Genomic DNA, 57,671 nt, shown 5'->3' with positions numbered 1-57,671 from the left:
TAACCGAACATTTCGGCTGCGGCGAGCGTCAGCATCGGGCGCAGGCGTTTGCCGCCGGAGGAGATCAGGTGATTGGCGACCTCGGGGATCATCTCGACGTCCGAGCCAGCCTTGGAGAGGATCAGCTGGTTCACCCGGTCCATGTCCGCCTTCGTCAGATCAACGAGCGGCTGGACGGATGCCTGCTTGCTTTTGCCCTCTTCGAGCGGAATAACGACGCCCAATGACATGGCCTCCTGTTCAAATTTTGCGCCGGACAATAGAAAGGGGAGCCTGTTGCGGCAAGGGGCAAATCCCGAAATGGACAAGAATTGAGATGGTTTGACGCAGATGAAAGAATTGATCCGCACCAATGATGCGGTTGTCCTGTCCTTTGCGACAAGTCTCCTCACCGATGCCGGCATCCATTGCCTCATCGCCGACCAATCCATGAGCATTCTCGAAGGGTCCCTCGGGCTGCTGCCACGCCGGCTTCTGGTGGAGACGGAACGGGCAGACGAGGCGCGGCGCCTGATGATCGATGCGGGTCTTGGCGCGGAGCTGAAGGATGCCGATGGCTGATCCCGTGACCGATCCCGTGAGTGGCCCGACGACCGATACGATCGACGCCTTCCATCGCGGCCGTTTTCATCTCGTGCAGCCGAAGAGCGGCGGCCATCGCGCCGGCATGGACGCCATGATGCTCGCCGCGCTGGTGGTGGCAGAAGGTCCGGTGCGGGTTGCCGACCTCGGCGCCGGTGCCGGTGCTGCGGGCCTTGCGGTTGCGGCACGCATCGAAGAGGCGGAGGTGACGCTGTTCGAGCGCTCGGAGCTGATGGCGGATTATGCCCGCCGGACGCTCGCTCTTCCGGACAATGCCGCTTTGGCGCCGCGGATGCAGGTGGTGGAAGCGGACGTGACCCTGCGCGGCAAACCCCGTGTCGAAGCCGGGCTGCTCGACGATCATTTCCACCATGTCATCATGAACCCGCCCTTCAACGATGGCCGCGACCGCCGCACGCCCAATGTCCTGAAGGCAGAAGCGCATGCCATGACGGAGGATCTGTTCGAGGCCTGGATCCGCACCGCCGGCGCGATCATGATCCCCGGCGGACAGCTCTCTCTGATCGCGCGGCCGGAATCGGTCGCCGAGATCATTGCCGCCTGTGGCCGGCGTTTCGGCGGGCTGGAACTGACCGCCATCCATCCGCGCCCCGGCGAGGATGCGATCCGCCTGCTCGTCACCGCCATCAAGGGATCACGGGCTCGGCTGAAATGGCGCGCGCCGCTTCTGATGCACGATCGGGATGGTCATGCCTTTGCGCCCTTCGTGGATGACCTGAACAATGGCCGCGCCGCCTATCCCCGCCGCTGACGCGCACCATGACGCCCTCTTTGCGGCGCATGACGCGGAATTTATGGAAACAAACCATTGCGCCGGCCATTCCGTTGCATACATCTCGGCAAACAGGTTGATGCAGGAGTAGATATGGCTGGGTTCTGGACGCGGTGGATACCGAAACGGTTGCGCAAGGAAGGGGTGACCATCCCCGTCGTCCGGCTGCACGGGGCGATCATGTCCGGCGGCAGCCAGTTCCGGCCGGCGCTGAACCTCGCCAATGTGGCAGGTGCCCTCGAGAAGGCGTTTTCGAAGAAGGATGCGCCGGTCGTTGCCATCTCGATCAATTCGCCCGGCGGCTCGCCGGTCCAGTCGCGGCTGATCTACCAGCGCATCCGTGCGCTGGCGGAGGAGAAGAACAAGCGCGTGCTGGTCTTCGTCGAGGATGTGGCGGCCTCCGGTGGTTACATGATCGCGCTTGCCGGTGATGAAATCCTCGTCGATCCCACCTCGATCGTCGGATCGATCGGCGTCGTCTCCGGCGGTTTCGGGTTTCCGGAACTCCTGAAGAAGATCGGCGTCGAGCGCCGCGTTTATACCGCCGGCGAAAACAAGGTGATCCTCGATCCCTTCCAGCCGGAAAAGGAAGGCGATATCGAATACCTCAAGACGCTGCAGCTGGAGATCCACAAGGTCTTCATCGACATGGTGCGCCTGCGCCGCGGCGAACGGCTGGCTGATGACGCGACGATCTTTTCCGGCCTGTTCTGGACGGGCGTACGTGGCGTCGATCTCGGCCTTGTCGATGGCGTCGGCGAAATGCGCGAGGTGCTGAAGCGCCGGTATGGGCCGCAGACGAAGCTGGAACTGGTGGGCGGCGGACGCGGCCTGTTCGGCCGCCGGGTGCCGGGTGTCATCTTCGGTGGCGATCACGGGCAGGCGATTGCCGCATCCGCCGCGTCGGGTCTTGCCCAGACGCTGGAAGAGCGGGCATTGTGGAGCCGTTACGGGCTCTGATGGGGATCAATCATGGCGCAGCTTCTGTTTCTCGCCTTTCTGATCGGCGGGGGATGGTTTTTGTATCGGAAATTCGTGGCCGACGCGGAGAAGCTGTCACGCCGCCGGCGTGAGCAGGAGCGCGAACGGCAGACCGGTGCCAATGGCACGTTGATCCAGGATCCGGAAACCGGCGAATATCGCGTCCGCAAGGATGAAGACTAGCAGAGTTCGGTAACAAGTCCCGTTCAAGATGACTTAACGGGTTTGTTGTAGCGTTTTCGGATAATCTGACGCTCCGGACTTCTTAGATCATCAGCATGAATTCGTTACTGACCAACGCATCCGCCGTCTCGGCGCTGGCCACGTTGCGAACCATCAACGGTGCGCTGGGCAAGACGCAGGAGGAGGTCTCGTCCGGCTACCGTATCGGCACGGCAGCAGACAACGCCGCCTACTGGTCCATCGCGACCACGATGCGCTCGGATCGCAAGTCGCTCGGTGCGGTCAGTGATGCCATCAGCCTCGGCTCGGCCACGGTCGATGTTGCCTATAGCGCCATGAGCGCATCGCTCGACGTGCTGGACACCATCAAGACCAAGCTCGTGGCGGCCAAGGAGCCGGGTGTTGATCGCGGCAAGATCCAGAAGGAAATCGATCAGCTGCAGGATCAGTTGCAAAGCATCGTCGATTCGGCGAGCTTCAACGGTGAAAACTGGCTGACGGCAAGCGCAGCCGACCTGGGAACCCATGCCACCACCGTCGTTTCCGGCTTTACCCGCAATGCGGACGGAACGGTCGACCTCCAGTCGATCGAGGTGGACCTGTCGAAAACAGTCTTGCTGAACGGCGAGGGTGGCGGCCTGTTGCAGACGGCCTCGGCCTCCAGCGATGGCCCGTTTTCGGAGGCCGGCGGTTTTGTCAGCCTGCTGGACAGCCTGGCATCGTCGCCTCTGTCGGCTGGCGGCACGCGGTATGTCGGTTTTACCCAGTCCTTCACCGTGGATGAAGGCGACTCGTTGTCCTTCACCCTGCAGCCAAACACCGGCGGCGGCAGCACACGCTCCGAGGTGACTGTCACTCTCAACCGCAGCACCGTGGATCAGGCTCTTGGCGCTTCGGCCGAGGGCGTCGTCTCCACGATTGCGCAGCTTGTGTCTGTTGCGCAGACGGCCTTTGGCAATGCCGGTCTATCAACGTCGGATGTCACTATCCTCGCCGGAACCGGCGTCTATATCGACAATATCGGCCTGCAGTTTCCCAATGGCGATTTCAACGCGATGAAAAACGTGTCGGTGAACGACCTGTCGCTCGATGGCGACAATCCGACGATCGGCATCATGGACATGGATATCAGCAGCAGCGGTGCCGATGTCGACAACTACATCGTCCAGGTCGAGAAGATGCTGCATTCGGTGACCAACGCCGCAGCCGATCTGGGGTCGATCCAGTCACGGCTGTCGCTGCAGTCGAGCTTTACGGCGGACCTCATGGATTCGCTGACCCTCGGCATTGGCACGCTGGTCGATGCCGACATGAATGAAAGCTCGATCCGCCTGAAGGCGCTGCAAACCCAGCAACAGCTGGGCATGCAGGCGCTTTCCATCGCCAACTCCACCAGCGAAAACATGCTCCAGCTGTTCCGCTGATGCCTTGCGGTGGTTCGGACCGGTCAGAACCGCGTGGTAAGCTCCGTCAGCCAGGCGGGTGACATTTCCACGAGCCTTGCCTCCAGCTGTTTGTCGATGCCGGTCAGGATCAAGAGGCCGATCGCGATCAGGATGCCGCCGAACACGCCCTTCAGCCACTTGCCGGCACCCAGCATCCGGTCACGGTTGCGGTTGAACATGTCGCGCGAGAGCGAGCCGAGCAGAAGCAACGGCAAGGCCGCGCCGATGCCGAAGAAGAGCATCGTCACGACGACCTGACCAAGGTTCTCGCCGCGCGCCGCCATCAGCGAGGCGGCGCCAAGCGTCGGTCCCACACACGGGCTCCAGACCGTGCCGAGCAGCAGGCCGACCCCGAACTGGCCCTGCCAGCCCCCGTCATCAAAGCCGCCAAACCGCCGTTCGGTCCAGTTGCCGATCGGGCCCGCCGCCAGCGCCACGCGCGCCTGCAGCGATGGCAAGATCATCACCGTGCCGATCAGGATCATGATGATGGAGCCGGTCGAGCGGAAGACGCCGAGGTCGAACCCCAGGCCGAACCCGACCAGCGCCACGAACAGCCCCACCGCCACGAAGGACACGGCAAGCCCGCCGGCCAGCGCCGCCGGACCGAAACGATGGCGTGTCGCCGCCGTCGAGAGCACGATCGGCACCAGCGGCAGCACGCAGGGCGACAGGATCGACAGCATGCCGGCAAGCGTTGCGAAGGTGATGCTGGACAGCATGGCTCACATCGCCGTCGTTGATTTGAACAGTGTCTCGATCGATGCAGCCTTCGTATCCCCCACGGACCGGGCGGTTTCCTTCGTGCCGCGATAGCCGATCAGCGTCGACTGCATGTTGGCGCCGAGCGCCCGAACGACATCCTTCTGCGCGTCGAAATCGACCGTGAAGATCGTCAGATCCTTGAACGCGCTGTTCTTGGCAAGGCTGTCGATGATCGGCTTCTGCGCCTTGCAGGTCGGGCACCAGCTTGCGGTGATGTCTACCACGATCGGCTGGCCTGCCTTCTGGGCGGCGGCAAAGGCCTCCTGCTGGAAAGGCCTGATCTCCGCGGCAAGGGCGGAAAAGGCGGTCGCCAGCGACAGCGCGGCGGCTCCCATAAACGTCAGGACTGCAGAGGCTGGTTTCATGGATATGTCTCCCCGGTTGAGCTTGCATTATGCAAGCCATACCGCTGTTACGCAGGCGGCCTGAAGCCTGTTACAGAAGATCACGCAAATGTTGACGAGACATGCCTGTACGAAGTGGGGATCCGCACTGCGCGAGCCGTTTCCTGCAATCCATCTCTCCTTGCGCAACTCATGAATGCATTAGGAAATGCTTTCATGAAAGAGTTACGCCGTCGTTGAAAATAGAATATCTCGCGTTTCATTTAAATTAAATCGCCATTAACCATAGATTTGCTAGCTTTCCGTTATAGTTAATAATCTGTTACGGATCGTCGAAATGAACTCAATTGTCACAAATACTGCGGCGATCTCGACCCTGTCTTCCCTTCGAGCGATCAATGCCTCGATGAGCGAAACCCAAGCCCAGATCTCAAGCGGCTTGCGTGTCGAGACGGCGGCCGACAATGCCGCCTATTGGTCGATCGGCACGACGATGCGTTCCGACAACAAGGCACTCGGCGCCGTGGTCGATGCGATGAACCTTGGTTCCGCCACCGTCGATGTCGCTTATGCGGCGATGGAATCGACTGTCGATATCCTCGACGAGATCAAGGCCCGTCTGACGGCCGCCTCGGAGCCTGGCGTTGATCGTTCCAAGGTGCAGAAGGAAATCGACCAGCTGCAGGATCAGCTGCAGAGCGTCATCGATTCCGCCAGTTTCAACGGCGAGAATTGGCTGAAGGCGAACGGTACCAGCGCGGATGTCCTGTCGACCACCATCGTTTCCGGTTTCACCCGCGATGAGGACGGCAATGTCGCCCTGCAGACGCTCGATGTGGATCTCGCCGATACCGTGCTGCTGAACGATTCCGGCGGCGGTCTGCTGCAGTTCGGCGACGGCTCCTTCGAGGAGTTCGGCGGTTTCGTGGATGCCTACAATGCCAATGGTTTCTTCAGCCCGGGAACCTTCACAGGTCCTTTCAAGGTGAGTTCCGGCGACAGTCTGTCCTTTGATATCGGTGGTCCTAGCCTGCCAACCTATACGGTGACCATTGATCGCGACACCGTGGATGCCGCGCTCGGCTCAGAGGCAAACGGCACCATTTTCGGCGTCTCGGACATGGCCACCGTCGTCAATTACGCCATCGTTGATGCGGGTGGCAGCCTCAGCGACGCTCAGGTCTATGTCACCGGCAGCAACACTTTCTACAATGTCAGCCAATCGGGTTTGTATGAAATGTCGCCGAACCTGAGCGTTGTGGATTCCGGCGCCGACGAGAAGGTGTCGATCATGGATATGACGATTGCCGGGACGAGTGGCTCGCTTGAAGGCCAGATCGGCATGATCGAGACCATGCTGCAATCCACGACGGATGCGGCTGCCGATCTGGGAGCCATGCAGTCGCGACTGGAACGCCAGACGGCCTTCACCAACGATCTGATGGATTCCCTCGACAAGGGCATCGGCACGCTTGTCGATGCCGATATGAACGAGACCTCCACGCGGTTGAAGGCCCTGCAGACCCAGCAGCAGCTGTCCATCCAGACATTGTCGATCGCCAATTCCTCGAACCAGGCCCTGATGCAACTATTCCAGTAGGCTGACGGGAGGTGATCGCGAGAATGCTTGACCCTCCGTCCCGGTCATGGCACCAGACGGCCACCATCGTGAACCAAGTCCGGACATGCCCATGACCACGCCTCTTGCCCCGCATATGGACCCCAAGCGCTCCTTCCAGGCGCTGATCCTGACGCTGCACGCTTACTGGGCCGACAAGGGCTGTGCCGTGCTGCAGCCTTACGACATGGAAGTCGGCGCCGGCACCTTCCACCCGGCAACGACGCTGCGCGCGCTGGGCCCGAAGCCCTGGAAGGCAGCCTATGTGCAGCCTTCGCGCCGCCCCTCCGACGGCCGTTACGGCGAAAACCCGAACCGCCTGCAGCATTATTACCAGTATCAGGTGATCCTGAAGCCGAACCCGTCCAACCTGCAGGAACTTTATCTCGGCTCGCTGGCGGCGATCGGCCTCGACCCGCTTTTGCATGACATCCGGTTCGTCGAGGACGACTGGGAAAGCCCGACGCTCGGCGCCTGGGGTCTCGGCTGGGAGTGCTGGTGCGACGGGATGGAGGTCTCGCAGTTTACCTATTTCCAGCAGGTCTGCGGCATCGAATGTTCGCCGGTCGCCGGCGAGCTGACCTACGGTCTCGAGCGTCTGGCCATGTATGTGCAGGGCGTCGACAATGTCTACGACCTCAACTTCAACGGTCGCGAGGGCGAGGAAAAGATCTCCTACGGCGATGTCTTCCTGCAGGCCGAACAGGAATACTCCCGCCACAACTTCGAATTCGCCGATACCGAAATGCTGCACCGGCATTTCATTGATGCGGAGAAGGAGTGCCAGGCGCTTCTCGCCGCCGGTGCGCCCGGCGACAATGCCAACCAGCGCCTGCACAAATGCGTTTTCCCGGCCTATGACCAGTGCATCAAGGCCTCCCACGTCTTCAACCTGCTGGACGCCCGCGGCGTGATCTCCGTCACGGAACGCCAGAGCTACATCCTGCGCGTCCGTACGCTGGCAAAAGCCTGCGGCGAGGCCTTCCTGCTGACCGATGCGGGCGGTGCCAATCTTGCGGACGCGGCGGCCTGACGACCAGGTTGTATCGGCGGGGGATGGTTCTCAGAACTCCAGCCCCGCCGCCACCCGGTTTTCGATCCGGACGACGAGCCCGTTGATCTTGGCCATCAGCACGTCGAAGTCGATCGGCTTGGTCAGGTAGCTTTCGGCGCCGGCGCCCAGGCCCTCGATCATCTTTTCCTTGTCCGACAGCGCCGTCAGGAAAACGAAGGGCATGTTGGCGAGCTGCGGATGGTTGATCTGCAATTCGCCCAGCATGGCAATCCCGTCCATTTCCGGCATGGTGATGTCGGAAATCACGATGTCTGGCCGCTGGGTCAGGATGACGTCCAGCCCTTCCTTGCCGTTCTCGGCCTGGATCACTCTCAGGCCGGCATCCTGCAGTTCCTCGACGATCAGTTCGCGGACGTCTCTTTCGTCCTCGACGCATAGAACCGTGATCATATCCTGCTCCTCCTGTTGTTTCGATGTGCCTGATGTCAGGCGGCGGTTGCCTCTTCCGGTGCGTCCGTCACCACGACGGTGTCCTCCCGTCTCGGGCCGCGGATCGGCAGCCGGAAGATGAAGGTACTGCCCTTGCCGCGCTGGCTTTCGACCCGGATATCGCCCCCATGCAGGCAGACCACCTGCTTGACGAGCGACAGCCCGATGCCGGTGCCGGCAATGCCGGTGGATGTCCTGGCGCGGAAATAGGTCTGGAACATTTTGGGGATGTCCTCGGCATCGATGCCCACCCCTTCGTCCCGCACGGAGACGACGGCAAAACCCTCTTCCTCCCAGCCACGGATCAGGATGTCCGGTGCACGGGGCGCGTATTTGACGGCGTTGGAGAGAAGGTTTGTGATGACCTGCGACACGGCCAGCGCATCACAGCGCACCACCGGCGGCAGATCCGTCAGGTCGCATTCGAACCGATGGCTCTGGGAAAAGATCTTCTGCCGGGTGATCGCCTGGTCGATCAGCTTCGGCAGCGAGCAGGAGGAGAGCGCAAGCTCCACCTTGCCGGTGTCGATACGGCCGGCAGACAGGAAGCTCTCCATCAGTTCCACCATGCGGGCGACGGCCGAGCGGATCTGGTGCGTCTTGTCGACGAGAAACTCGGGTTCGATCCCGCCACGTTTGCGGATGAGGCGCTGGGCGGCCCCGTCGATGATCGCAAGCGGCGTGCGGAATTCGTGGCTGGTCATGGCGACGAACTGCCGCTGCATGGCGTTGATGTTCTTTTCCTGCTTCAGCGCCTCTTCGAGAGCTGCCGCCTGAGCCTCGATCTCGGCGGTGCGCTGGCGCACTGTTTCCTCCAGCTCGTCACGGTTGCGGATCAACTCCTTTTCCGCCCGTTTGCGCTGGGTGATGTCGGTATAGCTCAGCACGTAGCCGCCCTGCGACAGCGGTTCGGAGCGCACCGCCAGCACCTTGCCGCTCGCCCGTTCGCGCTCGAAACTGTAGGGGAGGCCAAGTTCCGCCTGTTCGACGCGCTCGCGGATCATGGCGTCGAGATCGCCGTCTCCCCATTCGCCGCGTTCCGCGTTGTAGCGAAGAATGTCCTCGAAACGCGAACCGGGCGGGAACCGCTCGGGCGGAAGGTTCATCAGGTCGTAGAGCCTGCGGTTCGCCATCAGAAGCCGCGAGCGGTTGTCGAACACGCCGATCCCGCCGGGAATGGCATCGAAGACCTGTTCCAGCAGGCCGAAGGCCTTGCGCTGGTCGGCGGTTGCCACGGCAACCTCGGCGAACAGATCGGTTTCCTCGCCGCGGATGCGCCAGACATGCACCTTGACGGGATAGACGGTGCCGTTGCGCCGCCGCTGGCAGGCATCGAAGCTGATGGAGGGGCAACGACCGCTCATCAACGGTTTCAGCCGGTCGCGATAATCCGCCTCGCTCAGATCCACCTTCAGGCCGACAGTGGTCATGGCGGAAAGCGCCTGCTGTGTATAACCGGTGCGGATGCTGGCGGTGGCGTTTGAGCGGATGATGCCGAGGCTGCGCGGATCGAAGATGTAGATTTCGTCGGTCGACAGTTCCACGACGTTCAGCAGGCTTCCGCCGTGGCCGCTACGGTTGACGATGATGCGCGCGATCTCCTGGCAGACGAGATGCAGGGCGGCGATCTTTTCGGCGCTGAGCCGTCTCGCCTTGCGGCCGAACAACAGCACCGCACCGGTCGCCGGCTGATCATCGTTGATGCACAGCGGAATGGTGTAGAGGCAGGTGCGCCCGAAACCTTCCGGAAAACTGCCGGCGACGTCGGAGGGATCGATCACCCGTGGCAAGGTCATGTCCTCGCTCTGCCGGTGATGCAGGAGCTTGTGGCCGTCCGTGCTGCAATCGGCCACGTAGATCGCCGCATTGCGCCCAAGATCCAGGTCGGGGATGCCGGTGACGATCTCCAGCACCTCATCGAGAATGCAGCTGAGGCGTTTGCTCGATGTGGCGACCCGCAATATGTCCCTGCAGGCCGTCAGCGCCCAGAGGGGCAGGTTGGACCAGGTCATCTTCGGCATCGCCACGCCTCCACGTTGAACGATCAGGAAGGACACAATACCTGGAAGACTTTAACCTGCCGCTCATGCACGCTCCGGTATTTGATTGCCGATGTTAACCGGATGGCAGCAAATAGATCCCACTTTTTGCGCCATAGACCATGACAGGCAGCGCGGGAATGGCTAGGTTCCGCCTCACGATCACTCTGGGGGAGCGCTCTGATGGAAATCGCACTCGTCGCACTCGCGGCCGTCGCACTGTATGTCATCTTCATCTACAACGGGCTGGTGAAGTCGCGGAACATGGCGGAAGAAGCCTGGTCCGGCATCGACGTGCAGTTGAAGCGCCGCGCCGACCTGATCCCCAACCTGATCGAGACCGTGAAGGGCTATGCCAACCACGAAAAATCGACGCTGGAGGAGGTCGTGGCGCTGCGCAACAAGGCGCAGGCCGTGCCGAGCGGCGACGTGGCGGGCCGTGCCGCTGCCGAAGGCCTGCTTGGCCAGGCGCTTGGCCGCATCATCGCGCTTGCGGAAGCCTATCCGGACCTGAAGGCCAACGAGAATTTCCTTGAGCTGCAGCGTTCGCTGGAAACCATCGAGGGTGAAATCCAGATGTCACGCCGTTATTATAACGGTGCGGCGCGTGACCTCAACGTGAAGGTCGAGAGCTTCCCGTCCAACCTGGTGGCCGGCCAGTTCGGTTTTGCCAAGAAGCCCTATTTCGAGATTGCCAACGAGGCGGACCGTGCGGTACCGACCGTCAAGTTCTGATCCCTTTCCGCGCCGAACGGGCGCCAGCCGAGACTGACATGACGACTGACAAACTGACCATCCGCCCGACCCAAACCCCTCTCGTCGGCCGGGTGAGCCCTCCGGGTTCGAAATCCATCACCAACCGGGCGCTCCTGCTTGCAGGTCTTGCCAAGGGCACCAGCCGTCTCACCGGTGCGCTGAAGAGCGATGACACGCGTTATATGGCAGAGGCGTTGCGCGCCATGGGCGTGACGGTGGACGAGCCGGATGCAACGACCTTCGTCGTCACCGGCACCGGCGTGCTGAAGGCTCCCGAAAAGCCGCTGTTCCTCGGCAATGCCGGCACCGCGACGCGTTTTCTGACGGCGGCGGTGGCGCTTGGCCACGGGCGTTTCGTTGTTGATGGCGATCAGCACATGCGCAAGCGCCCGATCCAGCCGCTGGTCGATGCGTTGCAATCCTTGGGCGTCGCGATTGCCGCTCCGTCCGGTTGCCCGCCGGTCGCGATCGATGCCAATGGAACGTTCAAGAAGAACCGCGTGGTGATCGATGCGGGTCTCTCCAGCCAATACGTATCGGCGCTGTTGATGGCGGCGGCCTGCGCCTCCGAGCCTTTTGAGATAGAACTCGCCGGTGCCGAGATCGGCGCGCGCGGTTATATCGACCTGACGCTTTCCGCCATGAGGGCCTTTGGTGCGAAGGTCGAGCAGCCATCGTCCGCCGTCTGGCGCATCGAACCGACCGGTTACACCGCGACCGATTTCCACATCGAGCCGGACGCCTCTGCCGCCACCTATCTCTGGGGCGCGGAAGTTCTGACCGGCGGTCGGATCGACATCGGCACGCCGGCAACCGCCTTCACCCAGCCGGATGCAAAAGCCTATGACGTGATTTCGGCTTTCCCGCATATGCCGGCGGTGATCGATGGCAGCCAGATGCAGGATGCCATCCCGACGATCGCGGTGCTTGCCGCCTTCAACGAAACGCCGGTGCGGTTCGTCGGCATCGCCAACCTGCGCGTCAAGGAATGCGACCGCATCCGGGCACTCTCGACCGGCCTCAACAACATCCGCGACGGTTTGGCGACGGAGGAGGGCGACGACCTTCTGGTCGCCTCCGATCCGGCGCTTGCCGGCCAGCATCTGCCGGCCGAGATCGACACCTTCGCCGATCACCGCATTGCCATGAGTTTTGCGCTGGCCGGCCTGAAGATCGACGGCATCACCATTCTCGATCCGGATTGCGTGGGCAAAACCTATCCGGACTACTGGAATGCCATGGCCTCGCTCGGTGTCGGTATCGACAGGGGATAAGGAAATGACGGCAGCTTTCCGGCGCGCGGCACTCCTGGTTCTGGCAGTTCTTTTGCCGGTTCTGCTTGCGTCGGGAGCGGCCCGCGCCGCCGAAGTCATCGACAGCTACCGCTCGGAGATCGACATTGCCGCCGATGGCGCGATCACCGTGACGGAAATCATCACCGTTAACGCCGAGGGGCAGGAGATCCGTCGCGGCATTTTTCGCGATTTCCCGCTTTACATGGTGGATGCCAACGGCCGCCGGCAGAAGGTCGGCTTCGAGATCCTCTCCGTCGCCCGCGACGGCGGCGACGAGGACTGGCACACCGAGACGATCTCGGGTGGTATCCGCATCTATATGGGTTCGGCCGAAACGCTGCTCGATCCGGGCCGCCATACCTATGAACTGACCTATCGCACGGACCGTCAGATCCGCCATTTCGAGGATCACGACGAATTCTACTGGAATGTCACCGGCAATGGCTGGCTGTTTCCGATCAACCGGGCGTCCGCCGTGGTCAGCCTGCCGGATGGGGTCAGGGCACAGGAAACGACCTTCTTCACCGGCCCGGAAGGTTCGACCGATCGGAACGCCCGCGCCACCGGCAGCCGCTCAGCCCCCGCTTTCGAGACCACCCGGCCGCTGCGTCCGCAGGAGGGGCTGACGATTGCGATCTCGATGCCGAAGGGATCGATCGCACCGCCGTCCGCCGATCAAGAGCGCGCCTGGTTCCTGCGCGACAACATCAATCTTTTCATCGGCGGTGGCGGGCTTTTGCTCGTCACGTTCTATTACGTCTGGTTCTGGCGGCGCGTGGGCCGTGATCCGGAGGGCGGCGTGGTGGTGCCGCGCTGGGACGCGCCGGAGGGTTTGTCACCGGCGCTCGTCAACTACGTGCACAACAAGGGTTTTTCCGGTGCCGGCTGGGAGGCGCTGTCGGCCAGCTTCATCGATCTGGCGGTCAAGGGTTACATGACGCTGGATGACCTGGAACGCCGTATCGTCGTGCGCCGCACCGAAAAGCCGCTATCGGAAAAGCTGCCTTCCGGCCAGGCCGCGCTGATGCGTGAACTGCCGGATCCGGGCGATGAACTTGTCATCGACAAGGGGAATGGCGAGCGCGTGCAGAACGTCGGCAGCACCTTCCGGACGGCCATCGAGAAGGAACATCGCGGCCGCTACTACAAAGGCAATATCGGTTATTCGATCGGCGGCATTGCCTTGAGCCTGCTGATGGGTTTTGCGCTGATCGCCTTCGGCGATTTCGATCCGGACAGTATCGCTTTCCTGGTGGCACCAATGGTTTTCGGCGTCGTCTGGGGCGGGGTCGCCTTGAATGCCGGGCGCAGATTGCTGCGCAAGCGCGGCGTAGCGGCCAGGATCGGTGCCGTTCTTGTTTTCGCGCTCGTCGGTTTTATCGGTCTGTCGCTTGCCGCAACGCTGTTTGCCGGAATTATCGGCTCCATCGAAAACCACCAGTGGCCGGTGCTTGCGGCCTTTGGCGGCCTTACCCTCATCAATGCCGTCTTTTTCTTCCTGATGGGCGCGCCGACCCCGCTTGGCGCCAAGCTGATGGCGGGCATCGAGGGGCTGAAAACCTATCTGACGCTTGCCGAACGCGACCGGCTGAACATGGCGGGCGCACCCAAGATGTCGCCGCAGCATTTCGAAACGCTTCTGCCCTATGCGGTGGCGCTCGGCGTCGAGCAGCCGTGGAGTGAGACCTTCGAGACCTGGCTCGCCAGCGCCGCGGCGGGCGCTGCGGCAGCTGCCTACCAGCCGGCTTGGTATCACGGCAGCTCGTTCGGTGATTTCGGCACCAGCATTGGCGGTTTTTCCTCGTCCATGGCCTCGACGATCGCCTCCACTATTCCGGAACCGAAATCGTCGTCCTCTTCCGGCTTTTCCTCCAGCGGCGGTTTTTCTGGCGGCGGTGGCGGCGGGGGCGGCGGCGGAGGCTGGTAGCGCTCTCAACCCTTGCGCGCATTTGCGAATTTGACATAAAGTTAAACTAGCATGTGCCAAACGGGAGGGTGTGCGCCATGAGGGTTGCTAAAGACGGCATCAGTGTCCGGCCTGTCGTCGGATCTCATTCGGTTCTGTTCGGTTTTGATGCGACGCCCGAGGCGCGGCGCGGTCTCCTGGGTTTTGCGCTTGGACGGCGCAGCGTCGACCGGTCGATTTCCTGGATGCGCGGTTTCAAGTTCTTCGAAGCCACCAATCCCAATCCGAAACCGGGCGAGCGGCGTTCGACACGCGAACATCCCGTCCAGGATTTCCAATGGGGCGATTACGGCACGGAGCCGGGCCGGCATTACGATTATGTGGTCCAGGCGGTTTACGGAACACCGACGGCACTGACCTATGGTCCGGAGATCGACGTCGCTGTCGATACCGCCAATGCCGAGGGGGATGTCCACAGCGTGTATTTCAACCGCGGTGCCATTCCGAGCCAGGCTTTCGCCGATAAATTCGGCAATGTCGGGCCGACGGCTGCGGAACAGAACGATCCCTCCAACGACAAGGTCAAATGGCTCTCGCGCGGGCTGCTGGAAGGAGTGCTCGCCTATATCGCCGAAGCGAAGGGACCGGAGTTTGAACTGCGTGTCGCAGCCTACGAATTCTTCTATCCGCCGATCCTGGAGGCGCTGAAGATGGCGGCAGGGACCGGCGCGAAGGTGCAGATCTGTTACGACGCCGGCAAGGCCAAGCGGGATGGAAGCATCGTGCTGGATGAGACGAGCAGCAAGAATGTTGAGACGATCACCGCCAGCGGTCTGGAAACCACTGCGAATGTCAGCCTGCATCCGCGCCGGAATTTTTCCAAGATCCCGCACAACAAGTTCATCGTGCTGCTGAAAGATGGCGCGCCTTTGCAGATCCTCACGGGATCGACCAACTTCACGCCCTCCGGTTTTCTGGGGCAGAGCAATGTCGCGCATGTCGTGCGTGATCCGGCTCTGGCGGCGCGGTACAACCGGTACTGGGAGATGCTCGCCACAGATCCGCAGACCTCGGCGTTCAAGACCTTCAACAGCGTCCAGTTTCCCGATCCCGCCGGCCCGCTGGCGGATGGCACGATGACGGCCGTCTTTTCGCCGCGCCGCGCCGGGCTTCTGGAATGGGTGGCGGAGCGTATGGGGGAGGCAACCTCCTCGGTGATGTTCACCGCCGCCTTTGGTGTTGCCGAGCAGCTGGTGGCGGAATTCGCTGAGGACAAGGACTTTATCCGCTTCATCCTGATGGAGCGCGCGGACCGCAACGCCGCCAATCAGGCGGTGCTGGAAAGTGATCGCGATACCCGCATCGCGCTCGGTGCCAAGCTCAATGCGCAGTCGATCGCCTTGAAACTGGCCGGCCACGCGCTGGATGAGTGGTTCCGTGCCGAGGAGCATTACCGCAGCCGCGGCAACATCTTCTACATCCACACGAAAATCATGCTGATCGATGCCTTGTCCGATGATCCGCAGATCTTGTGTGGGTCCGCCAATTTTTCCAATCCCTCGGTCACCGGCAATGATGAGAACATGATGCTGCTGCGTGGGCCCGATTTCCGCCGTGTGGCGGACATCTATGTCAGCGAATATATGCGCCTCTTCAACCACCTCTATTTTCGCACCGTCGCGCTGAAACTCGCGCGCGAAAAACGAGGGGATCCGAGAAAGGCCGCGCTTCTCGATCCGACCGATGGCTGGACCGCCAGTCATTTCCGCTCCGGCAGCTATCATTTTCGCATGCGCGAGCTGTTCGGCTGACGCGGGCCTGCGGGGGATATTGCAGCGCGCCGGCAGGCTGATTGGGCGGTTTCATGGGTGACAAGTGCTGCGCGGCTTGCTAAGTCCGCCGCAGCCTGAACAACCAGCAAAAAGCTATTTCCATGCCTGATCTTCTGCTCGAACTCCGCTCCGAGGAAATTCCCGCTCGCATGCAGCGAAAGGCTGCCGGCGACCTGAAGAAGCTCGTCACCGATGCGCTGGTCGAGGCGGGTCTGACCTATGAGGGCGCGCGCGAATATTGGACGCCGCGTCGCCTGACGCTCGATATCCGCGGGCTGACCGCCCGTTCGGCCGATCAGCGCGAGGAGATCAAGGGCCCGTCCACCAAGGCGCCGGAACAGGCCGTGCAGGGTTTTCTGCGCAAGGCCGGTCTCTCCTCGGTGTCCGAAGCGCAGGTCGTCTCCGATCCGAAGAAGGGCGATTTTTATGTGGCGGTCGTCTCGAAACCCGGCCGTGTGGCGGAAGAGATCATTGCCGATGTGATGCCGGGCATCATCCGTTCCTTCCCCTGGCCGAAGTCGATGCGCTCCGGTGCCGCCTCCATGCCGAAGGGCATGGCTTACGCCGGCATCGAGGGCAAGGGTTCGGAAAGCCTGCGCTGGGTGCGCCCGCTGCAGTCGATCGTCTGCCTGTTCGGCCCCGAACATGACGAAACCCAGGTCATCCCCTTCGCGGTGGACGGCATTGTGGCGTCGAATGTCACTTATGGTCACCGTTTCCACGCGCCGGACGCCATCACCGTCCGCCGTTTCGACGATTACGTCGCAAGCCTGGAAAAGGCGAAGGTGATGCTGGATGCCGAGCGTCGCAAGGACGTGATCCTGCACGATGCACGCGATCTCGCTTTCGCCAACGGCCTCGAGCTGGTGGAAGACGAGGGCCTGCTGGAAGAAGTCTCCGGCCTCGTGGAGTGGCCGCATGTGTTGATGGGCACGTTCGAGGAGGAATATCTCCAGATCCCGGCGGAAATCATCCGCCTCACCATCAAGACGAACCAGAAGTGTTTCGTCACCCGCCCGCAGGGCGACAACGAAAACCTCTCCAACCGCTTCATCCTCGTCTCGAACATCGAGGCGAAGGACGGCGGCAAGGAGATCATGCACGGCAACGGCAAGGTCGTGCGTGCGCGTCTTTCGGATGCCAAGCATTTCTGGACCCGCGACCAGGGCAACCTGCCGGATCTGGAAACGCTGGAAGCCTCTGCCCGGAAATTCGGCCTCGACCTGAAGAGGCCGCTCGACCAGCGTATGGCCAAGCTCGATGCGCTGAACGTCACCTTCCATGCCAAGCTCGGCACGCAAGGTGAGCGTGTGGAGCGCATCCGCGCGCTGGCCCGGCAGATCGCGCCGGTCGTCGGTGCGGACGAGGCGCTTGTCGATCGCGCCGTGGTGTTGGCAAAAGCCGATCTTCGCACGGAAGCCGTTGGTGAATTCCCGGAACTGCAGGGCCTGATGGGCCGCAAATATGCAGGTATCCAGGGTGAAAATCCCTCTGTCGCCGCCGCCATCGAGGATCATTACAAGCCGCAGGGCCCCTCCGACCGCGTGCCGGACGACAAGGTGGCGATCACCGTCGCGCTGGCCGACAAGCTGGATACCCTCGTCGGTTTCTGGGCCATCGATGAAAAGCCGACCGGTTCGAAGGATCCCTATGCGCTGCGTCGCGCGGCGCTCGGCGTGGTGCGCATCATTCTGGAACGGAAGGTACGGCTGCCGCTGCTGACCGTGTTCAAGGATGCCGACCTCCTCTCCTTCTTCCACGACCGTCTGAAAGTCTATCTGCGCGACATGGGCGCCCGCCACGACATCATCGATGCGGTGCTGACGCCGGACGCCGATGACCTGCTGCTGATCGCGCGGCGTGCCGAAGCGCTCACCGCCTTCATCACCTCGGAAGACGGCAAGAACCTGCTGTCCGGCACCAAGCGCGCCACGCAGCTGCTCGCCGCCGAGGAAAAGAAGGGCACGGTCGTGGCCGATGGCGTCGCAGACGAACTCTTGGCGGTCGACGCCGAAAAGGCACTCTATGCGGCGATCAAGGCGGCAACCTCCGAGGCCGCAGCCGCGGTCGCCACGGAAGATTTCCGCTCGGCCATGGAGGCACTCTCGAAGCTGCGCGGCCCGGTGGACGCCTTCTTCGAAGCCGTTCTCGTCAACGACGAGGATTTAGCGATCCGCGCCAACCGCCTGGCGCTCCTGAAGGCGATCCGCGAGGCGACCGGCACGGTCGCGGACTTCTCGAAGATTTCCGGCTGATCCTTCCAGACCCCGCTCCGGCGGGGTCTTTTGCCTCCATCTTCCGGCCTGTCCGATATCTATGATAGACCAAGGCAATCAGGCCCAGCGCTGGAGGCTTTGCATGAAAAAGCCGTTTCAAGTCACCCTGGATGAACCGCTGGACCGCTTTGTCGTTGAACAGGTGGAAAGCGGCCGTTTTGCCTCGCCACAGGCTGTCGTCGAAGCAGGGCTGCGGCTCTTGGAAGAGGATCAGCGAAAGCTGGAATGGCTTTGCGCAATGCGCTGATCGAGGGGGAGAATAGCGGGCCCTCGGTTCCTTTCGATCCGGAAGAGCTCAAGCGCCTGATGGGTGAAAGGCATCAACGATGAGTGGCTGCCGCTTTATCCCCCGCCACGTGGGCGAATAGGCCATGCCGTTGAAACGAGGGCCGCGCCAATCATTCCGTTGCGTCTTTTATCGGCAGCGCGGAAATGCGCTCCCGCCACACCTCGATCATCGTGCGGAAGGCGTCGCCGGTCATCTTGCGCACCAGGTCGTTGCCGCTCTCGTCGAGACCGACCTGGCGGTAGCGTACCGTTATCGCCGAGCCTTCTGCGACAGCGTCGCAGCGAACATCGACGATGGCCGCCCGGATCCCGGGCGTCAGCCGGCTGTAGCGAACGCTGTGTCGTTGTGGATCATGAGCCACGACGGTCCACCACGTGGTGACGCCGTCGTGTCCGGTCGAGAAGACCGTGCCTTCAAGGGCGCCGTCGGCAGGGCGGTGGTAGTAGGCCGGTTCCCAGTCGTCCACCCATAGCCGCTCGCCGTCCGGCGTGAAGAAGTCGAAGCAGCGCGAAGGCGGTAGGGCGAGGGTGATCGTATGCTGCTGGTCGTCATGCTGAGGGGTAAACATATCCTGTCCTTTGAACGTTGAGATGTCGGACGAAGGACTGACCCTGGCGCTATTCTCCCTTGCGATCCGCGAGCGCGTGGCTGTCAGCGGCCGACAGATCAAGTCCGTAGATTTTCCGGAGGCTGTCGATCACGGTAATCGTGTCGGCGGAAAACGGGCTCTTGCCTTCAAAGGCATGCAACACGATCCCCTCCACGAGGTCCCCGAGCGTCATGTCACGGTGTTCGGCCAGGGCTTTCAACACCTTTACGAGGCGTTTCTCTAGCCGGATCCCGGTTTGGATTCGCTCCACCTGCTGCGTTGGTTTCAAGGGCATCATAGGCTCTTGTCATGTTCGTACCTAGGTACTTTGGTACAATGACGACAGCATGTCAACGGTCCCGGCTCTTCAGCTATACTGAAACGCAAAACGCCGGCCTCTCGACCGGCGTTTCCGTATCAGTGAATGGCCGCCTCAGCTGGCTCGGCGCATTTTCTGAGCCATGGTGTTGAGGCTGCCGGCATCCGCCGTGCGGAAACCGCGGATCAGCTCCAACAGGTCGCCGGTATCATTGGCCAGCACTTCCGCCGAAGCCGTGGTTTCTTCGGCCATCGCCGCGTTCTGTTGTGTCGCCTGGTCCAGCTGGTTGAGCGAAGAGGAAATCGACCGCAGCGTCGTGTCCTGCTCCTGGGCGCTGTGGGCGATACGCGAGACGACCTGATTGGCGCTTTCGATCTGGTTGGAAATCCGCTTCAGCGCCTCGCCGGCCTGGGCGACCAGCTGTACGCCCTGTTCCACCTGACCGCCGGAGCGGGAAATCTGGTCCTTGATCTCCTTGGCGGCGGCCGCGGAACGCTGGGCGAGTTCGCGCACTTCCTGCGCCACCACCGCAAAACCCTTGCCGCTTTCGCCGGCACGCGCTGCTTCCACACCGGCATTCAGCGCCAGAAGGTTGGTCTGGAAGGCGATCTCATCGATCACGCCGATGATCTTGGTGATTTCGGCGGAGGATTGTTCGATGCCGCTCATGGCGCTGATCGCCTGTTCGACGATCGTATCGCTCTGGCGGGCCTCGGCGCTGATGGTCTGCACGCGGCTCGCGGCTTCCTTGGCACCATCCGCCGTCTGGCGCACGGCAACGGTCAGTTCGTCGAGCGCCGCGGAGGTTTCTTCCAGATTGGCCGCCTGACGTTCGGTGCGCTGGGCAAGCTCGCTCGAGGCGCGGCGGATCTCTTCCTTGGAAACGCCGATGTCATTGCCTTTCAGATTGACGCGGCTCATTGCCTGTTCGAGGCGGGAGAGGGCATCGTCAAAGTTCTGCCGAAGGCCGGCATATTTGGTGCCGAGATCGGCACAGCGGACGGTCAGGTCGCCCTGCGACAGTCGCTCCAGTGCATGGCCGATGGTGGCCACCACATGCGCCTGGGCTTCCGCCTCCTGGTGTTCCTGGGCCGCGCGTTGCTCGCGTTCGGCATTCAGCTGGGTTTCCTGCTCCTTCTGGCGGGCGGCCATGGCGTGGCGCTCGCGCACCTTTTCCTGCAGCGCCGCCGTCGCCTTTGCCATCATGCCGATCTCGTTGCGCATGTCGGTATGCGGAATGGTGATCGTGGTGTCATCATTGGCAACGGCACCCAGCGCATCATGAATGGCGTTCAGCGGCTTGGTGATGCCGCGGATGATGGCATAGGCTGCTGCCAGGGTTAAAAGGAAGAGAAGACCGGACACACCGACGATCTTGACGATGGTCTGGCGAACTTCGTCGCGCAGATCGTCGATATAAAGGCCGGTGAGCATCACGATGCCCCAGGGTTCGAAGGCCTTGCCGTAGGAAGCCTTGGCGTAGCTGTAGTCCTCTGGGTCCTTACCGGGCTTCGGTCCCATATATTCGACATATCCGCCGCCCTGACGGCCAAGCCTGACGATTTCGTCGCGATACATGAAGCCATTGACGTCCGGTTTGCCCTTGGACGAAATGCCGACCGCCTTGGCGTTCGGGTGGAAGACCACCTTCACGTCGTAGTCATAGGCGGTGAAGTAACCGTCCGGCTCGAATTTGATCTTGCCCAGCTGTTCGTAGGCGCGCTTCTTGGCCTCATCCAGGCTGAATTCGCCGGCCACGGCGCGGTCGTTGTAGTCCTTCAGAATGGAATTCGCCGTTTCGACCAGCGTCCGCAGCATTTCGTAGCGTTCGTGGTAGATCGCCGCCGTGGAGGAACGGATCTGGACGAAGGTGATCGAGGCAAAGACCGCCAGCATCGCGCCAATCAGCAAGAACAGCTGGCTGGATATTTTCAAATTCTTCATAAAAGCACCGCCCGATTGAATAATGGAAAACACTTTGAAAGATGTTTCTAATGTTTCTTCGTCTGCTCAATCGGAATGCTGACGGGCGCCTCTTAATTTTGTGTAGATTTGAGGAGCGGGAAACGAAAAATATGATTATATGCGGCGACTTTTGCGGGCGCATATCCGGAAATTCGTAGGTTCAGATTAAGGGGAATTTACCCGGTGCGTCATTCTGGGCCAATGGGATCTGCCGTAACGCAAAACGCCGGCCTCTCGACCGGCGTTTCCGTATCAGTGAATGGCCGCCTCAGCTGGCTCGGCGCATTTTCTGGGCCATGGTGTTGAGGCTGCCGGCATCCGCCGTGCGGAAACCGCGGATCAGCTCCAACAGGTCGCCGGTATCATTGGCCAGCACTTCCGCCGAAGCCGTGGTTTCTTCGGCCATCGCCGCGTTCTGTTGTGTCGCCTGGTCCAGCTGGTTGAGCGAAGACGAGATCGACCGCAGCGTCGTGTCCTGCTCCTGGGCGCTGTGGGCGATACGCGAGACGACCTGATTGGCGCTTTCGATCTGGTTGGAAATCCGCTTCAGCGCCTCGCCGGCCTGGGCGACCAGCTGTACGCCCTGTTCCACCTGACCGCCGGAGCGGGAAATCTGGTCCTTGATCTCCTTGGCGGCGGCCGCGGAACGCTGGGCGAGTTCGCGCACTTCCTGCGCCACGACCGCAAAACCCTTGCCGCTTTCGCCGGCACGCGCTGCTTCCACACCGGCATTCAGCGCCAGAAGGTTGGTCTGGAAGGCGATCTCGTCGATCACGCCGATGATCTTGGTGATTTCGGCGGAGGATTGTTCGATGCCGCTCATGGCGCTGATCGCCTGTTCGACGATCGTATCGCTCTGGCGGGCCTCGGCGCTGATGGTCTGCACGCGGCTCGCGGCTTCCTTGGCACCATCCGCCGTCTGGCGCACGGCAACGGTCAGTTCGTCGAGCGCCGCGGAGGTTTCTTCCAGATTGGCCGCCTGACGTTCGGTGCGCTGGGCAAGCTCGCTCGAGGCGCGGCGGATCTCTTCCTTGGAAACGCCGATGTCATTGCCCTTCAGGTTGACGCGGCTCATTGCCTGTTCGAGGCGGGAGAGGGCATCGTCAAAGTTCTGCCGAAGGCCGGCATATTTGGTGCCGAGATCGGCACAGCGGACGGTCAGGTCGCCCTGCGACAGTCGCTCCAGTGCATGGCCAATGGTGGCGACCACATGCGCCTGGGCTTCCGCCTCCTGGTGTTCCTGGGCCGCGCGTTGCTCGCGTTCGGCATTCAGCTGGGTTTCCTGCTCCTTCTGGCGGGCGGCCATGGCGTGGCGCTCGCGCACCTTTTCCTGCAGCGCCGCCGTCGCCTTTGCCATCATGCCGATCTCGTTGCGCATGTCGGTATGCGGAATGGTGATCGTGGTGTCATCATTGGCAACGGCACCCAGCGCATCATGAATGGCGTTCAGCGGCTTGGTGATGCCGCGGATGACGAAATAGGCGCCAGCGAGAGCGGCCAGGAACAGCGCCAGCGAGCCGCCGACCGTCTTGATGATCGTGTCGCGCACTTCCGCCCGGAGATCGTCGATATAAAGGCCGGTCACAACCACGATGCCCCAGGGTTCGAAGGCCTTGCCGTAGGATGCCTTGGGATAGCTGTAGTCGGTGGGATCCTTGCCCGGCTTCGGACCCATGAATTCCACGTATCCGCCCCCGGTGCGGCCGAGCTTCACCAGTTCATCGCGGTAGAGATACCCGGTCGGATCCCCCTTGCCCTTGCCGGAGGTGCCGATCAGCTTCTGGTTCGGGTGGAACATCATCACCACGTCGTAGTCGTAAGCGAAGAAGTAACCGTCCGGCTCGAAACGCATCTTCAGAAGCTGCGCATAAGCGCGCTTCTTGGCGTCGTCCTGGCTGAACTCGCCAGCCACGGCGCGGTCGTTATAATCCTTCAGAACGGAAAGTGCGGTTTCGACCTGTGTCCGCAGCATCTCGTAGCGCTCATGATAGATGGCTGCCGTCGAGGAGCGGATCTGGTAATAGGTCATGGCGGCAAACACCGCCATCATTGCGCCGACCAGCAGGAACAGCTGGAGCGAAATCTTCATGTTTCTCATCGGATCACCGCCGTGTGTGCCATCGCGCCGGAGCTTGTGCCCGTGATGGTGCTGCGTGAGTGGACGGCGCATCCTGCGCCCGACGGATACTGCAGCGCATCCCGCCCCGGATAATGGGGGAGAATGCTAAACATTTTCATAATTTCCTAATTAAGTAAGCTGTGATTGAGTCGCAAACAGAACAGCAACTTCAAGACGCGGAGCTGCCGGACAGGACGGTGGTCGATCCGCGTCGATGACCGGGACTGCCCCGGTCGTGGTCGTTAATGGCTGGGGCGCAGCTCAAGACCGGGGAAATCCGGCGGTGTCGCCACGTCCGCTGCCACAGGTTTTGCGGATGCCGGATCGACGACGGGCTCAGAACTGACTGCCGAGGTGGTGGCCTGCATGTCGACACCATCCCCCTTCATCGGAGCGCCTTGGCGCCCGGCAATGGCGCTGCGCTCGTTGTCGATGAAGACCGGGTTGAGGCTGACAAAGGTGACGGGCGAGCCGCCCATCCAGGCTTCGGTGCGCATCAGGGCCGGCTTGCCGCCGCGTTCCTTAAGCTCGAGCCGCTGCTCGCCGCCAGGAAGCTCGGGCACCTTGTAGGTCGGTTCCTTGATGGCGTGGTGTTCCTCGACACAGGCCGCGCACCGGATCTGCACCACGCTTTCCGGATTGGCGATCGGGATGGTCGAGAGATGGTCGATCGAAGAGGCCGCAGCAGGCGAGGCGGCCGCAAGTGTCAGGATCGTCAGAAGCTGGCTGTACATCGTGTCCACTCCCCAGGTGAGGCAGAGCTAGTCGGGTCGAACCACGATGGTACGGCAGCTTCCTTTCCAACCGGTCAGGGGACGGGGTTAACGGAGGGTTAAAATGTGCCGTTTCGGCGGTTATGCGCGGTCGATCGCCCGCCAGCCGATGTCGCGGCGGCAGAAGCCGTTCTCCCACTCGACCTGGTCCACCAGTGCATAGGCCTTCGCCTGCGCCTCGGCCACCGTTTTTGCCGTGGCGGTCAGGTTCAGCACCCGGCCGCCGGTCGCGACCAGCTGCCCGTCCTTGCGTGCTGTGCCGGCATGGAAGACCTTGGCGCCCTCGCGCGGCTCCGGCAGATGCGCAATCGGCGTGCCCTTGTCATAGGCGCCGGGATACCCCTTGGAGGCCATCACGACGGTCAGCGCCGTCTCGTCATGCCATTCGGCGGTCACCTGGTCGAGCGTGCCGGTCGCAGCAGCATGCAGGATCGGCAGAAGGTCGCTCTTCAGCCGCATCATCAGCACCTGGCATTCCGGATCGCCGAAGCGGACATTGTATTCGATGAGTTCCGGCCCCTTGGCCGTGATCATCAGGCCGGCGAAGAAGACGCCGGTAAAGGGAAAACCGCTCTCCGCCATGCCGCGGATGGTCGGTTCGATGATCTCCTTCATGGTGCGCTCCACCATCTCGGGCGTCATCACCGGGGCGGGAGAATAGGCACCCATACCGCCGGTATTCGGGCCGGTATCGCCATCGCCGACGCGCTTGTGGTCCTGGGCGGTTGCCAGTGCAAGGGCGGTCTTGCCGTCGGAGAGGCAGAAGAAGCTCGCCTCCTCGCCATCCAGATAGGCTTCCACCACCACTTCGGCACCGGCCGCGCCAAAGGCGCCGGCAAAACAGTCATCGACGGCAGACAGCGCCTCGTCGAGCGTCATGGCGACCGTCACGCCCTTGCCCGCGGCAAGCCCATCGGCCTTGACGACGATCGGCGCGCCCTGTTCGCGGATATAGGCCTTGGCGGGTTCCGCTGCGGTAAAACGCTGATAGGCGCCGGTCGGGATTTTGTAGCGGGCGCAGATATCCTTGGTGAATCCCTTCGAGCCCTCCAGCTGGGCGGCCGCCTTCGACGGACCGAAGACGGCAAAACCTGCCGCCCGAAGATCATCCGAAAGGCCCGCGACCAGAGGCGCTTCCGGCCCGACGACGACCAGGTCGATGCCATGGTCGCGGCAAAACGCAATCACCGCCTGGTGATCCTCGACGTTCAGCGACACAAGTTCCGCCTCTTCGGCAATGCCGGGATTGCCGGGCGCGGCGTAAAGTTTGGACAGCAGGGGGGACTGTGCCAGTTTCCAGGCCAGTGCATGCTCGCGGCCGCCGGACCCAATCAGAAGAACCTTCACGTCTCGCCCCTTTGTTGTCGCAGAGTGGAATGCCTGCGCGGTTAAGGCGAGGCAGGCAAAAGGTCAAGGCTTGCGCGGCCTGTAAAGCGGTGGCTTCCTGTGGAATCGGCGCTTGCGGCGTTGCCTTGCCACGATCTGCCGTTATGGTCCGGGCAAACAGCAAAGCAGGACGATCCATGGCCGCCGACATCAAATCCATTGCCGCAACCATCGCCGCCGAGATCAATGCACGGCCGGAACAGGCCGTTGCCGCGATCGGTCTTCTGGACGAAGGCGCAACCGTGCCCTTCATTGCGCGCTATCGTAAGGAAGTCACGGGCGGGCTGGATGACACGCAGCTGCGCAATCTCTCCGAACGTCTCGTCTATCTGCGCGAACTGGAAGCGCGCCGCACCTCGATCGTCGAGAGCATCAACAGCCAGGGCAAGATGACGGACGAGCTGGCGGTCAAGCTGGCCCGTGCCACCACCAAGGCGGAACTGGAAGATCTCTATCTTCCCTACAAACCGAAGCGTCGCACCAAGGCGGAGATTGCCCGCGAGCGCGGCCTCGGCCCGCTGGCCGATGCGCTCTGGGCCGATCGCGCCGCGGATCCGGCGAAACTGGCAGAAGCCTATCTCTCCGCCGAAGTGGTGGACGTGAAGGCGGCACTCGAAGGCGCCCGCGATATCGTGGCCGAAACCATCACCGAAAACGCCGATCTGCTGGGCCGCCTGCGCCAGTACATGCGCGACACCGCGACGCTGCGGGCCAAGGTGGTGGATGGCAAGCAGGAGGCGGGCGCCAAGTTTTCCGACTATTTCGACCATTCCGAACGCTGGGCCACCACGCCGGGCCACCGGGCGCTTGCCATGTTGCGCGGCTGGAACGAGGAAGTGCTGACGCTGACAATCGAGGTCGACCAGGACGATCCGTCGCCGATCAAGCCGACGCAACGGATGATCGCCGGCGCTTTCCAGATCGGTGACAAGGGTCTGGCCGACCGCTGGCTGATGGAGGTCGCCGGCTGGACCTGGCGGGTAAAACTCTCCATGTCGCTGTCGCTCGACCTGATGCGCGAACTGCGCGAACGCTCGGAAGAAGAGGCGATCCGCGTTTTTGCCCGTAACCTCAAGGATCTGCTGCTCGCAGCACCCGCCGGTTCGCGCGCCACCATGGGCCTCGATCCCGGCATCCGCACTGGCGTCAAGGTGGCGGTGGTCGATGGCACCGGCAAGCTGGTGGAAACGACGACCGTCTATCCCTTCCCGCCGAAGAATGATGTACGCGGCACCCAGGCAGAACTCGCCAGCCTCATCCGCAAGCACAAGGTGGACCTGATCGCGATTGGCAACGGCACCGGAAGCCGCGAGACGGAAAAGCTGGTGGCCGACATGCTGGCGCAGCTTCCCGCCCAAGCCGGCGGCACAAAACCGACCAAGGTGATCGTCTCGGAAGCCGGCGCCTCGGTTTATTCCGCCTCGGAGCTTGCCGCTGCCGAATTCCCGAACCTCGACGTTTCGCTGCGCGGTGCCGTTTCGATTGCGCGTCGCCTGCAGGATCCGCTGGCCGAACTCGTCAAGATCGAGCCGAAATCGATCGGCGTCGGCCAGTATCAGCACGATGTGGACCAGGGAAAACTGTCGCGCTCGCTCGATGCCGTCGTCGAAGATGCGGTGAACGCGGTCGGCGTCGATCTCAACACGGCCTCCTCACCGCTTCTGGCGCGGGTCGCCGGCCTCAGCCGCTCGATTGCCGATGCCATCGTCATCCACCGTGATCAGAACGGTCCCTTTGCCAGCCGCAAGGAACTCTTGAAGGTGGCGCGTCTCGGTGCGCGCACCTTCGAACAGTGCGCCGGCTTCCTGCGCATTCCGAACGGCAAGGAGCCGCTCGATGCCTCCGCCGTGCACCCGGAAGCCTATGGCGTGGCGAAGAAGATCGTCGCCGCCTGCGGTCGTGACCTGCGCGATCTGATGGGCGACAGTGCCGCCCTGAAGCGGCTCGATCCCAAGCAGTTCGTCGATGAGCAGTTCGGCCTGCCGACGGTGAAGGACATTCTCGCCGAGCTGGAAAAGCCGGGCCGCGACCCGCGCCCGAGCTTCAAGACCGCGACCTTTGCCGAAGGCGTGGACGAGATCAGCGATCTCAAGGTCGGCATGCTGCTCGAAGGCACCGTCACCAATGTCGCGGCCTTCGGTGCCTTCGTCGATATCGGCGTGCACCAGGATGGACTCGTGCACGTCTCGCAACTGGCGGATCGTTTTGTGAAGGACCCGCATGAGGTGGTGAAGGCGGGTGACGTCGTGAAGGTGCGTGTCGTGGAGGTCGATGTGAAGCGCAAGCGCATCGGGCTCACCATGCGCAAGGATGGCGGCGAAGCCGCGCCGGCCTCGATGCGGGAAAACCGCTCAGCCGGCAGCGGCAACCCGATGCGCCATGCGCAGGCCAAGCCGCAGAAGAGCGAGGGCAGCCAGTTGGGCGGCCTGGGTGCTGCGCTTGCCGAAGCGATGAAGAAGCGCTGACCGCATTCAGCGAAACGTCTTGAAACGCGGCTCGTCGAACTCCGTTCGGCGGGCCTTTCGATGTTGCGCGTTTTTCAGTCGAATCAGACTTGTCAGCCACGATGGAGGCGTTAAATTTCAGTTTAGTAAGTCAAGCTTAGTATCGCGGATAGGTGGACATGGCCTCGTCGCTTCGTACTCTGGTTGCCAAGATCATCAAGATCGGCTCGCTGACGGTGAGGGGACCGTCCGGCGAGGAAACTTTCGGCAAGGGCGGGGGCCGCAAGGTCACCATCCGCTTCACAGACGTTCAAGCCGAAGAGGAACTCGCCGCCGATCCGGCTCTCAAGCTCGGTGAGCTCTACATGGAGGGCCGGCTCCTCATCGACGAGGGGGATATTTATGAATTCCTCGCTCTGGTGAAGGACAATACGCTGAGCGAGGGCCTGACCTTCGGCATGGTCTGGCGCGGATTGTTGCGCATCGGCGCGTCGCTTTTCCGCAATCGTGTGCCGATCAACCACAACCGGCGTAACGTGGCCCATCATTACGATCTGGACGGGCGCCTCTTTTCACTGTTTCTCGATCAGGACTGGCAATATTCCTGCGCCTATTTTAATCCGCCCGGCATTTCGCTGGACGAGGCGCAGCTTGCCAAGAAACGCCACATCGCCGCCAAGCTGATGCCGGAACCCGGCCAGCGGGTGCTGGAGATCGGCTCCGGCTGGGGTGGCATGGCGCTGTATCTGGCGGAAACCTCCGGCGTCGATGTCACCGGTATCACGCTCAGCGAAGAACAGTTGAAGGTCTCGCGCCAGCGCGTGGAAAACCGCGGCCTGCATGGCAAGGTGCGGTTCCAGCTGCAGGATTACCGCACCCTGAAGCCGGAGGTGACCTTCGACCGCATCGTCTCCGTCGGCATGTTTGAACATGTCGGTCGCACCAATTATGCCAACTTCTTCCGCAAGGTGAACGAGGTGCTTTCCGAGGACGGGGTGATGATCCTCCACTCGATCGGCCAGCCGACCGTTTCCTATGTTACCAATCCCTTCATCGAGAAATACATTTTCCCCGGCGGTTATATTCCGGCCCTCTCGGAAGTGCTGCCGCATATCGAAAAGGCCGGTCTTCTCGTCTCCGACATGGAGATCCTGCCGATGCATTACGCCCACACGCTCCGGCACTGGCGGGAGCGGTTCCTCGCCCGCAAGGCCGAGGTGCTGGCGCTTTACGACGAGCGTTTCTTCCGCATGTGGGAATTCTATCTGGCGGGGTCGGAAATGGCCTTCACGCACGAGAATTTCTTCATCTTCCAGGTGCAGCTGAAGAAAAAGCGCGATGCCGTGCCGCACCATCGCGATTACATCGGCAAGCGCGAGGCCGCGTTACGCTCCTTCGAACAGGCCCGTGCGCCGCTCGATCAGATCGCCGTCTGAGGTCCTGGCCGTGACGCTTTCATGAAGTTGGCGCCATCCTTGATCGAAGACATTGCTTTTGCTCGCGAAGCTTCTAGAACTCCCAGGCATGAGCACCACACAGGACATGAGCGATCGCGTCTCTGACGCGCCTTCGGACAACTGGGTCTATCGGGTTCTTCCGCGCCCGCTCTGGCCCTATGCGCAGTTGGCGCGTTGGGACAGGCCGATCGGCTGGGAGCTCCTGATGTGGCCGTGTTTCTGGTCCGCAGCACTCGCCGCCAATGCCGATATCGCCCCCGATGGCGGCTTTTCGCTGGAGCTGAAGCTCGCGCATCTCTTCTATTTCTTCATCGGTGCGGTGGCCATGCGCGGTGCCGGCTGCACCTATAACGATCTCGTCGATCACCAGATCGACATGGAGGTCGCGCGCACCCGCTCGCGGCCCTTGCCGTCCGGACGGGCAAGCCGTCTCGGCGCAAAGATCTTTCTGGTGTTGCAGGCGCTGGTCGGCCTCGTCGTGCTCCTGCAGTTCAACACCTTCACCATCTGGCTCGGTTTTGCCTCGCTTCTTGTGGTGGCGATCTATCCGTTTGCCAAGCGCTTTACCGACTGGCCGCAGTTTTTCCTGGGGCTCGCCTTTTCCTGGGGCGCGCTGATGGGCTGGGCAGCACTTTTCGGCCGGCTCGACTGGGCGGCGATCTGGCTTTATCTCGCCGCGATCCTGTGGACGATCGGTTACGACACGATCTATGCCCACCAGGACAAGGAGGACGATGCGCTGGTTGGCGTGCGCTCCACCGCAAGGCTGTTCGGCGAACATACCAAGGCGTGGCTGAGCGTTATCTATGGCCTTGCCACGCTCTTTTTTATCATCGCCTTTGCGCTCGCCAATGTCGGAATCCTCGGCTTTCTCGGCCTTGCCGTCGCTGTGCTGATGTTTGCCTGGCAGGTTCTGATCATCGACATCGACAACCCGGATCAATGCCTGCGTCTCTTTAAGTTCAACGGTCGCATCGGCGCCGTCATCTTCCTGGCGCTGATCGTTTCGCTCGCCAGCTACAACTGATTGGAACGACCAGGCGGCCATGACGCAAAACGAAACAGGCCCGGCTGGGGGGAACCGGACCTGTTTCGCAGGAGGTATGGGTGTTCTTGGGAGGATCGCCGCTGACGTCTCAGCGGCGGGCAATGATTTCCTTGCCTTCGATCTTCATCGCCACGCCCAGGCCGCCGGTCGTGCGGCGGACCAGGAAGCGGGGACGGCGGGCGGCAAAGTAGGAATGGCGGCGGCGCGGACGTGCAGCCTGGGTGCGCAGTTCGCCGAGATGGTTTTCCAGCGGACGGGCAACGCCATCGGCTTCCACCATCAGCATCGGGATGCGGAAGGCTTCCGACCAGCTGCGCCAGTCGGCGGCGATATCGCAGAGATCATGGGCGACCAGCAGCGGAATGCACAGATCCGGATCGTCATGATGCAGTTCCAGCGTCACGGTCACGTCGCCGTTTCCGTGATCGATGGCGCGGGCGGCAACACCCTTGAAGGCGCGCGCCGGGAGCGCAAACGACAGCGGAAGCCCGCTGCCGGGTAGGATTTTGCGGAGTACGGCACCGCGCTCGTCGATGGTGATGGAGACATCGCCGGCGGCATCATGCAGCCCGTACGTGATCTGCTGGGGAAACCGCGCCGGATCGAGCCGAAGCGTTGCACCTGCCCATGAGGGTTTCAGAACCGTATTTGTCATCTCGAAACTTACCCTTGTTTTACCTGAGAGCCGTTTGCCGGTCTTCTGTCGGGACTTTGTCGTCCTCTGATGGGCTCAACATAGGCGGCGCATTTCCAGAAGCGCTTAAAAATTGCGGTTAAGAAATTCTAGCGTCCTCCGATGGTTAGCGAAAACCAAGCCATGAGGGTTTCCGTTTGGTGAAGATGGAGCGCTCTGTGTTGCGGCAGAACAGGATCAGCCTCGCGACAGGTCCGGACAAGCCTGCCGTGCGAAGGCAGGACAGCAATTCTTTAAGTTTCGTTGATGTATCATTCGCGCACTCCATCTGTGCGCACAGGAGATAAAGAGGCGTCGAAATGGTATCAACATACCTGAGCTACGATCTTGTCACGCGTGATCTGTCCGCGAGCCTCAAGCGTGTCTCGAACCAGTCGACCGTCTCCCGCGAAGCGGAATATTACAAGGAGAACATCGGCAAGGTCACCTCCGTTGATGAATTCCTCGACGATTACCGCCTCTACTCCTATGCGATGAAGGCCTATGGCCTGGAGGATATGACCTACGCCACGGCCTTCATGCGCAAGGTCCTGGAAAGCGATCTGTCCGACGAAAACAGCTTTGCAAATCTTGTGGCGGACGACCGGTATCGCGACTTTGCCACCGCCTTCAATTTCTCCTCGGAAGAAAAGACCGCGCAGTCGTCCACCCAGGTCGATGCGATGGTGGATCTCTACACAGAGACCATGGTCAGCCAGGGTGACGCCGTCACCACCGAAACGAACTACTTCAACGCGATGATGGACGAGGTCGAAAGCGTTGACGACCTCCTCAACGACGACCGCCTGCGTGACTATCTGTTCACCGCTTATGATATCGACGAACGGTATTATTCCCGCTCGCTGATCCGTGGTGTGCTGTCCAGCGATACCAGCGATTCCTCCAGCTACATCAATCAGACGCTTGGCGTGCAGCGCGATGAGCTGAACGCCAAGGTGACCGACGCCAATACGCGGCTCGAAGCGGCCACGACCGATGACGAGAAAACGGCGATCGAGGAAGAGATCGCCGGTTACGAGGCCTCGCTGGAGACCATCCAGAAATATTACGACATGGCGGATGCCTTCGAGTTCAACTCGGATGGTTCCGCGCCGTCGACGGGCGCCCAGACCGCCGACCAGAAGGCGACGGTCAACGATCTCTACGTCAGCAACCAGGATCGCGTCTCGACGGCCACGGCGCTTGCCGAAGCGGAATATTTCGAGGAAACGATTGCGACCGTCGATAACGTGTCGGACATTATCGCCGACACGAGACTGTATAACTTCATCAAGACCGCCTATGGCCTGACCGGCTCGACGGTCGTCAGTTCAACGATTGAACAGATCCTGACGAGCGACCTTGATGATGAAACCAGCTACGCCAATACATTCGCCGAATCCCGACCGGAATATCTGAAGCTCGCCCAGGCCTTCAATTTCAACACCGATGGCACGGTGGAGCTCGGAAGCGCCCAGACCTCGGCGCAGACGGAAGCGACGAAGAACCTTTATTACAGCACCTATAACGACGATCAGGACGAGGCAGACGAAACTGCGATCAGCCTTTATCGGGCGGCCATTTCCGAAGTCGACAGCGTGGATGATTTCCTGGCAGACAGCGATGTCTACAGTTTTGCATTGAAGGCCGTCGGGCTCGATCCGGACGAGGTCTCGCAGTACACGATCAAGAAAGTGCTGACGAGCGATCTCGAAGACGAGAACAGTTATGTCTACAAACTTAATGACGAGCGCTATCTGACGCTCGCCAAAGCCTTCAACTTCGGCACGGACGGTGATGTGACGGTGCCGCTGACGGCGCAGTCGCAGGGCACCATCACCTCGATCGCTTCCGACTACACGGTCATGATGACCCGTTTCCTTGACGAGGATGCGACCACCAAGGCCAAGGAGGATGCGTCCACGGAGGTCAGTTATTATTCGGAGAAGATGCTCAGCATCCAGACCGCTTCGGAATTCATCAGCGACGAGCGGCTGACGAATGTCGTCCTGACCGCCTATGGCATCGACCCGGAGACCGTCGATCAGGATTTCCTGAAGCAGGTCTTCTCGTCGGATCTCAGTGATCCGGACAGCTTCGTCAACCAGCAGGAAGATACGGTCTGGGCGGAGATCCTCGGCACCTTCAATTTCGATGCGGATGGCAACCTGACCGACGACTACAACTCCGGCACCCAGTCGCGCGGCAAGATCATCGAGACGCAGAACAAGTACACCCGCCAGACGCTGGAAGAGGAGCAGGGGGAATCGAACAACGGCGTTCGCCTGGCTCTTTATTTTGAACGCATGGCGCCGACGATGACCAGTGCCTATGACATCCTGAGTGACACCGCTTTGCTGGAATTCTTCCGTGTCAGCTTCCAGCTGCCGGACACCTTCAGCAACCTCGATGTCGACAAGCAGGCGGAACTGGTCGAAAAATACATGGACCTTGAGGATCTGAAGGATCCGGACAAGGTCAGCGCGATGGTCGAAAAATTCACCGTCATGTATGATCTGGAGAACAGTGACGCCTCCTCGTCCGCGCTCTCCATCCTGACCAGCACATCGGACAGCGCCACCATCAGCGCCGATCTGCTGACCTCGCTCGCTCAGAACTAAGTCAGGCCCTCACGACAGGGCAATGACCTTGCCGGGATTCATGATCCCGGCCGGGTCGAAGCTGCGCTTGATCCGGCGCATCAGGTCGATCTCGATCTCCGAGCGGATCGCTGCCAGTTCGTCCCGCTTCAACTGGCCGATGCCGTGTTCGGCCGAGATCGAGCCGCCAGCCTCCAACACCAGCGCATGCACGATGGCGTTCATCTCCCGCCAGCGCCCAAGGAAGGCGGCCTTGTCGGCGCCGACCGGCTGCGAGATGTTGTAGTGGATATTGCCGTCCCCCAGGTGGCCGAAGGCGCAGATCCGCGCACACGGCATGGCGGCCAGCACGCGCCGTTCGGCTTCCGCCATGAAGCTCGGGATCTTCGAGACGGGTACGGACACGTCGTGTTTGATCGAGCCGCCTTCCGGCTTCTGCGCATCCGACATGCTTTCGCGCATGTGCCAGAGCGCCTTCTGTTGTGCCACGGAACTTGCGATCACCGCATCCTCGATCAGTCCGCTTTCCAGCCCCTGTTCAAGCAGGTTGTGCATCATCGCCTCCGCCGTTTCGGCGGAATCGTTCGTCGAGATATCGATCAGCACATACCAGTCGTGCACCGTCGGCAGCGGATCGCGCACATTGGCGATGTGGCGCGTGGTGAAATCGATGCCGATGCGCGGCATCAGTTCGTAACCCGTCAGCGCCGTGCCGCAGAGGTTCGAGGCCTTTTCGAACAGGCGAAGGGCGTGATCCGGCGAGGGCAGGCCGATGAAGGCGACCTGATGGCCCGCCGGCTGCGGAAAGAGTTTCAGCACCGCCCCGGTAATCACGCCGAGCGTGCCTTCCGCGCCGATGAACAGGTCGCGCAGGTCATAACCGGTATTGTCCTTCTTCAGGCGGCGAAGCCCGTCCCAGATCTCGCCGGTCGGCAGCACCACCTCAAGTCCCAGGCACAGCTGGCGCATGTTGCCATAGGCGAGAACTGCGGTTCCGCCGGCATTGGTCGAGAGGTTGCCGCCGATCCGGCAGGACCCTTCCGAGCCGAGCGACAGCGGAAACAGCCGGTGCACGCTCTCCGCCGCCTTCTGCACATCGGCCAGAATGCAGCCGGCATCGACGACCATCACGTTCGCCAATGGATCGATGTCGCGGATGCGGTTCATCCGCTCCAGCGACAGGATGATGGCGGTCCCGTCCTCGCTCGGTGTCTGCCCGCCCACGAGCCCGGTATTGCCGGTCTGCGGCACGATCGGCGTGTGTGTCTCGCTGGCAAGCTTGAGGATCGCCGAGACCTCTTCCGTCGAACCCGGCTTCAGGATCATCGAGGATTTGCCATGGTAGAGGCCACGGTTCTCGATGAGGCGCGGCGCGATCTCGGCCGCCTCGGTGATCGCATTGCCCGCCCCGACGATGGAAGCGAAACGGGCGAGCAGTTCGGAGGAGGGGCTGCGGAGATCCATGGCGATTGCCTTCCTGCTTTTTTGGTCTGGCTACTGGTCCCTGGGGGCAGCCGCACGGGCGAGGCGATCATTGATCGCTTCGCCGAGCCCCTGCTCCGGAATGGGGGCAATGGCGATGCGGCCTGCGCTCACCGCATCGGCGGCGTGCAGCATGTCGAAGAGGTTGCTCGCGGCTTCCGCCAGGTCGCCGGTCTCGCTGAGCTCGAAGACAGCGGCGGCAGCATCGGCCCCGGCGACGGGCCTGCCGCCGAAACGGATCAGCACTTCGCCGGGCTCGGCTGCGGTTGCGTCCAGCCGCACGGCCGCATTCGGCGCATAATGCGAGGCCAGCATGCCGGGCGCTTCGATCGTGGGGGACGGTGCCGCGGGCCGTTCGATCGGCCGGCCGAGAAGGCGTTCGATCTCCTCTGCCGCAATCCCGCCCGGCCGCAAGAGCCGGATGCACTCGCCCTCGACCTTGACGATAGTGGACTCGACGCCGACATCGGCGCTGCCGCCATCGAGGATCAGGGTAAGCTTCTCGCCCAGATCGTCTGCCACATGCTGGGCGCTGGTCGGGCTGATCCGGCCTGAGGTGTTGGCGCTGGGGGCGGCGAGCGGCCGGTTGAGAAGACGGATCAGGTCACCGGCAAAACCCTTCGGCACCCGCACGCCGACCGTCTCGAGCCCCGCGGTCGCAAGCGCGTGAATGCCGCAACCGCTTTTCAGCGGCAGGACCAGCGTCAACGGTCCCGGCCAGAAGCGTTCGGCCAGCTTTCGCGACAGCGGGTCGAACAGCGCATACCGTTCGGCCATGGCAAGGTCTGCCATATGGCAGATCAGCGGGTTGAAGCGCGGCCGTCCCTTGGTCTCGTAGATGCGGGTGATGGCCGAAGGATTGGTGGCGTCGGCGGCCAAGGCCATAGACGGTTTCCGTTGGAATGACGACGGGAAGCCCCTCGCCAAGGCACGCCGAGGCCTCGGCCAAAGCCAGTTCCGGTTCCTGGGAAATGTCGATGATGCGCGCCGTCATGATGGTCGCTCCATAGACCCAAACCGGCGGGCCACGCAAATTCTTTTGGGGGAGGCCTGTTCAGAGCTTCTTGATGATGTCGCGCAGCGTCTCGTCGCGGGCGCCGAGCAGAAGCACGTTGCGCAGCGCGTCGCCCGGATCGCTGGTGCGGAACAGAAGCCCGTTGCCGCGAACCTTGCGGTTCACCCGTGTGCCGCCGTCCTCATCCGCCTCGATGGCAACGGCGAAATACATGCGTGCGTAATGGGTGCGGATATGCTGGAAGAAGTCAGTGTCGTCGCCGATATCGGCAAGGAAGTTGCAGATATAGAAGGACCAGTCGATCGGTGTGTCGCGCCCGAAGATCGTCCGCGCTGCCGTGACATGACAATAACCGAGATGCGGCTGTTCTTCGAGCGAGCGGGAGAAGAGCACTTTCGGAAACCGGATCGACCGGTGAAAGCTGTTGATCCGCTCATGTGTCTTTTCGCCGGCCGCGGTCAGTTTCTTCTCGGTCCTGGCCGCCACTTCCTCATAGGTCAGATAGCGTTTTTCTTCCGGCAGCCAGTCGCGGCTGTCGCGCGAAATCTTCCCCGTGCGCAGGAATTCCGAATGCGCGGCGGGCTTCAGTTTCGGCACCGATGGCCGGAACGGTTTGGCCTCGAAATATCTGAGCTTCGGTTTTGTGGTCACAGCCGATCGACTCCCGTGGGCCGTACCATTATATGTCGACTTCCTTAACGGTGGCTTGCGTCGTGGCGCCGCGCGGTGGGCTGGCGCCGTTCGAGAAGCGCCTTTGCCGGCTGAAATCGGCTGTCGCTGGCACACCATGTCGCTTTTTGCATGCATGTCGCATTTTGTCGTCAATGCGGAAGCGCATGTCGCATTGTCCACTGAGGGCCTGCGGCGGCCTCGTCTATAGTTTCCAAGACTCGAAAACCCCGCCTCCGAACGGCGGTGAAGAGCATTGCCGGTCGAAGCCGGTGTTGCCTCCAGCAACGGCCGGAACCCTGCCGGTGGCGCGATGAGCCACCTGTTGCGCTCTGCTGGGACCGGGTTCTTGAGAGTTGACGCTTGGCCCACGTGGCGGGCGAAGGTGCGGTTTGGCCCGTCCGGCAAACCTGCCTGCCTCCGCCGTCTTCGACAGGAATGTGTATCATGGATATTCGCAACACGGTGCTGCGGCAGCTCAAGAACCAGCGCGAAGGCTTCAGCCTCGAGCAGCCTTTCTACATCGATCCCGATTATTATCGCCTCGATCTCGAGATGATCTGGTACCGCGACTGGCTGTTCCTCGGCCATGACTGCGAAATTCCGAAGGCCGGCAACTATTTCACGGTGCAGATCGGCGATTACCCGGTCGTCGTGGTGCGTGGCCGCGACAAGGTGATCCGCGCCTTCCACAATACCTGTCGCCACCGTGGCCACCGCGTCTGCACGCAGGACAAGGGGGCTTCCGCCAAGCTCGTCTGTCCCTATCATCAGTGGACCTATGACCTCGACGGTTCGCTCGTCTTCGCCCGCCAAATGGGCGAGGATTTCGACAAGTCGCAGTTCGGCATGAAGCCCGTCCATTGCGAGACCGTCGGCGGCTATATCTTCATCTGTCTTGCCAACGAGGCGCCGGATTTTGCGCCCGTGCGCGCCACCGTCGAGCCCTACATGGCGCCGCATCGCCTGTGGGAGGCGAAGGTCGCTCACAAGAACACGATCATCGAGAAGGGCAACTGGAAGCTCGTCTGGGAAAATAACCGCGAATGTTACCATTGCGCCGGCAACCATCCGGAACTCTGCCGTACCTATCCCGAGGCGCCGACGGCGACCGGCGTGCAGGGCGCAGCCGACGATCCGTTCATTTCCGAACATTGGGAACGCTGCGAGGGTGCCGGCCTGCCGAGCAGCTTCAACATGCACCAGAGCGGCCAGTTCCGTGTCGCCCGCATGCCGCTGATCCAGGATGCGGAAAGCTACACCATGTCTGGCCAGCGCGCCGTCAAGCGGCCGCTGTCGGATGACGTGAAGATCACCCATATCGGCACCATGCTGCTCTTCCATTACCCGACGACCTGGAACCACATGCTGGGCGACCACGCGATTTCCTTCCGCGTCCTGCCGATTTCGGCGGAAGAAACCGCCGTCACCACCACCTGGCTGGTGCACAAGGATGCGGTGGAAGGCGTCGACTACGATCTCGAAGAGCTGACCCATGTCTGGAACATGACCAACGACCAGGATCGTTCGATCGTCGAGGAAAACGCCTTCGGCATCCGCTCGCCCGCTTACGAGCCCGGTCCCTATTCACCGGACCACGAAGGCGGCGTCATGCAGTTCGTCGAATGGTATCGCAATTTCATGATCAACCGCCTTCAGGGTGATCAGGCCAAGCTTGCAGTCGTAGCATAACCGGATGGCAATGGATCTCGCATACAAGCATGTCGATGAGATGCGCCCCTGGTCCGACCGGACGCATCTCCTCGAATGTGTCGCCTGGACGCCGGAAGCGCCGGATGTCGTGACCTTCACCTTCAAGGCGGATCGCCCGGGGCACTGGTTCCGCTATCTGCCCGGCCAGTTCGTCACGCTGGAACTGCCTGTCGGTCCGGAACCGCTGCTGCGCACCTACACGCTGTCCTCGACGCCGTCGCGGCCCTATACGGTGGCGGTCACGGTGAAGGCGCAGAAAAATTCCATCGGAACCCGCTGGATGTTCGAGAACCTGCGCCCCGGCATGAAGATCCGTGCCATCGGGCCGCTCGGTGACTTCTCCTATGTGAAACATCCGGGCGAAAAATATCTCTTCATCTCCGCCGGCTCCGGCATCACGCCGATGATGTCGATGACGCGCGACATGGCGGACCGGCAGCCGGACAGCCAGATTTCCTTCATCCACTGCGCCCGCTCACCGGACGACATCATCTTCCGCTGGGAACTGGAATATCTCGCGCGCCACCTGCCATATTTCCAGCCGGGTTTCATCGTCGAGAATGTCGGCCGCTCGCAGCTCTGGAGCGGGCTTCGCGGTTTCATCGACAAGGCGAAGATCGCGCTTCTGGCGCCGGATTTCCTCGACCGCACCGTCTTCTGCTGCGGTCCGGATCCCTTCATGGCAACGGTCCGCGAATCGCTTTCCGGCGCCGGCTTCGACATGAGCCGGTACCACGAGGAAACCTTTCAGCCGGTGGCCCCCGCAGCACCTGTCGTCGTGCATGAAGGCGAGGAGGGGGCTCCCGCCCACAAGGTGCGGTTTGCCATGGCCGGCAAGGAGGCCACCTGCGAACCGGGCTTCACGGTGTTGCAGACGGCAAGAGCTGCCGGCGTGCGCATTGGCGCTGCCTGCGAATCCGGCCTGTGCGGCACGTGCCGCGTCCTGCTGTTGTCCGGCGAAGTGGACATGAACCACAATGGCGGCATCCTCGACGACGAGATCGAGGAGGGTTACATCCTCGCCTGCTGCTCGCGCCCGAAGACGGATATCGAAGTGGAGGTCTGACCTCCCGGACAGCAAGAAAACCGATGCGAGCGAGGCCGGTGCATCACGCCTTTGTGGTGCGCTGGCCGTGACGGAACCTCTGGCGCACCAGTCGCGTTTCTGCTTCAATAAAGCAGGAAGAGGAAGCTCCCATGAACAGGTTCACCAAGAAGCTCGCAGTTATTGCGACAGCCTTCGCAGTAACGGCGACAGGTTTTTCTCCAGCCTTTTCGATGCCGGCCTTTCCGCGCGATGTCGCACAGGTGCCGGCGCCGATCATCCGCGTCCAGGGTCACCATGAATACGGCGACAACCGCGATCCGGGCCTCGGCCGTTGGCAGCCGCGCAGCTATCACCGCTTCGATCGTCGCGGCGATGGCTATTACAACGGCCATCGCGGTTACCGCGACCGCCGCCCGGGCTATCGTTACCATAACGGTTTCTGGTTCCCGCTCGGGGCGTTTGCCGCAGGCGCGATCATCGGCGGCGCCATGTCCCAGCCGCGGGCCGTGGTTCCAGTCCGTCCGGGCCGTTATACGACCGCGCATTATTCCTGGTGCCAGCAGCGCTACAAGACCTACCGTGCCTATGACAACACCTATGTGGTCAACAGCCGTGGCGATCGCCGCTTCTGCAACTCTCCGTATTGACGGACACCGCTGGCCGGTTGCCCTTTGGGGGTGACCGGTTGCCGGAATGCATCGCCGTTTTGATGAACGGCGCGTTAAGGAGCGGTTCAGGTAGAAGATCCTAGGATACAACCAGAACTGCAGCGAAGAGGGACCGGGGGACATCAGGTCCGGCCTGCAGACCGTCCGGCGAGGGAGTGGAGATCGATGATGAAGAATATCTTGAAGAAACTGACGATTGCCGGCGTGTCTGCGGCCATCCTGAGCACGTCCGTCATGCCGAGCCAGGCGATGCCGCTCGTCTCCGCGCCGCAGGTCGAAAAGCAGGTGGTCGAGGTGCAGTATCGCGATGACCGCTACTGGGATCGGCGTGATCGCTGGGAGCGCCGTCACGACCGTTACGACCGTCGCTGGGACCGCCATGATCGCCGCCATCATTCGAGCGGCAATGCCTGGGTACCGCTGGCCGCCGGTGCGCTGATTGCTGGCGCGCTGATCGCCGGTTCCGCCGCCTCGCAGCCGCGTTATGCCCCGGCCCCGAGCCGTGCCGGCATCAATCCGCGCCATTATGAGTGGTGCTCGGCCCGCTACCGGTCCTACGATAGCTACTCGAACACCTTCCAGCCCTATGGCGGTCCCCGCCAGCAGTGCCTGTCGCCTTATTATTGAACCGAAGCATTTCGGGAGAACGAGAACCGTCCGGTCCTTCCGGGCGGTTTTTGCGTTTTGAGCCTCACAGAATTCCGGCCCGTTTGAGCAGCCACCAGGCGCCGAATACCGAAAGCGCCATGAAGCTGAACGCCAGCATGGTGCCATGCTCTCCATGCGCAAAGGGCAGGGCGGAGGTGTTCATGCCGAAGAAACCGGTCACCAGCGAGGGCGGCAGCAGGAAAGCCGTCATCAGCGACAGGATATAGAGGTGGCGGTTCGTTTCCGAGGAAAGTTTCGAGTCGATTTCTTCGTGCAGCAGGCGTGCCCGGTCCTGCAGCGCATAGACGTCGTGGTCGACCGCCTCCAACCGGCTCGTCAGGCGGCTGGCCACGTCATCGAAACCATGCGGCATCTCGTCGTCGTCGGCGGCCGCGGCGCGGCGCAGAAGCGTCAGGACGGTGCGCAGGTGCCGGTGCAGGCGCACCACCGTGCGGCGCACGGGCGCCAGACGGCGGCGTTCGTCCTGCGTGGTGGCGCCGTAGACGACATCCTCGATCTGGTTCAGCTCTTCCGTCAGCTCGATGACGAGCGAGATCAGCGTGCGCTGGAATTCGGCGACGATCAGCTCGAAGATGTCGATCGGCTGGCGGTAACGCACCGGGTTCTTTTCGACGGCGGCGCGCACCCGGTCGATGGAGCGCAGCGGCTGCAGGCGCGTGGTGATCAGAAGATTGTCGCACACGGCAAAATGCAGCCAGCCGATATCGCGCGTTTCCTCATCGAACTCCCGCTGAAAATCAACGAGCGTGCCATAGATCATGCCGTCTTCCAGCGTGATCGAGGCGTGTGTCTCATGTGTCGTGAGCGCGGTGACCACCGCCGTCGGCAGTTCCGGAAACTCCTCCAGGAAAGCGGCGACGCGCTGGTCGGCAAGGTTCAGATGCAGCCAGCGAAAGCCGTTGCCGACGAAACTCAGATCGGCGCGGGTGGCATCCGGCGGCAGACGGCGGCAAGTGCGTTGCTCGCTGTCGAAGGTGTAGGCCCAGACGAGCCCGGGAATGGACTGGACGATGGACAGCATGGAGGGCTCCTTCGCGGCTGCAGCATCTAGTCACGACACGTGAATGTCTTCAAGACAAACCGGAGGCGCAAACACAAAAGGCGCGCCGGAAAACCGACGCGCCCTGATGTTTATCGTATGATCCGTCGCCGGGATCAGCCGATCATCGCGTTGTCGTTGCGCTTGACGGCGATGACCGTCGAACGCGGCAGCTTGCCTTCGCCATCCGGGAACGGTGCGTCGGGGTGCTGGATGCCGACGAAATGCGTGCGCTTGTCGGCAGACCAGGTCTGGCCGGTGACTTCCGCGCCCTTCGGGGCGGTGAGGAAGCGCTCGATGCGGCCGGTTGCCGGGTCGCCCGCCAGCATCTGGTTGTTGCCCTGACCGGCATAATCGCCGTCGTTGCTGTCTTCGCCGTCCGTCTGGATCCACAGAAGACCGGTCGAATCGAACATCATGCCGTCCGGCGAGTTGAACATGTTGCCTTCGTTGATGTTCGAAGAGCCGGCATAGGCGTCCTTGTGAACGGCCGGGTTGCCGGCCATGCAGAACAGGTCCCACTTGAACTTGTTGTCCGCGTGGTCGTTGTTCTCCGGATACCAGCGCACGATCTGGCCGTAATTGTTCTTCTCGCGCGGGTTGGCTGCATTGAGGCTGAGGACCTCGCCACCGGCATTGGTGCGCGGCTTGCCGTCCTTCGAAGCGCCGCGGTAGCTGTTGTTGGTCAGCGCGCAATAGGCTTCGATGGCGACCGGGTTGATGGCAACCCATTCCGGACGGTCCATGGTGGTGGCGCCGACCTTGGACGCGGCCTGGCGGGTGAAGACGCAGATCTCGTCCATCTTCATGCCGGTCGTTTCCGGCGTCAGGGCAACCCATTCGCCGGTGCTGTCGTCGGCGAACTTGGCAACAAAGAGCGTGCCTTCGTCGAGCAGCTTCGAGGTGTCGCCGCCCGGCACGTAGATGCCGTTCGAGACGTATTTGTAGAGGAATTCGCCACGCTCGTCGTCACCCATGTAAACGACCACGCGGCCGTCACGGGCAATCACAACGGCAGCGTTTTCGTGCTTGATACGGCCGAGAGCGGTGCGCTTGACCGGAACCGAGGTGGCGTTCGACGGATCGATTTCGACGACGTAACCGGCACGGCGCGGTTCGTTCGGGTTCTTCGCGACGTCGAAACGCTCGTCGAACTTCTCGTAGGCATAACGCGTTTCGGCGGAGATGCCGTAACGCTTGTAGTCGGCCGGCATCTTGAACTCGGCATTGGTGGTGCCGTAGTAGCCGTTGAAGTTTTCTTCGCAGGTGAGGTAGGTGCCCCACGGCGTCTTGCCGGCGCCGCAGTTGTTGAAGGTCCCGAGACAGTCCGTGCCGTTCGGGTCTGCCGCCGTCTTGACGAGATCCGAGCCGGCAGCCGGGCCGGACAGCTTCATCGGAGTGTTGTGGTGGATACGGCGGTTGAACGGGCTGTCGAGGACGATTTCCCAGCCGTTTGCGCCTTCGGCCACTTCCATCACGGTCACGCCCTGCATGTTCTGCAGGATGCGCACTTCGTCGAGATTGGCCGGAATGCCTTTTTCGCGGTGCGGCAGGTTGATTTCCGGGTTGACGTATTCGTGGTTGACGGCGATCAGCTGATGGTCGCCGACAACGAAGAGTTCCATGCCGTCGGTGTTTTCACCAAACACCTTGTCCGAGTTCTCCAGGCTGACGCCCTTCATCGGATCGACGTCCGGAACCTTCGAGAACAGCGGCTGGCCCCACTTGGCGAGAGCCTTCCACGAATAACCTTCCGGTACGTGGATCGTGTTGTCGGTGGCGATCGGGATCGGCTTGAACGGGAAACGCGATGCGGCTTCCTGTGCCTGGGCCGAAGTCGAGCTCATCAGGTTGCCGAGCGTGCCCATGGCAGCGGCGGCCGAACCGAAGGCCAGAACGCTGCCGAGGAAACCGCGACGCGATACGGCCGATGCAACGACCCGGTCGAAGTCCGTTTCGGCCGGCGGCGGGTTCTGCAACTCGTCCCACTCGTCCCAGGAAAGCTTGCTCTTGTCGATGTCAGTCATGGTCGTCTCCCCATGTTGGTTTAGAAGGGTTCCAAACTCGGTTACCGCGTAAGCCATGACAGGTTGATGACGAAAACCGCGCCCATCAAAGAGTTGAACAGCCTGCGACAGGACCGCGCAAAACCGGCAAAACATTTGACGTTTACGTAAAAATCAATTAGCCGATAAGGCTAGGATCGGCGCATCTGGGTGGAGACATCGCCGGTCAGGATAAGGGATTGCGGAGGAGCATGCCATGTACAAGGCGCCAGTTGAAGAGATTGCATTCACACTGAAGCATGTGGCGGGCCTCGCGCCTGCGCTCGCCGAAGGGCGGCTGGGAGATCTGACCGACGATCTGGTGGATGCGATCCTCTCCGAAGCGGGCCGTTTCGCCACCGAAGAGGTGGCCCCGCTCGCCGACATAGGCGACCGGCAGGGCGCAAAACTGGTTGACGGCAAGGTCATCGTGCCGGAGGGCTGGGACGGGCTTTACCGCGCCTGGGCCGAAGGCGGCTGGAACTCGTTGACCGCTTCGCCGGACTTCGGCGGGCAGGGGCTTCCCCACATGCTGAATGTCGCGGCGCTGGAAATGTGGAATTCCGGCTCGATGGCCTTTGCACTCGGCCCGACGCTGACCATGGGCGCGGTCGACGCGCTGACGGCACACGGTTCGGAGGCGCTGAAAGCGACCTATCTGCCGAAAATGGTGTCCGGCGAATGGACCGGCACCATGAACCTCACCGAACCGCATGCCGGCTCCGATCTCGGCGTCATGAAGAGCCGCGCGGAACGCCGCGACGACGGCACCTACCGCATCTTCGGCCAGAAGATCTATATCACCTGGGGTGAGCACGACATCACCGAGAACATCATCCACCTGGTGCTCGCCCGCCTGCCGGATGCGCCGGCTGGAACCCGTGGCATCTCGCTCTTCCTCGTGCCGAAATTCCTGGTGAACGCGGATGGTTCACTTGGGCCCCGCAACGATCTGCATTGCCACTCGATCGAACACAAGCTCGGCATTCACGGGTCGCCCACCTGCACGATGATCTATGGCGACGGCAAGTTCGGCGATGAGCCGGGTGCGATCGGCTACCTGGTCGGCGAGGAGAACAAGGGGCTGGCCTGTATGTTCACCATGATGAACAATGCGCGACTGGCCGTCGGCATGCAGGGGGTGGCCATCTGCGAGGCCGCCACCCAGAAGGCGATCCAGTATGCCAAGGACCGCACGCAGGGCAAAGCACCCGGCTGGACCGGTTCCGGCATGAGCCCGATCATCGAACACCCGGATGTCGCGCGCATGCTCGTCACCATGAAGGCGCTGACGCAAGGCGCGCGCGCCATTTGTTATGCCTGCGCCCACGCGACCGACATTGCCCATACGGCAGAAGGCGACGAAGCGCGCCATTTCGCCGAGCGCGCAGCCCTTCTGACGCCGATTGCCAAGAGTTTCGCCACCGATGCGGGCGTGGATGTCGCCTCGCTTGGCATCCAGGTACATGGCGGCATGGGTTTCATCGAGGAAACCGGGGCTGCCCGCCTGTGGCGTGATGCCCGCATCGCGCCGATCTACGAGGGCACCAACGGCATCCAGGCCGCCGATCTCGTTACCCGCAAACTGCCGCTGTCCGGCGGGGCGCAGGTGCGCGGTTTCATCGCCGAGCTCAGAGAGATTGCCGAACAGGCGCGCGCCTCCAACCTCGACGGTTTCGGCGAAACGGCGGAGCGTCTGTCGGCAAGCCTCGCCGATCTGGAAGAGGCGACCGACTGGCTGCTCGCTCGCCTTGCCGCCGGCGATGCGGCGGCGGCTCTTGCCGGCGCAACACCCTACCAGCGCCTGTTCGGCCTGACGCTGACGGGCGCCTACCTCGCCAAGGGGGCGCTCGCCGATGAGGACCACGGTCGTGCCGAGCGCCTGGTACTTTGCCGTTTCGCCGCGGAAAACCTGATCGCCGAAACCGCCGCACTGAAGGACCGCGTCATCCGCGGCGCCGACAGCCTTGCGGCGGCGCGGATGTTGTTCGCTTAAGGACTTGCTCTGGGCGAGGCGGCCCCTCATCCGCCTGCCGGCACCTTCTCCCCGCCAGCGGGGAGAAGGGAGAGGGCCGCGACGCCTCCGTTCCCCCTCGCCCCGTTCACGGGGAGAGGGTGGCCGAGCGGAGCGGAGGCCGGGTGAGGGGCTTTCTGCGCGACGGATCGTATTGAACGAGGACAATTGATGACCGACCACATCCTGATCGAACGTCCAGAGACCCATCCGGGCGTGCTTGTCATCCGGTTCAACAGGCCGGACAAGAAAAATGCCATCACCTCTGCCATGTACCGCGCCATGGTCGCAGGCCTGCATGAGGCGGGTCATGAGGGTGCGATCAAGGCGGTTGCCTTTCTCGGCACGGATGGCTGTTTTTCCGCCGGCAACGATATGGGCGATTTCCTCGCTTATGCCATGTCGGGCTCCTCGGAGCCGCCCGCCGCGGTGGATTTCCTGAAGGTTCTGGCAAGTTACGGCAAGCCGCTTGTGTCCGGCGTTGATGGTCTGGCGATCGGCATCGGCACGACGCTCCACATGCATTGCGACCTGACGGTCGCCTCGACGCGCAGCCTGTTCAAGACGCCATTCGTCGATCTGGCGCTGGTGCCGGAAGCGGCCTCCAGCCTGCTCGCGCCGCGCATGATGGGCCACCAGCGCGCCTTTGCCCTGCTGGCCGCCGGCGAAGGTTTTTCGGCCGAGCAGGCACGGGAAGCCGGTCTTGTCTGGAAGGTTGTCGCGCCGGAGGAGGTTGAGGCCGAAACGCTGAAACTCGCCGCCTCGCTCGCCGCAAAACCCGCAGGAGCGCTCAAGATCGCCCGCGATCTGGTGCGTGGTTCCACCGAAGACGTGCTCGCCCGCATCGATGCGGAAATGGTGCATTTTTCCGCACAACTGCGCAGCGCCGAAGCCCGCGCCGCCTTCGAAGCTTTTCTGAAGCGTTAAAGCTCTTCCGCAGGAGGCGTTTGTGGGAAGTGGCAAGCGAGCGTGACGACACGCTCCGGGGCGCGGTTCGATGGCCCAAGGGTCCGGCTTGTGTTTAAAGGTGCCTTAACGCTTCTTGGCTAGCGTCTGCCCGATGCTTTTTGAGGGCATACGCAACGTCATGACGGTGTTGTGGTCAGTGCGACTGAGACAACGATCAATCAGGCCGCCCCCGCTCCCCCCTAGGCGCCTGACCACTGCAGGGTTGCCTTCCGTGCGCTCCAAATCCAATTTGATGACCAAAATCCTTGTGGCCGCTTCTCTTGTAATTGTTGCGGCATTCGGCGGTTTTTCCTTTTATATCGATAGCCTGCAGAGCAATGTGACGGAGAGAGCCGTCCGCAGCGAAATCGAGGCGTCGGGTTCGCAGGCGGCACAAAGCATTGCCAACTGGTTGGCGGCACGCGTGATGCTGACGGAATTGGCCGGCAGTGCTGCCGCAAAGGCCGGATCACCGCAGGCCATCACCGCCGCCTTCGACAATCCGGTGCTGCTGCGCGAGTTCTTGTCAACCTATGTCGGCGACGAGCAGGGCACGTTCACCAGCGTTCCGGAGCAGCCGCTGCCGGCTGACTACGACCCGCGCAAACGCCCCTGGTACAAGGAGGCCGTCAATGCCGGCAAGCTGGTTCTGACCGATCCCTATAACGACGCCTCGACCGGAAACCTCATCATCAGCGCGGCCATGCCGGTCAAACGCGATGGAAAACTCTTCGGCGTCGCGGCCAGCGATTTTTCCCTCACCACGCTGGTCGGCATGATCAAGTCAGTGGATGTGGGTGGCAAGGGGTCTGCCTTCCTCGTCAAGAGCGATGGCACCATTCTTGTTCACCGCGACCAGACGCTGGTGACCAAGAAACTCGCCGATCGTTTCCCGCAGAACACGCCGGTCATCAGTTCCACGCTCTCGGAAACGACGGTTGGCGGCAAATCGGTGCTGGTCAGCTTCCTCCCGATCAATGGATTGCCGCGCAGCGATTGGTATCTCGGGGTCGAGATTGACCGCGACCTCGCCTTTGCCAGCGTCTCGGCCTTCCGCGCCGCCTTTGCTGTGGCGACCATTGCCGGCGTCTGCACGATGATTGCGGTTCTGGCGGTGCTTCTGTCGCGTCTGGTTGTCCGTCCGGTCACGGACATGACCGGCGCGATGGGCCGGCTTGCCAGTGGCGATGTCTCGGTCTCCATTCCCGGCACCAGCCGCCGCGACGAGATCGGCCATATGGCCGCTGCTGTGGCGGTCTTCCGTGACAACATGCAAGAGCGCAGCCGGCTGGCAGAGGAGGCGGAGGAAACCCGCGCAATGGGCGAACAGGAGCGGCGCGACCGCGAAGCCGCCAAGGCGCAGGCGGACGAACAGACGGCCTTCGCCGTCCACTCCCTCGCCGAGGGGCTCGGACAATTGTCGAACGGCGATCTGACCTGCGTGATCCAGACACCGTTCGCGGGCGATCTCGACAGGCTGCGCGTCGATTTCAACACCGCCGTCAGCAAGCTGAACGATGCGCTCGCGACAGTGGGGCGCAACGCCCGGGCGATCGATACCGGTGCGTCCGAAATCCGCGCATCGGCCGACAATCTGGCTCGCCGGACAGAGCAGCAGGCCGCTTCGGTGGAAGAAACCGCTGCGGCCCTGGAAGAGATCACCACCACGGTGAAGGATTCCAGCCGACGCGCCGAAGAGGTGGGCGAGCTTGTTGCCCGTGCGCGCGGCGGTGCCGAGAAGTCCGGCGAGATCGTCGACAAGGCGGTACAGGCCATGCAGGAAATCGAAAGATCGTCGAGCCAGATTTCCAACATCATCGGCGTCATTGACGATATCGCGTTCCAGACGAACCTGCTGGCGCTCAACGCCGGCGTCGAGGCCGCGCGCGCCGGCGAGGCTGGCAAGGGCTTTGCCGTGGTCGCGCAGGAGGTGCGTGAGCTTGCCCAGCGTTCTGCCACCGCGGCAAAGGAGATCAAGGCGTTGATCACGTCCTCCGTCAACCAGGTGCAGAATGGCGTGACCCTCGTCAATCAGACAGGCGAGGCGCTCGATGTCATCGTCCGGGATGTGCAGGAGATCAACCGCAATATCGAAGCGATCGTGCGGGCCGCGCGCGAACAGTCGACCGGGTTGCAGGAGATCAATACCGCAGTCAACACGATGGATCAGGGCACGCAGCAGAACGCCGCCATGGTCGAGGAGCAGACTGCGGCAAGCCATGGCCTGGCCGGCGAAGCCGCGACCCTCAATGCGCTGCTGGCTCAGTTCCGGATCGGCGACGAAGCAAATCCGGCAAGAACCTCGCAGGGGGGCGGAACACGCCGGGCAGCCTGAGCAAGACTGGCCTGGCACCGCACGGATGTCCACGCGCCTGGCACAGGCGCGTGGAACCGGTCTTCGTCGCGAGACCTCTTTTCCCTCGCATTCACGCCGCGTTCATTCCTGCTGGCCAAGGATGATGCGATGATGATCAACCTGTGCGGAGTTTCCTCATGATTCGATTGATGACCGGTCTTTCGCTGCTGCTCATGACATCGGCGGCGGCCATGGCGCAGTCCACGGGTCCCAACACCCGTGTCATCAACGAGAACGATTACAAGCCGCGCCAGCGATATGTTTGCGTGGTGCCGCCACAGGACAGCGCCAAGCAGAAATACCCGAATGTCTGCCGCGCACAGGAAGGCCGGGTCGGCGGTCGTTGCCGTTGCAGCGGCGTGGTCGGCAATGGCACGCTGCAGCTCGGCGGCTGAGCCTTACCGTTCCAGCAGCGCCACGGCTTCTACATGTGATGACCAGAGGAACTGGTCGACGGGCGTGACCGAAACGACCTTGTAGCCGCCCTTGATCAGGATCGAGAGGTCGCGCGCGAGCGTCAGCGGATTGCAGCTGACCGCCACCACTTTCTTGACGGAGGACAGCGCCAGTTCGCGGCACTGTGCCTCGGCGCCGGCGCGCGGCGGGTCGAAGACGACGGCGTCATAGGTCTTCAGCTCCTGCGGTGTCATCGGCCGGCGAAAGAGATCGCGCCGCTCGACGCTGACCGGCTTCAGCCCCTGCGTATTGCGGGCCGCCTGATCGAGCGCCTTCACTGCCTTGTCTTCCGATTCCACGGCATGCACGCTGCTCTTGCGGGCGATCCGGAGCGCAAAGGTGCCGATGCCGGCAAACAGGTCCGCCACACGTTTGGCCTTGCCGAGATGCGCGATCGCCATCTCGGCCATCGCCTCTTCCGCCTCGCGGGTCGCCTGGGTAAAAGCGCCAGGTGGCAACACCACCCGCGCGCCGCCGAAATCGAGCAGCGGTTTTTCCGGTTCGATGAGGATTTCGCCATTGATCGAGACACGGGCAATGCCGGAAAGCTTGAGCACCGCATTGGTGACCGCCCGGCGCTCCGCTTCCTTCAGGCCGTTGCGCACCCCTTCCAGTGAGATGTCGAGGCCCGTCACGGTTTCGGTGACGACGATGCGGAAGGCATCGCAGCCGCTCGCTCGCGAAATCGCCTTAAGCGCATCCAGCCGGCCGATAATGCCGGAGGATGCGATGGGACATTCCTCCATCGGCACCACATGGTGGGTCTCGGCCTGATTGATGCCGATGACGATCTCCTTTTCGCGCCGGCGCACCGTCAGCACCATCCGGCGGCGCTGGTGGGGATGGGCTTCCACCGTCTCACCCACGCCCACGTCGATGCCCTGCGATTTCAAGGCGTCGATGAGGATCTGCCGTTTGAAGGCATTGTAGGGCGTCTTTGCCTGGTGCTGCAGCACGCAGCCGCCGCAGGTGCCGCCCACGCCATCCGGGCCGAAATGCCGGCAGGGCGGCGTCACACGGTCGGGCGAGACGGTGGTGATCGACATGATCGTGCCCTGGTTTTTCACCCTGGCGATTGCTACCGTTTCGCCTGGCAGCGCATAAGGCACGAAGACCGGCCCGTCGGTGGTATGCGCGACGCCGTCGCCCTTGGCGCCAAGGCTCGCGATCGAGACTGTCTGCGTGCTCATTCCTGGTCCTCGTCCGCGTCCTGGTCTGCGAGGACCTTGCGCCCCGCCAGCAGATATTCCTGGTTGCCATCGCCGCCGGCGATCGGGGAGGGGATCAGCCCAAGGCTTGCCCAGCCCATGTCCTCCACCAGCCAGCGTTCCAGTTCGGCGGCGACCTCTGGCGCGCTCTCCGGATCGCGCAGCAGCCCGCCCTTGCCGATTGCCTCGCGCCCCGCCTCGAATTGTGGCTTCACCAGCAGCACGCAGAGCGAACCCTGTTCCGCAAGCTGAAGAGCCGGCGGCAGCGCGAGCTTCAGCGAGATGAACGAGACGTCCGAGACGACGAGCGTCACCGGTTCGGGGCCGATATCCTCGCGCTCCATATGCCGGGCGTTCAGCCCTTCCAGATTGGTGACACGCCGGTCGGAGGCGATCATCGGGTGCATCTGTCCGTGCCCGACATCGACCGCCACAACATGCTGCGCACCGCGTTCCAGCAGCACTTGCGTAAAGCCGCCGGTCGAGGCGCCGATATCGAGACAGCGATGTCCCGCCGGATCAATGCCGAAATGATCGAGCGCGGCCGTCAGCTTCAGTGCTGCGCGCGACACATAGGCCTGGGCGGGATCATCGATGGCAAGGTCTGCATCGGCGGCAACCACCTGGCCCGGTTTTTCGACGACGCTGCCGTTGACACGCACGGTGCCGCGCACCACCGCATCGCGGGCGCGCGAGCGGCTGGCAAACAGGCCGCGGCTGACCAGAAGCTGGTCCAGTCTTTCGGAGGATTTGGATGTCATCTGCCGTCAATGCCGGTCCTTGGCCCGCGGCGCAAGGGAAAAGGCGTGCGCATGCACACAACACTTGACGAATGTCATTTCCAGGCAAAATGCAGGTGAGCGAGTACCAAAAAAGTGGTGCTGAGATGATGATACGCGAGAGTTGAGGCGCGCGGGCAACGCAATTTTAACATCCATCGGATTCTCTGTCGGCAACGGTGTGAACCGAATCTCTGAGTGCGGTGTGCGATGTTCCTGAAAAATCTCTCTCTCAATAAGAAGCTGATCAGCACCTTCCTTGCGCTGATGTCGGTTTGCCTTCTGGCATCGGCTGTTGTCTTCCTTCAGGCCATGCGGTCCGCCGATGCCTCGCGCGGTCTGACGATCGCCCAGGAAATCCAGGCGGCTGTCGCCGATACGGCGGAAACGCAGCTGGAGCTCGCTTTCAACCAGCGCGGCTACATGCTGACCGGCAATCCCGAACTGCTGAACGGCGTTTATGCCAAGCAGAAGGAGACGGTCGCAGCCCTGGACGCCGCCCTGAAACCGGCCGGTGCCGCGCCCGAGATTGCCCGTACGCTGACCGAGCTCAAGACGGCTTCCGAAAGCTTTTTCGCCTCCGTGGTCGAGCCGCAGCTGAAGGCGCGTCAGGCGGCCAAGGATCCGGCGGCCATCGAAGCCGTCGTGAAGGCCGCGGGTGAGGCCTCGCCGGAACTGCAGCGTTTCCGCAGCCTTGCCGCGCAGCTCAAGGCAAACCTTCATAGCCTGACCACCGCAAAGGTTCGGGAGCAGGAACAGTCGCATGCCGTCGTGTTGTGGACGCTGGTGATCGGCGGCGCCGTGGCCGGCGTGATTTCGGTCGGCCTCATCTGGCTGCTGTCGCAGGCGATCGTCACGCCGATCGTCGGCATGACGCGCGCCATGACGGCCCTTGCCGCCGGCAACAACAATATTGAGGTGCCGGCTCTCGACCGGGCCGACGAAGTGGGCCAGATGGCGAAAGCCGTTGCCGTCTTCAAGGATGCCGCGATCGAAAAGGTGCGCCTGTCGAAACAGACCGAGGAACTGCGCCTGACGAGCGAAGAGGAGCGCCAGGCCAACGATGCCCGCAAGGCACGCGAGGCCGCCGAGATCGAGTTCGCGATGAACTCTCTCGCCGACGGTCTGTCGAAGCTTGCCGACGGAGATGTGGCCTACCGCCTCGACCGTCCGTTTGCCGAACACCTGGACCGCGTGCGTGGTGATTTCAACATGGCGGTGGCAAAGCTCCAGTCCGCGCTGCAGAGCGTCGGCCGCAACGCATCGGCCATCAATGCCGGTGCCGCGGAAATCCAGTCTGCAACGGATGATCTTGCCAAGCGCACCGAACGTCAGGCTGCTTCCGTGGAGCAGACGGCGGCCGCCGTCGAAGAGGTCACGACGACCGTCAAGGATGCCGCCAAGCGGGCGGAAGATGTCGGCCAGCGCGTCGAACGCGCGCGCCTCGGCGCCGAAAAATCCGGCGAAGTGGTGCGCCGTGCCGTTGCCGCCATGGAAGGCATCTCCAAGTCGTCCGGCGAGATCATCAACATCATCAGCGTCATCGATGATATCGCCTTCCAGACCAACCTGCTCGCGCTGAATGCCGGCGTCGAGGCGGCACGCGCCGGTGAAGCCGGCAAGGGTTTTGCGGTCGTGGCGCAGGAAGTGCGCGAACTGGCGCAGCGTTCCGCCAATGCCGCGCGCGAGATCAAGACGCTGCTCAGCACCTCCAGCCAGCAGGTGGATGCCGGTGTGGCACTGGTTGGCGAAACCGGCGAGGCGCTGGAAGCGATCGTCGTCGAGGTCCAGCAGATCAACGAGAACATCAAGGCGATCGTCACCTCCTCGCGCGAACAGTCGATCGGCCTGCAGGAAATCAACACCGCGATTGCCGCGATGGACCACAACACGCAGCAGAATGCCGCGATGGTGGAAGAACAGACGGCGGCAAGCCATACGCTGGCCCGTGAGGCCGGTGAACTGGACGAGCTCCTGCGCCAGTTCAAGCTGGGAGCAGGCAGCCCCGCTGCACAGCGCCCGTCTGCCCCGCGGGCAGCCGCCCCTGCGGCTGGTCCTGCCTCAGCCGCGACCGCATCGCAGCCGATGGCCCGCCCAATGGCAAAGCCTGCGGCAAAACCCGCGGCCCAGCCTGCCGCCAAAACGGTGGCAAAACCGGTCGTGGGCCGCGGCCCTGTCGCCGCCACCGCCTCGGCCCGTCCGGCCCCGTCGCCGGCGAGCGCCCTGCACGGCAAGCTTGCCCAGGCCTTCGGCGGTGGCAAACCCGCGGAAGACAATTGGGAAGAGTTCTGATCTCCCCGATCGGATACGGAGATGAGAGGCGGGCGCAAACCCGCCTCTTTTTGTTTTGGGCCACAAGGAGCGGCGGATCTTTCCTGTCGCCAGGGTGTATCCATTCTGATACATTAAAGTCATGAAACGGATCGAGTGGCTGGGAAGCAGCAGGGCAGATGTTCGCGCATTTCCGGACGATGTTCGGATCGATGCGGGTTGGTAGCTCGAGCTTCTGCAGCGAGGCGAAGATCCGCAGGACTGGAAACCGATGGTAACGGTTGGTTCGGGTGTGCGGGAAATCCGGATACGGGATGTCTCTGGGGCCTATCGCATCATCTATCTGGCGGTGCTTGACGATCGTGTCGTGGTGATCCACGCGTTCCAGAAGAAGACTGCGCAAACGGCGAAGAAGGACCTTGATCTTGCGATGGAGCGATTGAGACGATGGAAGACACAGCGTTGAATTCGGACATTCACGACAGCGTCTGGGATGCTCTGGCAGATACACAGCAAGAGGCCGCAAACCTCAAGGCGCGCTCGGCCCTGCTTTATGAGATCCGCAAGGCTGTCCGCAGCTGGGATATTCCGCAAGAGGAAGCGGCACGTCGACTTGGCCTGACGCGGCCACGCACGAATGATCTGCTCCGTGGCAAGCTTGCGAAATTCTCGCTCGATGCGCTCGTCAATATCGCTGCGAGCGCCGATCTGGAGATCGAGATCCGGGTGCGGCAGGCGGCCTAATTTTTCTTTACCCCCTTCCGTCCGGCGGCTTGCGTGCTACCTTTCGCGCGATTTCGGGTGGGGAAAGATCATGCGGAAAATTTTGAGCTTCGCGGCAGCGGGCGTGCTGGCGGCAACTGGTGTTCCGGCCTTGGCGAATGATTCGATGGCGGAGCTGCGCACCGGCGGGCTCGCTTATGTCGTCACCGAAGACGTCTCCATGGTCGAGGAAAACCTCTTCCTGTCGATGGATGAGGTGCGCGTCGATTACGTGTTCAAGAACACCAGCGACACGGATGTGACGAGCATCATCGCGTTCCCCATGCCCGATATCGTCACCCAGCCGGAAAGCAATGTCGCCGTTCCCGATTACGAGGCCGACAATTTTTTGGGTTTTACCGTGACCCAGGACGGCAAGGCCATCCAGCCGCAGTTGCAGCAGCGGGTGAGCGCGCTCTCGATCGACTGGACGGATGAGTTGCGCAGCCGCAAGATCTCGGTCCTGCCCTATAGCGACAAGGCCGTCGAGGACTTGAAGACCCTGCCGCCCGAGACCCTCAAGGACTGGGTGGGCAAGGGCCTGCTTTATCCCGATACCTTCGATGCGGGAAAAGGCTGGCAGACCATCTACCGGCCGCTCTGGACGCTGCACTCGGTCTATTGGTGGAAGACCACCTTTCCGGCCGGCAAGACCGTACGCGTCAGCCACCGGTACACACCGAGCGTCGGCGGCACGGTGGCTTTGAGCTTCATCGACCAGGGCAAGCCGGGTTTCAACTATGACAGCTACAAGACCCGTTATTGCCTGGACGATGCCTTCATGAAAACCGCCGCCAAGCTGGAAAAGGCGGCCTCTCCGGACAGCCCGACCTATACCGAAGCCTGGCTCTCCTACGTGCTGAAGACCGGCGCCAACTGGGGCGGCAATATTTCGAAATTCAAGCTGACGATCGACAAGGGCAAACCGGAAAACTACGTCAGCCTCTGCGCCGACGGCATCAAGAAGACCGGTCCCACCACCTTCGTGATGGAAAAGACCGATTTCTGGCCGGAAAAGGATCTGGATATTCTGTTCCTGCTGGCACCGAGCCCGAACTGAGGCGGGGCGTGCCGCTGTTATAAGGCTGCAAACTTGAGGGTCTAGGCAGAAGCGCACCCGGGGCGATGCATTTGATCGCCCGCCTGCCTCGCCAACGATTTTTCAAGGATGCATCATCATGTTGAAGTCATTCCTCGCGGGCACAGCGCTCGCTCTCGTCAGCCTGTCTGTCACCCATGCCGCCGAGATCGGCACGACAGTTTCCACCCCGTGCCCCTTCGGCGATTGCACGGCTGCGCTCAGCCTGGCCTATGCCGGCACCTTCGACATCGCCACCGGCACCCTGGTGGACGGCGTGGAGCTCGGCGGCCTCTCCGGCATCGATTTCGACCCCGCCACCGGCCACTACATCGCGATCTCCGACGATCGGTCGGAAAAGGCACCGGCCCGCTTCTACGAACTGGCGATTGACGCCTCCGCTACCGGCATCAAGGACGTCAAGGTTCTGCGCAGCGTGACGCTGAAGACGGAGAAAGGCGAGCCCTTCACTGCCAAGGCCGTCGATCCGGAAGCGATCCGTTTGGGCAAGGACGGCCTCTACTGGACGAGCGAAGGTGACGCCAAGCAGTTGCTGCCGCCTTTCGTGCGCGTCGCAAGCCCGGACGGGTCGTTCGTGCGCGAATTCAGCCTGCCGCAGGGTTTTGCCCCGACCGCGGACAATACGAGCGGCATCCGCAACAACCTCGCTTTCGAAGGCATGGCCGTGCTGCCAAACGGCGACCTGATGGTCCAGCTCGAATCCGCGCTCAACCAAGATGGCCCGATCGCCAGCCTCACCACCGGTGCGCTGACCCGCATGATCCGTTACGATGCGGCAAGCGGCCAGCCGAAGGCTCAATATGTCTATCCGGTCGAGCCGATCGGCCAGGCGCCGAAAAAGGAAAAGGGCTGGAACGATAGCGGCGCGACGGAAAGCCTCGCCCTTGATGATCACCGTCTTCTGGTGATCGAACGCGGTTTTGCCGAAGGGTTTGGCAATTCGATCAAGGTGTTCATGATCGACACGGCAGGCGCAACCGATGTCTCCGGCGTCGCCTCGCTGACGAAGGCCGACCAGCCGGTGGTGCCGGTGCGCAAGAGCCAGGTGCTCGACCTGCGCGCCCTCGGCCTCGATCCGGACAATATCGAGGGCATGACCTTTGCCAAGGGCACGGACGGCAGCGACCTCCTGGTCTTTGTCTCGGACAACAACTTCAATCCGCAGCAGAAAACGCAGTTTTACGCTTTCAAGGTGCTGAAGCGGCCTTGAGGCGCTGGCCGCCCGGTGAGCGGCGCGGGCGCAAGGCCGCGCCGATTTCGAGGGCAGGAGAGGGCGGTGCGTGAGGCACCCCCTCTGTCCTGCCGGGCATCGCCCACGAGGAGTAAGTGTCCCATCGACCGCGTCCGCGCTATCCTCCTTGCCGGCAGTGTCCTTGTTCCGGCAACGCCCACCCCGCCGTCATCCTCGGGCTTGACCCGAGGATCCATGCGGTCACCCCCGAACGTCGC

The 57,671-nt window shown here is 62.2% G+C and carries 47 protein-coding genes and 2 pseudogenes (1 of these 49 cut by a window edge); 30 read left to right on the top strand and 19 right to left on the bottom strand.

Translation table 11 applies throughout. From position 1 onward, the window contains the following. A protein-coding gene (locus tag OU993_RS03230) for a polyprenyl synthetase family protein (protein WP_268157482.1) crosses the window boundary here: on the bottom strand, window positions 1-224 show its 5' portion. 793 nt of this gene lie to the left of the window's left edge; the window shows 224 of its 1,017 coding nt (coding positions 1-224); the start codon lies at window positions 222-224; its stop codon lies off the left edge, out of view. Window positions 225-330: 106 nt separating this feature from the next. Here OU993_RS03230 and OU993_RS03225 point away from each other — a divergent pair, with 106 nt between their 5' ends. The 5 genes from OU993_RS03225 to OU993_RS03205 all read left to right on the top strand — a co-directional run bounded on the left by OU993_RS03225 (window position 331) and on the right by OU993_RS03205 (window position 3,963). Then, entirely contained in the window at window positions 331-561 is a 231-nt protein-coding gene (locus OU993_RS03225) for a putative signal transducing protein (RefSeq protein WP_268154815.1), read from the top strand. Then, window positions 554-1,354 carry a tRNA1(Val) (adenine(37)-N6)-methyltransferase gene (locus OU993_RS03220; protein WP_268154814.1) on the top strand — a complete coding sequence of 267 codons (801 nt, stop codon included), beginning with the start codon at window positions 554-556 and terminating at the stop codon, window positions 1,352-1,354. Before OU993_RS03225 ends, OU993_RS03220 begins: the two co-directional genes overlap by 8 nt. Before the next feature lie 114 nt (window positions 1,355-1,468). Next, a complete protein-coding gene (locus OU993_RS03215) occupies window positions 1,469-2,335 on the top strand; it encodes a S49 family peptidase (protein ID WP_268154813.1) in 867 nt (288 codons plus the stop codon). A 12-nt stretch (window positions 2,336-2,347) separates the two neighbouring features. Then, window positions 2,348-2,539 (top strand): hypothetical protein, encoded by a 192-nt coding sequence (locus OU993_RS03210; RefSeq protein ID WP_268154812.1) that lies wholly within the window; start codon window positions 2,348-2,350, stop codon window positions 2,537-2,539. A 95-nt stretch (window positions 2,540-2,634) separates the two neighbouring features. Then, window positions 2,635-3,963: a flagellin N-terminal helical domain-containing protein gene (locus OU993_RS03205; RefSeq protein ID WP_268154811.1), complete on the top strand. Its 1,329-nt coding sequence runs from the start codon at window positions 2,635-2,637 to the stop codon at window positions 3,961-3,963. A 23-nt stretch (window positions 3,964-3,986) separates the two neighbouring features. Here the strand turns inward: OU993_RS03205 and OU993_RS03200 are convergent, their stop codons facing one another. Together OU993_RS03200 and OU993_RS03195 are read right to left on the bottom strand one after the other, a co-directional pair. Then, entirely contained in the window at window positions 3,987-4,706 is a 720-nt protein-coding gene (locus OU993_RS03200) for a cytochrome c biogenesis CcdA family protein (RefSeq protein WP_268154810.1), read from the bottom strand. Between the two features lie 3 nt (window positions 4,707-4,709). Then, window positions 4,710-5,114 carry a thioredoxin family protein gene (locus OU993_RS03195; protein WP_268154809.1) on the bottom strand — a complete coding sequence of 135 codons (405 nt, stop codon included), beginning with the start codon at window positions 5,112-5,114 and terminating at the stop codon, window positions 4,710-4,712. 316 nt (window positions 5,115-5,430) lie between these two features. On the opposite strand from OU993_RS03195, the gene OU993_RS03190 reads away from it, so the two are divergent. Continuing rightward, window positions 5,431-6,693 (top strand): flagellin N-terminal helical domain-containing protein, encoded by a 1,263-nt coding sequence (locus OU993_RS03190; protein ID WP_268154808.1) that lies wholly within the window; start codon window positions 5,431-5,433, stop codon window positions 6,691-6,693. Between the two features lie 115 nt (window positions 6,694-6,808). After that, on the top strand, window positions 6,809-7,744 hold the full coding sequence (locus OU993_RS03185) for a glycine--tRNA ligase subunit alpha (protein ID WP_268157481.1): 936 nt from the start codon (window positions 6,809-6,811) through the stop codon (window positions 7,742-7,744). A 30-nt stretch (window positions 7,745-7,774) separates the two neighbouring features. On the opposite strand, the gene OU993_RS03180 is transcribed toward OU993_RS03185, so the two are convergent. Beyond that, window positions 7,775-8,176 carry a response regulator gene (locus tag OU993_RS03180; RefSeq protein WP_165215057.1) on the bottom strand — a complete coding sequence of 134 codons (402 nt, stop codon included), beginning with the start codon at window positions 8,174-8,176 and terminating at the stop codon, window positions 7,775-7,777. Window positions 8,177-8,211: 35 nt separating this feature from the next. Further along, window positions 8,212-10,236 carry a sensor histidine kinase gene (locus tag OU993_RS03175; RefSeq protein WP_268154807.1) on the bottom strand — a complete coding sequence of 675 codons (2,025 nt, stop codon included), beginning with the start codon at window positions 10,234-10,236 and terminating at the stop codon, window positions 8,212-8,214. 201 nt (window positions 10,237-10,437) lie between these two features. On the opposite strand from OU993_RS03175, the gene OU993_RS03170 reads away from it, so the two are divergent. The 6 genes from OU993_RS03170 (at window position 10,438) to OU993_RS03145 (ending at window position 18,566) form a co-directional block, all read left to right on the top strand. After that, complete coding sequence (locus OU993_RS03170; RefSeq protein ID WP_268154806.1) at window positions 10,438-10,989, top strand: LemA family protein; 552 nt, start codon at window positions 10,438-10,440, stop codon at window positions 10,987-10,989. A gap of 38 nt (window positions 10,990-11,027) precedes the next feature. Beyond that, a complete protein-coding gene (locus OU993_RS03165; protein WP_268154805.1) occupies window positions 11,028-12,284 on the top strand; it encodes a 3-phosphoshikimate 1-carboxyvinyltransferase in 1,257 nt (418 codons plus the stop codon). 4 nt (window positions 12,285-12,288) lie between these two features. Next, entirely contained in the window at window positions 12,289-14,232 is a 1,944-nt protein-coding gene (locus OU993_RS03160) for a DUF2207 domain-containing protein (protein WP_268154804.1), read from the top strand. Between the two features lie 77 nt (window positions 14,233-14,309). Beyond that, window positions 14,310-16,022: a phospholipase D-like domain-containing protein gene (locus OU993_RS03155; RefSeq protein WP_268154803.1), complete on the top strand. Its 1,713-nt coding sequence runs from the start codon at window positions 14,310-14,312 to the stop codon at window positions 16,020-16,022. Window positions 16,023-16,144: 122 nt separating this feature from the next. Then, on the top strand, window positions 16,145-18,298 hold the full coding sequence (gene glyS, locus OU993_RS03150) for a glycine--tRNA ligase subunit beta (protein ID WP_268154802.1): 2,154 nt from the start codon (window positions 16,145-16,147) through the stop codon (window positions 18,296-18,298). 103 nt (window positions 18,299-18,401) lie between these two features. Next, on the top strand, window positions 18,402-18,566 hold the full coding sequence (locus OU993_RS03145) for a type II toxin-antitoxin system ParD family antitoxin (RefSeq protein WP_268154801.1): 165 nt from the start codon (window positions 18,402-18,404) through the stop codon (window positions 18,564-18,566). Between the two features lie 151 nt (window positions 18,567-18,717). Here the strand turns inward: OU993_RS03145 and OU993_RS03140 are convergent, their stop codons facing one another. The 6 genes from OU993_RS03140 to purD form a co-directional block, all read right to left on the bottom strand. Further along, window positions 18,718-19,176, bottom strand: coding sequence for a hypothetical protein (locus OU993_RS03140; RefSeq protein WP_268154800.1), 459 nt, complete (start codon window positions 19,174-19,176; stop codon window positions 18,718-18,720). A gap of 49 nt (window positions 19,177-19,225) precedes the next feature. Next, window positions 19,226-19,495, bottom strand: coding sequence for a hypothetical protein (locus tag OU993_RS03135; protein ID WP_268154799.1), 270 nt, complete (start codon window positions 19,493-19,495; stop codon window positions 19,226-19,228). Window positions 19,496-19,630: 135 nt separating this feature from the next. Next, on the bottom strand, window positions 19,631-21,460 hold the full coding sequence (locus tag OU993_RS03130) for a methyl-accepting chemotaxis protein (RefSeq protein WP_268154798.1): 1,830 nt from the start codon (window positions 21,458-21,460) through the stop codon (window positions 19,631-19,633). A 289-nt stretch (window positions 21,461-21,749) separates the two neighbouring features. Then, a complete protein-coding gene (locus OU993_RS03125) occupies window positions 21,750-23,579 on the bottom strand; it encodes a methyl-accepting chemotaxis protein (RefSeq protein WP_268154797.1) in 1,830 nt (609 codons plus the stop codon). 263 nt (window positions 23,580-23,842) lie between these two features. Beyond that, window positions 23,843-24,334, bottom strand: coding sequence for a plant virulence effector HPE1-like domain-containing protein (locus tag OU993_RS03120; RefSeq protein WP_268154796.1), 492 nt, complete (start codon window positions 24,332-24,334; stop codon window positions 23,843-23,845). Window positions 24,335-24,454: 120 nt separating this feature from the next. After that, a complete protein-coding gene (gene purD / locus OU993_RS03115; RefSeq protein ID WP_268154795.1) occupies window positions 24,455-25,720 on the bottom strand; it encodes a phosphoribosylamine--glycine ligase in 1,266 nt (421 codons plus the stop codon). Between the two features lie 176 nt (window positions 25,721-25,896). Here purD and OU993_RS03110 point away from each other — a divergent pair, with 176 nt between their 5' ends. From OU993_RS03110 to ubiA, 3 genes are all read left to right on the top strand, one after another. Beyond that, the gene (locus tag OU993_RS03110) at window positions 25,897-28,224 is read left to right on the top strand and encodes a Tex family protein (RefSeq protein WP_268154794.1); all 2,328 of its coding nucleotides are present in this window, start codon (window positions 25,897-25,899) and stop codon (window positions 28,222-28,224) included. 158 nt (window positions 28,225-28,382) lie between these two features. Beyond that, on the top strand, window positions 28,383-29,639 hold the full coding sequence (locus OU993_RS03105; RefSeq protein ID WP_268154793.1) for an SAM-dependent methyltransferase: 1,257 nt from the start codon (window positions 28,383-28,385) through the stop codon (window positions 29,637-29,639). A gap of 88 nt (window positions 29,640-29,727) precedes the next feature. Further along, window positions 29,728-30,687 carry a 4-hydroxybenzoate octaprenyltransferase gene (gene ubiA / locus OU993_RS03100; RefSeq protein ID WP_268154792.1) on the top strand — a complete coding sequence of 320 codons (960 nt, stop codon included), beginning with the start codon at window positions 29,728-29,730 and terminating at the stop codon, window positions 30,685-30,687. A gap of 109 nt (window positions 30,688-30,796) precedes the next feature. Here ubiA and OU993_RS03095 read toward each other — a convergent pair whose 3' ends face one another. Then, complete coding sequence (locus OU993_RS03095) at window positions 30,797-31,363, bottom strand: DUF6101 family protein (RefSeq protein WP_268154791.1); 567 nt, start codon at window positions 31,361-31,363, stop codon at window positions 30,797-30,799. A gap of 338 nt (window positions 31,364-31,701) precedes the next feature. On the opposite strand from OU993_RS03095, the gene OU993_RS03090 reads away from it, so the two are divergent. Then, window positions 31,702-34,002 (top strand): DUF1217 domain-containing protein, encoded by a 2,301-nt coding sequence (locus OU993_RS03090; RefSeq protein WP_268154790.1) that lies wholly within the window; start codon window positions 31,702-31,704, stop codon window positions 34,000-34,002. 9 nt (window positions 34,003-34,011) lie between these two features. Here OU993_RS03090 and OU993_RS03085 read toward each other — a convergent pair whose 3' ends face one another. The 3 genes and pseudogenes from OU993_RS03085 to OU993_RS03075 all read right to left on the bottom strand — a co-directional run bounded on the left by OU993_RS03085 (window position 34,012) and on the right by OU993_RS03075 (window position 37,129). Then, window positions 34,012-35,445: an FAD-binding oxidoreductase gene (locus OU993_RS03085; protein ID WP_268154789.1), complete on the bottom strand. Its 1,434-nt coding sequence runs from the start codon at window positions 35,443-35,445 to the stop codon at window positions 34,012-34,014. Window positions 35,446-35,475: 30 nt separating this feature from the next. Next, window positions 35,476-36,457 (bottom strand): annotated as a pseudogene (locus OU993_RS03080) (L-threonylcarbamoyladenylate synthase). Window positions 36,458-36,517: 60 nt separating this feature from the next. After that, window positions 36,518-37,129 (bottom strand): DUF6656 family protein, encoded by a 612-nt coding sequence (locus OU993_RS03075; protein WP_442792858.1) that lies wholly within the window; start codon window positions 37,127-37,129, stop codon window positions 36,518-36,520. Window positions 37,130-37,594: 465 nt separating this feature from the next. Here OU993_RS03075 and OU993_RS03070 point away from each other — a divergent pair, with 465 nt between their 5' ends. From OU993_RS03070 to OU993_RS03055, 4 genes are all read left to right on the top strand, one after another. Beyond that, window positions 37,595-38,839, top strand: coding sequence for an aromatic ring-hydroxylating oxygenase subunit alpha (locus tag OU993_RS03070; protein ID WP_268154788.1), 1,245 nt, complete (start codon window positions 37,595-37,597; stop codon window positions 38,837-38,839). Between the two features lie 10 nt (window positions 38,840-38,849). Further along, the gene (locus OU993_RS03065; RefSeq protein WP_268157479.1) at window positions 38,850-39,926 is read left to right on the top strand and encodes a hybrid-cluster NAD(P)-dependent oxidoreductase; all 1,077 of its coding nucleotides are present in this window, start codon (window positions 38,850-38,852) and stop codon (window positions 39,924-39,926) included. A gap of 131 nt (window positions 39,927-40,057) precedes the next feature. Continuing rightward, window positions 40,058-40,555 carry a BA14K family protein gene (locus OU993_RS03060; protein ID WP_268154787.1) on the top strand — a complete coding sequence of 166 codons (498 nt, stop codon included), beginning with the start codon at window positions 40,058-40,060 and terminating at the stop codon, window positions 40,553-40,555. A 186-nt stretch (window positions 40,556-40,741) separates the two neighbouring features. Next, complete coding sequence (locus tag OU993_RS03055; protein WP_326493821.1) at window positions 40,742-41,203, top strand: BA14K family protein; 462 nt, start codon at window positions 40,742-40,744, stop codon at window positions 41,201-41,203. Window positions 41,204-41,267: 64 nt separating this feature from the next. On the opposite strand, the gene OU993_RS03050 is transcribed toward OU993_RS03055, so the two are convergent. After that, the gene (locus tag OU993_RS03050) at window positions 41,268-42,266 is read right to left on the bottom strand and encodes a transporter (RefSeq protein WP_268154786.1); all 999 of its coding nucleotides are present in this window, start codon (window positions 42,264-42,266) and stop codon (window positions 41,268-41,270) included. A gap of 134 nt (window positions 42,267-42,400) precedes the next feature. After that, complete coding sequence (locus OU993_RS03045; protein WP_268154785.1) at window positions 42,401-44,311, bottom strand: PhoX family protein; 1,911 nt, start codon at window positions 44,309-44,311, stop codon at window positions 42,401-42,403. 235 nt (window positions 44,312-44,546) lie between these two features. Between OU993_RS03045 and OU993_RS03040 the strand changes: the two genes are divergently transcribed. The 4 genes from OU993_RS03040 (at window position 44,547) to OU993_RS03025 (ending at window position 50,042) form a co-directional block, all read left to right on the top strand. Then, the gene (locus OU993_RS03040) at window positions 44,547-46,325 is read left to right on the top strand and encodes an acyl-CoA dehydrogenase (RefSeq protein ID WP_268154784.1); all 1,779 of its coding nucleotides are present in this window, start codon (window positions 44,547-44,549) and stop codon (window positions 46,323-46,325) included. 189 nt (window positions 46,326-46,514) lie between these two features. Then, window positions 46,515-47,270 carry a crotonase/enoyl-CoA hydratase family protein gene (locus tag OU993_RS03035; RefSeq protein ID WP_268154783.1) on the top strand — a complete coding sequence of 252 codons (756 nt, stop codon included), beginning with the start codon at window positions 46,515-46,517 and terminating at the stop codon, window positions 47,268-47,270. Between the two features lie 253 nt (window positions 47,271-47,523). Further along, on the top strand, window positions 47,524-49,626 hold the full coding sequence (locus OU993_RS03030) for a methyl-accepting chemotaxis protein (RefSeq protein ID WP_326493820.1): 2,103 nt from the start codon (window positions 47,524-47,526) through the stop codon (window positions 49,624-49,626). 158 nt (window positions 49,627-49,784) lie between these two features. Continuing rightward, complete coding sequence (locus tag OU993_RS03025) at window positions 49,785-50,042, top strand: hypothetical protein (RefSeq protein WP_268154781.1); 258 nt, start codon at window positions 49,785-49,787, stop codon at window positions 50,040-50,042. A 3-nt stretch (window positions 50,043-50,045) separates the two neighbouring features. Here the strand turns inward: OU993_RS03025 and OU993_RS03020 are convergent, their stop codons facing one another. Then, window positions 50,046-51,293 carry a class I SAM-dependent RNA methyltransferase gene (locus OU993_RS03020; protein ID WP_268154780.1) on the bottom strand — a complete coding sequence of 416 codons (1,248 nt, stop codon included), beginning with the start codon at window positions 51,291-51,293 and terminating at the stop codon, window positions 50,046-50,048. After that, window positions 51,290-52,072 (bottom strand): TlyA family RNA methyltransferase, encoded by a 783-nt coding sequence (locus OU993_RS03015; RefSeq protein WP_268154779.1) that lies wholly within the window; start codon window positions 52,070-52,072, stop codon window positions 51,290-51,292. The genes OU993_RS03020 and OU993_RS03015 overlap by 4 nt, the downstream gene beginning before the upstream one ends. A gap of 228 nt (window positions 52,073-52,300) precedes the next feature. Here OU993_RS03015 and OU993_RS03010 point away from each other — a divergent pair, with 228 nt between their 5' ends. The 5 genes and pseudogenes from OU993_RS03010 to OU993_RS02990 all read left to right on the top strand — a co-directional run bounded on the left by OU993_RS03010 (window position 52,301) and on the right by OU993_RS02990 (window position 57,432). Then, window positions 52,301-54,382, top strand: coding sequence for a methyl-accepting chemotaxis protein (locus OU993_RS03010; RefSeq protein ID WP_268154778.1), 2,082 nt, complete (start codon window positions 52,301-52,303; stop codon window positions 54,380-54,382). Window positions 54,383-54,503: 121 nt separating this feature from the next. Next, window positions 54,504-54,827 (top strand): annotated as a pseudogene (locus OU993_RS03005) (type II toxin-antitoxin system RelE/ParE family toxin). Continuing rightward, window positions 54,809-55,105 (top strand): helix-turn-helix domain-containing protein, encoded by a 297-nt coding sequence (locus OU993_RS03000; RefSeq protein ID WP_268154777.1) that lies wholly within the window; start codon window positions 54,809-54,811, stop codon window positions 55,103-55,105. Before OU993_RS03005 ends, OU993_RS03000 begins: the two are co-directional and overlap by 19 nt. Before the next feature lie 70 nt (window positions 55,106-55,175). Next, window positions 55,176-56,183, top strand: coding sequence for a DUF4424 domain-containing protein (locus OU993_RS02995; RefSeq protein WP_268154776.1), 1,008 nt, complete (start codon window positions 55,176-55,178; stop codon window positions 56,181-56,183). 118 nt (window positions 56,184-56,301) lie between these two features. Beyond that, window positions 56,302-57,432, top strand: coding sequence for an esterase-like activity of phytase family protein (locus tag OU993_RS02990; protein ID WP_268154775.1), 1,131 nt, complete (start codon window positions 56,302-56,304; stop codon window positions 57,430-57,432). Window positions 57,433-57,671: the final 239 nt, after the last annotated feature.

The sequence above is a fragment of the Rhizobium sp. SL86 genome (genome assembly GCF_026672545.1).
Classification (GTDB): domain Bacteria; phylum Pseudomonadota; class Alphaproteobacteria; order Rhizobiales; family Rhizobiaceae; genus Neorhizobium.
The sequence above is the reverse complement of the archived record's forward strand: the minus strand, read 5'-3'. Positions and strand labels throughout refer to the sequence as shown.

Bases quoted from the DNA above. Each gene is read 5' to 3' on its own strand.
- OU993_RS03225 (WP_268154815.1), top strand. From the start codon at position 331: ATGAAAGAATTGATCCGCACCAATGATGCGGTTGTCCTGTCCTTTGCG.
- OU993_RS03220 (WP_268154814.1), top strand. From the start codon at position 554: ATGGCTGATCCCGTGACCGATCCCGTGAGTGGCCCGACGACCGATACG.
- OU993_RS03215 (WP_268154813.1), top strand. From the start codon at position 1,469: ATGGCTGGGTTCTGGACGCGGTGGATACCGAAACGGTTGCGCAAGGAA.
- OU993_RS03210 (WP_268154812.1), top strand. From the start codon at position 2,348: ATGGCGCAGCTTCTGTTTCTCGCCTTTCTGATCGGCGGGGGATGGTTT.
- OU993_RS03205 (WP_268154811.1), top strand. From the start codon at position 2,635: ATGAATTCGTTACTGACCAACGCATCCGCCGTCTCGGCGCTGGCCACG.
- OU993_RS03200 (WP_268154810.1), bottom strand. From the start codon at position 4,706: ATGCTGTCCAGCATCACCTTCGCAACGCTTGCCGGCATGCTGTCGATC.
- OU993_RS03195 (WP_268154809.1), bottom strand. From the start codon at position 5,114: ATGAAACCAGCCTCTGCAGTCCTGACGTTTATGGGAGCCGCCGCGCTG.
- OU993_RS03190 (WP_268154808.1), top strand. From the start codon at position 5,431: ATGAACTCAATTGTCACAAATACTGCGGCGATCTCGACCCTGTCTTCC.
- OU993_RS03185 (WP_268157481.1), top strand. From the start codon at position 6,809: ATGGACCCCAAGCGCTCCTTCCAGGCGCTGATCCTGACGCTGCACGCT.
- OU993_RS03180 (WP_165215057.1), bottom strand. From the start codon at position 8,176: ATGATCACGGTTCTATGCGTCGAGGACGAAAGAGACGTCCGCGAACTG.
- OU993_RS03175 (WP_268154807.1), bottom strand. From the start codon at position 10,236: ATGCCGAAGATGACCTGGTCCAACCTGCCCCTCTGGGCGCTGACGGCC.
- OU993_RS03170 (WP_268154806.1), top strand. From the start codon at position 10,438: ATGGAAATCGCACTCGTCGCACTCGCGGCCGTCGCACTGTATGTCATC.
- OU993_RS03165 (WP_268154805.1), top strand. From the start codon at position 11,028: ATGACGACTGACAAACTGACCATCCGCCCGACCCAAACCCCTCTCGTC.
- OU993_RS03160 (WP_268154804.1), top strand. From the start codon at position 12,289: ATGACGGCAGCTTTCCGGCGCGCGGCACTCCTGGTTCTGGCAGTTCTT.
- OU993_RS03155 (WP_268154803.1), top strand. From the start codon at position 14,310: ATGAGGGTTGCTAAAGACGGCATCAGTGTCCGGCCTGTCGTCGGATCT.
- glyS (WP_268154802.1), top strand. From the start codon at position 16,145: ATGCCTGATCTTCTGCTCGAACTCCGCTCCGAGGAAATTCCCGCTCGC.
- OU993_RS03145 (WP_268154801.1), top strand. From the start codon at position 18,402: ATGAAAAAGCCGTTTCAAGTCACCCTGGATGAACCGCTGGACCGCTTT.
- OU993_RS03140 (WP_268154800.1), bottom strand. From the start codon at position 19,176: ATGTTTACCCCTCAGCATGACGACCAGCAGCATACGATCACCCTCGCC.
- OU993_RS03135 (WP_268154799.1), bottom strand. From the start codon at position 19,495: ATGATGCCCTTGAAACCAACGCAGCAGGTGGAGCGAATCCAAACCGGG.
- OU993_RS03130 (WP_268154798.1), bottom strand. From the start codon at position 21,460: ATGAAGAATTTGAAAATATCCAGCCAGCTGTTCTTGCTGATTGGCGCG.
- OU993_RS03125 (WP_268154797.1), bottom strand. From the start codon at position 23,579: ATGAGAAACATGAAGATTTCGCTCCAGCTGTTCCTGCTGGTCGGCGCA.
- OU993_RS03120 (WP_268154796.1), bottom strand. From the start codon at position 24,334: ATGTACAGCCAGCTTCTGACGATCCTGACACTTGCGGCCGCCTCGCCT.
- OU993_RS03110 (WP_268154794.1), top strand. From the start codon at position 25,897: ATGGCCGCCGACATCAAATCCATTGCCGCAACCATCGCCGCCGAGATC.
- OU993_RS03105 (WP_268154793.1), top strand. From the start codon at position 28,383: ATGGCCTCGTCGCTTCGTACTCTGGTTGCCAAGATCATCAAGATCGGC.
- ubiA (WP_268154792.1), top strand. From the start codon at position 29,728: ATGAGCACCACACAGGACATGAGCGATCGCGTCTCTGACGCGCCTTCG.
- OU993_RS03095 (WP_268154791.1), bottom strand. From the start codon at position 31,363: ATGACAAATACGGTTCTGAAACCCTCATGGGCAGGTGCAACGCTTCGG.
- OU993_RS03090 (WP_268154790.1), top strand. From the start codon at position 31,702: ATGGTATCAACATACCTGAGCTACGATCTTGTCACGCGTGATCTGTCC.
- OU993_RS03085 (WP_268154789.1), bottom strand. From the start codon at position 35,445: ATGGATCTCCGCAGCCCCTCCTCCGAACTGCTCGCCCGTTTCGCTTCC.
- OU993_RS03070 (WP_268154788.1), top strand. From the start codon at position 37,595: ATGGATATTCGCAACACGGTGCTGCGGCAGCTCAAGAACCAGCGCGAA.
- OU993_RS03065 (WP_268157479.1), top strand. From the start codon at position 38,850: ATGGATCTCGCATACAAGCATGTCGATGAGATGCGCCCCTGGTCCGAC.
- OU993_RS03060 (WP_268154787.1), top strand. From the start codon at position 40,058: ATGAACAGGTTCACCAAGAAGCTCGCAGTTATTGCGACAGCCTTCGCA.
- OU993_RS03055 (WP_326493821.1), top strand. From the start codon at position 40,742: ATGATGAAGAATATCTTGAAGAAACTGACGATTGCCGGCGTGTCTGCG.
- OU993_RS03050 (WP_268154786.1), bottom strand. From the start codon at position 42,266: ATGCTGTCCATCGTCCAGTCCATTCCCGGGCTCGTCTGGGCCTACACC.
- OU993_RS03045 (WP_268154785.1), bottom strand. From the start codon at position 44,311: ATGACTGACATCGACAAGAGCAAGCTTTCCTGGGACGAGTGGGACGAG.
- OU993_RS03040 (WP_268154784.1), top strand. From the start codon at position 44,547: ATGTACAAGGCGCCAGTTGAAGAGATTGCATTCACACTGAAGCATGTG.
- OU993_RS03035 (WP_268154783.1), top strand. From the start codon at position 46,515: ATGACCGACCACATCCTGATCGAACGTCCAGAGACCCATCCGGGCGTG.
- OU993_RS03025 (WP_268154781.1), top strand. From the start codon at position 49,785: ATGATTCGATTGATGACCGGTCTTTCGCTGCTGCTCATGACATCGGCG.
- OU993_RS03020 (WP_268154780.1), bottom strand. From the start codon at position 51,293: ATGAGCACGCAGACAGTCTCGATCGCGAGCCTTGGCGCCAAGGGCGAC.
- OU993_RS03015 (WP_268154779.1), bottom strand. From the start codon at position 52,072: ATGACATCCAAATCCTCCGAAAGACTGGACCAGCTTCTGGTCAGCCGC.
- OU993_RS03010 (WP_268154778.1), top strand. From the start codon at position 52,301: ATGTTCCTGAAAAATCTCTCTCTCAATAAGAAGCTGATCAGCACCTTC.
- OU993_RS03000 (WP_268154777.1), top strand. From the start codon at position 54,809: ATGGAAGACACAGCGTTGAATTCGGACATTCACGACAGCGTCTGGGAT.
- OU993_RS02995 (WP_268154776.1), top strand. From the start codon at position 55,176: ATGCGGAAAATTTTGAGCTTCGCGGCAGCGGGCGTGCTGGCGGCAACT.
- OU993_RS02990 (WP_268154775.1), top strand. From the start codon at position 56,302: ATGTTGAAGTCATTCCTCGCGGGCACAGCGCTCGCTCTCGTCAGCCTG.